Source organism: Mesorhizobium sp. WSM4848 (assembly GCF_055811375.1).
The window spans coordinates 57431-114506 of the sequence record NZ_JBVVPX010000022.1; the positions used below are offsets into that span (position 1 = coordinate 57431).

The following is a 57076-nucleotide window of genomic DNA, read 5'->3' on the forward strand; positions in this document are numbered from 1 at the left end:
TCGAAATCCGCCCAAAGCTCGGGCACCAGCGGCGCTATGGTCGTATTCACGAGCTCTCTCCCGGCCCCACCGCCTTGTCGTGGCGTCCGTCCTGACGTACCATTGCTTTTGTTCTCTTTATGTTCGCAGCGATGGCGGTTCCTGTCAACAATCCCGATCACGGTTTTTGCCGCGACTGCCTGACCTTTCAGCGCGGCGAGGCACGGCGCTGTGAGCGCTGTGGCAGTCCACGGCTGGCCCGCCATCCGGAGCTCTACCGGCTGCATCTCGCGCATATCGATTGCGACGCGTTTTACGCGGCGGTCGAAAAGCGCGACAGCCCGGCGCTGAAGGACCGGCCGCTGATCATCGGCGGCGGCAAACGCGGCGTCGTCTCCACCGCTTGCTACATCGCCCGCATCCACGGGGTGCGTTCGGCGATGCCGATGTTCAAGGCGCTTGAAGCCTGTCCGGAAGCGGTCGTCATCCCACCGGACATGGAAAAATATGGACGGGTCGGCCGCGAGGTGCGCGCCATGATGCAGGCGCTGACGCCGCTGGTCGAGCCGATCTCCATCGACGAAGCGTTTCTGGACCTTGCCGGCACCGAGCGCCTGCATGGCTTGCCGCCGGCGGTGGTGCTGGCGCGCTTCGCGTTGGGTGTGGAGAAAGAGATCGGCATCACCGTTTCATCAGGCCTTTCCTACTGCAAGTTCCTGGCCAAGGTGGCGTCGGACTTTCGCAAGCCGCGCGGCTTTTCGGTGATCGGCGAGGCCGAGGCGACCGGCTTCCTGGCCGAGCAGCCGGTGACGCTGATCTGGGGTGTCGGAAAAGCCTTCGCCGCCACGCTTGAGCGGGACGGCATCCGCACCATCGGCCAATTGCAGCGCATGGAGCGCGGCGACCTGATGCGCCGCTACGGCGTGATGGGCGACCGGCTCTACCATCTTTCACGCGGCGAGGACGACCGCCGCGTCCACCCCGACCAGGATGCGAAAAGCGTCTCGGCGGAGACCACTTTCGACACCGACATCGCCTCGCCCGAGGAACTGGTTTCGGTCCTGAGAGCGCTGTCGGAAAAAGTCTCGGGGCGGCTGAAGAAATCCGGCATTGCCGGGCGCACCGTCGTGCTGAAGCTGAAGACGCAGGATTTCAAGACCCGCACGCGCAACCGGCAGCTCGGCGACCCGACACGGCTGGCCGACCGCATTTTCTCGACCGGGCTCGAGCTGCTGCGCAAGGAGGCGGACGGCACCAGATACCGGCTGCTCGGCATCGGCGTCAGCGACCTCTCGAATGACGAAAAGGCCGATCCGCCCGACCTCGTCGATATCCAGTCACGCAAGCGTGCCATGGCCGAAGGCGCCATCGACACGTTGCGCGACAAGTTCGGCCGCAGGGCGGTGGAGACCGGCTACACCTTCGGCAAGGGCCGCAACGCCCACCCTCCCGAGCCGATCGAAGATTAGTTTAAGGATGATCCCGAACCGAATGTCCGCGCAAGCGAAAAGCGGATCCAGTTTCGGAAAGATCACGCTCAAACAAGACAAGGTAAAGCGGGCCGCTTCAGGTGCGTCGCAAATCGATCCGGCTGGTCATCACGCGCTCGCCGGTTTTCGGGTCGACGTCGATAACGGTCAGCCGCATGCCGTCCTCGCCGTTCTTCTCGACGGTCATTTGCGCGGTGCGATCGCCGTTGACCTCCTTGGCCCAGCGGATGCCGAGATTGATCGCATTGCCCGAGCGCCTGCCGCTGAGCTGCGCCGGCCCGGTGCGGGATCCGACATAGGTGCCGGTGTACTTCGTGCCGCGGGATTTCAGATCGGCACTGATGGCGCGCGTCACCACGACGAGACCGCGGCAGGTGCCGTCCAGCGACAAGGAGCTCGATGTCGCGTCGGAATTGAAGCGGCAGGAGACGTTCACCGTCGGCGCCTCGGTGGTTACCTTGACGGTGCCCTTGCCGGCAAAATTCCCCTCGAACGAGCGAAGAAAATCGGCCTCGTCGGCATGAGCTGCGCCAGCAGCAGCCGCCAGGCAGCCGGCAAGTACAAGTCGTGCGAATGATTTCATGGGATATCTCCTCGGTGATATCGGAACGACGATATTTCCAACGAAATGGCTGTTGGACCAACGCCCGCCGTGACGGCAGGTTCCGCCCTCAGCATGACCGTTTTGCAACACGTCGCTTCTGGCCCAGCCGAATGCGTTGACTAGCGGTTGCGGTGAAAGTCCAGGCTTGCGACATAGCGCGCATGGCACCCTCGCCCTCGATCCCCAAGGCCGCGTTCTGGATGGCGCTGTCGATCGCGTCGTTCCTGACGATGTCGGTCGCCGGCCGCGCCACGACCGCCGAGCTCAACGTCTTCCAGGTGCTGGAGCTGCGCTCGGTGATCGGCCTGTTCATCCTCCTGCCGCTGGTGATGATGTCAGGCGGTTTTGCGGCAATGCGCAGCAAACGCCCCTTGGCCCATATCGCCCGCAACGTCGTCCATTTTGTCGGCCAGGCGGCATGGCTCTACGCCTTGACATTGATCCCGCTGGCCGTGCTGATCTCCATCGAATTCACGACGCCGATCTGGACGGCCATCCTGGCAGTCGGCTTTCTTGGTGAAAGACTAAGCCGGCCAAGACTTGCGGCGATCGTGATCGGGCTGATCGGCGTGCTGATCATCGTCCGTCCGGGCGTCGGCTCCGTCGATCCGGGACATGTTGTCGTGCTGGGTGCCGCGGTCTGCTTCGGCATATCCGTGGTTTTAGTCAAATCGCTGACGCGGACGGACAGCGTCGTGTCCATCATCTTCTGGATGCTGGTCATCCAGTCGGTGCTCGGCCTCGCCCCGGCGCTCTACGAATGGCGCAACCCGTCGCTCGAACTGTGGCCGTGGATCCTGCTGATCGCCTTCACCGGCATGTCGTCGCATTTCTGCATGGCCCGCGCACTCGCGTATGCCGATGCCACCGTCATCTCGCCGATGGACTTTTTGCGCGTGCCGCTGTCGGCGCTGATCGGCTGGCTGCTCTATCAGGAGCAGATCGACGTCTTCACCGCCGGCGGCGCCCTGCTGATCCTGCTGGGCAATCTGCTCAATCTGCAGAAAAAGGCGACCAAACCTGCGGAAGTGGCAGCGTCTTAGCATGTTGCGGCCAAACGACTTCGTTTGGCGCATCAAGGCAAGGAGCCAGAGCGCGGTTTTGGTTCCACAAAACGGCGCTCCAGCCCGGCATTTCAGTCGCCTTCGTCGGGTATGTTGAGAAGATGCCCGCAGGCCTTGCAATGGACGGCGTCGGGCTCATGCCGCTGAAGCCCGCATTGCGGGCACGGGAAGAAGACCTTGTTGGGACGGAAGAGCGCCTGCGCCAGCCTGACGAACAGCGATATGCCGATGATCATGGTGACGATGGCGGTGAGCTTCCCGGCTATCCCCGGCAGGACGATGTCGCCGAAGCCGGTCGTGGTCACCGTGGCGACGGTGAAATACAGCGCATCGACATAGCCTTCGAGACCGGCCCCGGTGCGGAAGAAGAAGGTGTAGACGAAACCGGTGACGACAAACAGGAATGTCAGGAGATTGATGACTGCGTGGCTGGCCTCGCGCCATTTTTTGAGGCCGCGCATCTCGAAAAACCGCCACAGCGCGCCGCTGCGCGACAGCGACCACAGCCGCAATATGCGCAGAAAACCCAGATTGGCCAGCGCCGAAGGCATCAGCAGCGTCAGCAGGATGAAGGCGTCGACCCACGACGTCGGCTGTTTCATCAGGCGCAGCATGTCGTTCGACGCCAGCAGCCGGGCAATCATGTCGGCGGCGACAAGCGCTGCGACAGAATAATCGAGCCAGAGGAACGAGGACGAGTCCTGGATCACCGGTGTGGCGATGAAGAAGGCGATGATGGCAAGGTCGATGATAATAGCCGCCAGCTGGAACCGGAAAGCCGCTGGCGTACGCCCGTGATAGAGTTTGCGCAGCGTGCCGCGCAGCCGTGCCAAGGCTGAAAAATCCTGCACTCCGTCCCTTTCCGGCGCCTTCATGACAACTGCGATAACGCTCGCTGCGACAGCCGTCCAGTGGGCAGAGCAGAGGGAAGCCGCTGTGGCTTGAGAACATCCGGAGCGTTCCAGACCCGGAAAGCAATCAGACCGGTTCCGCCTCGATGACGCTGATGCGAGGTCCGGCTTCAACGATACTCGCGACCCGAAAATCCGACGCCGCAAGCAGCAACCTGAATTCTTCCGCCGTGCGCTCCTGCCCGCCCGGCATGACCAGCATGTTCAGATCGCCGAATTTTGCGCCGGCGCCTTCATTGGGCGGTGCCAGAATGCTCTCGAGCACCAGCAGTTTGGCTTCTGGGCGAATCGCCCGGCGGCAGGTTTTCAGGATCCGGATGTTTGTGTCGTCGTCCCAGTCATGCAGGATCCATTTAAGCACAATCGCATCGGCGCCCTCGGGCACCGAGACGAAGAAATCGCCGGCGACGATGTCGCAGCGATCGGCCACACCCGCGGCGTCAAAGACCGGGCCGGCCTTCGCCACGACCTGCGGCTGATCGAATAGAATGCCGCGCTGGTCGGGATTGCGCCGGAGGATTTCGGCAAGCAGCGCGCCCTGCCCGCCCGCGACATCCATAACGACAGAGAACGGCCGAAAGTCATATGCCGCGATCACCGCGGCGGCGACGCCACGCGACATCGCCGTCATCGCTCGGTCGAAGATGACGGACTCGTCCGGATGCTCCGCCCGGTATTCCCAAACGCCCTTGCCATAAGCGTGGCGAAAGGCGTTTTCGCCGGTGCTGACACTGTGCAGCAGATCGCTCCATGCCTGACGGAAATAGGGCCGCCCGGCCAGTACCGCCCATGGCGCGACCGAATGCCGAACGTCGGATCGCAATGCACCGCCAACCGGGGTCAGCGAGAAGGACCGGTCTTCCGCTTCATGGAACACGCCGGCCGACGCAAGGGCGCGCAGCAGCCGGTAGAGCGCCTGCGGATGGGTGTTGGTCAACGCGGCAAGTTCGCCGCTGGTGCGGTTCCCGTCCTTGAGATGGTCTGCGATGCCCAGCGTGGCGGCGACGCATATCGCCTGAGACACCTGGAACCCATTGACCATGTTCTGGAGTTCGGCAGCGGCTGTCCGCTCATCCATTACGCGCTCCCCCGGCCGCCAAAAAGACCCAGGCCGCCGAGCTCACAATACCAGCGGCATCGTCACCGGGCAATGCGACCGGGCTGGCGGAATACGGTCGTTAGCTCACACCAACTCGACTTCCACCACGCCCGGCACAGCGCGCATGGCCGAGGCGATCTGTGGCGAGACGCGGTAGCGGTTGGGCAGTTCGATCTCGACCTCGCCCTGCGCCTCATCCTTGATGACGATGATGCTCACCTGGCTGTCGCCGCGCTGGGTAAGCTGCGATTGAATCGCCGACGCCGGCCGGTCGTCCCTGACAAAGATGCGCAAGGCTTTTTGGATGCGGCTTGCCTCGTCCTCCAGCGACTGCACCGTCTGGATGCGCAGATTGACGCCTTCGGGCCTGTCCTCGGCCGAAACTGTGATCACCACCGAACGGCCGGGCTCGAGCAGGTCGCGATATTGCGCCAGGCCTTCGGAAAACAGCACTGCCTCATACTGGCCTGACGTGTCGGAGAACTGCACGACGCCCATCTTGTTGCCGGTGCGCGTCTTGCGCTCCTGCTTGGTGGTGACGGTGCCGGCAAGCCGCCCGGCGGCAGCGCCGCGTTTGACGGCGGCCGAGAACTCGGCCCAGGTCTGCACCCGCATCTTCTGCAGCGCCGCCTTGTATTCGTCCAGCGGGTGCGCAGAGAGATAGAAGCCGACCACCTGGAATTCACGGTGCAGGCGGTCGGCGGCAAGCCACGGGTCGGTCGCCGGCAGGTTGAGCGCCTGCGACTGTGCGCCGAGCGAGGCGCCGAAAATGTCGTGCTGGCCCGACATTGCATTCTGCTGCGCCAGCGCCGCCAGCCCCATCATCCGCTCGACGCCCGCCATCATCGCGGCGCGGTCGTGGCCGAAGCAGTCGAGCGCACCGGCCATGATCAAGCTTTCGAAGACGCGCTTGCCGACGATCTTCGGGTCGACCCTTTCGCAGAAATCGGCGAGGTTCTTGAACGGTTTTTCGCCGCGCATGGCGACGATATGCTCGACCGCCGCGTCGCCGACGCCCTTGAGCGCGGCCAGCGAATAGAAGATCCGGTTCTCGGCGACTTCGAAGGCGCGGAAGCTTGATATCACCGACGGCGCCACGACATCGATGCCGAGGCGCAGCGCATCCTGGCGGAAATCGGCGAGTTTATCGGTGTTGCCCATGTCGAGCGTCATCGACGCGGCCAGGAATTCGACCGGGTAGTGCGCCTTCAGATAGGCAGTCTGGTAGGAGACGACCGCATAGGCGGCGGCATGCGACTTGTTGAAACCGTAGTCGGCGAACTTTGCCAGCAGGTCGAAGATGAAGTCGGCTTGCGGCTTGCCGACGCCGCGCTCGATCGCGCCCGAGACGAAGCGCTCGCGCTGCTTGTCCATCTCGGCGCGGATCTTCTTGCCCATGGCGCGACGCAGCAGATCGGCTTCGCCCAGCGAATAGCCGGCAAGCTCCTGCGCGATCTGCATCACCTGTTCCTGGTAGACGATGACGCCTTGCGTCTCCTTCACCAGATGGTCGATCTTCGGATGGATCGACGCCATCTCCTCCTCGCCATGCTTTCTGGCGTTGTAGGTCGGGATGTTCTCCATCGGGCCCGGCCGGTAAAGCGCGACCAGCGCAATGATGTCCTCGATGCAGTCGGGCCGCATGCCGATCAGCGCTTTGCGCATGCCGGCACTTTCCACCTGGAACACGCCGACCACTTCGCCGCGTGACAGCATGGCGTAGGTGTCGGGGTCGTCGAGCGGAATGTGGGCGAGATCGATCTCGATGCCGCGGCGGCGGATCAGCTTGACCGCGGTCTCCAGCACCGTCAGCGTCTTCAGGCCGAGGAAGTCGAACTTCACCAGCCCGGCCTGCTCGACATACTTCATGTTGAACTGGGTGACCGGCATGTCGGAGCGCGGGTCACGGTACATCGGCACCAGCTCCCACAGCGGCCGGTCGCCGATGACGATGCCGGCGGCGTGCGTCGAGGCGTGGCGGTAGAGCCCTTCCAGCTTCTGCGCCATGTCGAGCAGCGTCTGCACGATCGGCTCGCGCTCCGCCTCCTCGGCAAAGCGCGGCTCGTTGGCGATGGCGTCGGCGAGCTTGACCGGATTGGCCGGGTTCGACGGCACCATTTTGCTGAGCTTGTCGACCTGGCCATAGGGCATCTGCAGCACGCGGCCGACATCGCGCAGCACCGCGCGGGCCTGCAGAGTGCCGAAGGTGATGATCTGGCCGACCTGGTCGCGTCCGTATTTCTGCTGGACGTAGCGGATGACCTCCTCGCGCCGGTCCTGGCAGAAATCGATGTCGAAGTCGGGCATCGACACGCGGTCGGGATTGAGGAAGCGCTCGAACAGCAGCGAGAAGCGCAGCGGGTCGATGTCGGTGATGGTCGTCGAATACGCGACCAGCGAGCCGGCGCCCGAACCGCGCCCCGGCCCGACGGGGATGCCCTGCGCCTTCGCCCATTTTATGAAGTCGGCGACGATCAGGAAGTAGCCGGGGAATTTCATCTTCTCAATGATGCCGAGCTCGAATTCCAGCCGTTCGCGGTATTGCTCGACCGTATAGCCAGGGGCCAGGCCGTGCGCGGCGAGCCGCGCCTCCAGTCCTTCATGCGCCTGTCTGGCAAGCTCCTGCGCCTCCGCCTTCACCGCCGCATCGGCGTCGGCGACATCGCCGCCGGCAAAGCGCGGCAGAATAGGGTTGCGGGTCTTGGGATAGTAGGAGCAGCGCAGCGCGATCTCGACGGTGTTGTCGATCGCTTCCGGCAGATCGGCAAACAGCCTCGCCATCTCGGCCTGGCTTCTCAGAAAATTGTCGGGCGACAGCCGCCGGCGATTGTCGACGGCGACGACCGACCCTTCGGCGATGGCGATCAGCGCGTCATGCGCCTCATAGTCGTCGCGCGAGGAGAAAAACGCCTCGTTGGTGGCAACCAGCGGCAAGTCGTTGATATAGGCGAGGTCGACTGACGATTTCTCGATGGCCCGGTCATAGCCGGAAACCCGTTCCAGCTCGACATAGAGCCGGTCGCCGAACAGCGCCTTGAGCGCCAGAAGCCGCGTCTCGGCGAGGTCGCGGCGGTCCTCTTTCAGGGCGTTGCCGATCGGGCCGCGCGGCCCGCCGCTGAGACAGATCAGGCCGTCGCAATGGCCTTGCAGCATCTCGGTCGTCAGATGCACGGCCTCGCCGGGCGGCGTTTCCAAATAGACCCGGCTGACCAGCCTGACCAGATTGCTGTAGCCGGCCTCGCTCGCCGCGATCAAAACCACGGGCCGCATTTCCGGGCCTTGCCGCCTGCGGTCGCGCTGGCTGTCGCTGGCTTCACCGGAAAAAGCGAGAGCGGTCTGGCAGCCGATGATCGGCTGGATACCCTCCTTCACCGCCTTTTGTGCGAATTCGAGCGCGCCGAACAGATTGTTGGTGTCGGTGACGGCGATAGCCGGGGCGTCATCCCTCACTGCATGGGCGACGACTGTGCCGAGTTGCAAAGCGCCTTCGAGCAGCGAATAGGCCGAATGCACGCGCAGATGAATGAACGGCCGCGCCGGCGCTTCCGGCCGCGACGCCTTCACAAAGGCCTCGCGCCGCAACGGATCGCGGGGAAGTGTCTCATTCGCCATGGTTTTTTAGCGCCGTTTGAGAGGACTCAGTCGATGAGGTGTATTGTCCGGCACTGGACGATGCGAGTCCAGCGAGAGCGGGCACAAAACCAATCAGCGTTCACCCGGCCAATTGTCGATGCTGGCGCTGCCCCTCATCCGCCTGCCGGCACCTTCTCCCCGTATAGTGACGGGGCGAAGGGGCTGGCCGCAACCTCGGCACCCATTCTGTAACGCTGGCGATAGGCGAAATCCTGTGCGAAGGCCCTTTCTCCCGTCACCATACGGGGACAAATGCCCGGCAGGGCAATGAGGGGCAGCGCCAGCCAATGCGATTGCCTTGTATCCTCACGCAAATTCCATGATCACCGCGTCGACGGCGAGACTGTCGCCCGGTTTTGCCTTGAGTTTCGACACAGTGAGATCGCGCTCGGCGCGCAGCACGTTTTCCATCTTCATCGCCTCGACGACTGCCAGCGTCTCGCCGGCCTTGACCTCCTGCCCTTCGGCAACGGCGATCGACACGACGAGGCCGGGCATCGGGCAGAGCAGCATCTTGGAGGTGTCCGGCGCCACTTTTTCCGGCATCAGCCTTTCGAGTTCGGCGATGCGCGGCAGCATGGCGCGTGCGCTCACCGACATGCCTTTCCAGGCGATGCGAAGCCCGTTCGGCACCGGCCTGATCTGCGCGGCGATTCTTCGCTCGCCGACCGTGCCGCGCCAGACGAGATCGCCCGGCCGCCAGTCGGACGCCACCGTCAGCGCCGTGCCGCCGTCGATCGACAGACCGAGCTCCATCGGAATGGAGATCATGCCTTCGATAACGCAGGCCGAAAGGTAATCCTTGCCGATCTTGACCACCCACTCGCGTTTCAGGACACCCGAATGCGGCGCCAGCCGCCCGCCCAGCCGGTCGAGCCGGTCGCGGCGCAGCAGTTCGACCGCGGTGGCGACGGCTGCGAGCACGGCCTTTTCCTCGCTATCAGGCACGATCGGCGCGAAGCCGTCCGGATATTCCTCTGATATGAATGCGGTCGATATCCGCCCTTCCCGCCAGCGCGGATGCTGCATAAGTGCTGCCAGGAACGGCATGTTGTGCTCGATGCCGTCGACGACAAAACTGTCGAGCGCTTCCGACATGGCGTCTATTGCCGCGAGCCGCGTCGGCGCCCAGGTGCACAGCTTGGCGACCATCGGGTCATAGAACATCGAGATTTCCGAACCCTCGGTAACCCCGGTATCGTTGCGGATGACGATTTCGCCTAACCGTCCCTCTTGTGGCGGCCGGTATCTCGTCAGCCGGCCGATCGACGGCAGGAAATTGCGATACGGGTCCTCGGCGTAGAGCCGGCTTTCCACCGCCCAGCCGTTCAGCTTGACGTCGCTTTGCTTGATAGCGAGCTTTTCGCCGGCCGCTATGCGGATCATCTGCTCGACCAGATCGATGCCGGTGACGAGCTCTGTCACCGGGTGCTCGACCTGCAATCGCGTATTCATTTCAAGGAAATAGAAGTTCTTTTCACTATCGACGATGAACTCGACCGTGCCGGCGCTCTGGTAGTCGACCGCGCTGGCCAGCGCCACTGCCTGCTCGCCCATGGCTTTCCGGGTCTTGGCGTCGAGGAAAGATGAAGGCGCCTCTTCGACGACCTTCTGGTTGCGGCGCTGGATCGAGCATTCGCGCTCGCCGAGATAGAGCGCATTGCCATGCGCGTCGGCCAGCACCTGGATCTCGATATGGCGTGGATCGACCACGAACTTTTCGATGAAGACGCGGTCGTCGCCGAACGAGCTTTTGGCCTCCGACCGCGCCCGGTCGAACCCGTCGCGCACCTCGGCCTTGCTCCAGGCGATGCGCATTCCCTTGCCGCCGCCGCCGGCCGAGGCCTTGATCATCACGGGATAGCCGATCTCGCCGGCTATTTTCTCGGCATGACCGGCATTCTCGATGACGCCAAGCCAGCCGGGCACCGTGCTGACCTTGGCCGCATTGGCGAATTTCTTCGATTCGATCTTGTCGCCCATCGCCCTGATCGCTCCGGGTTTCGGGCCGATGAAAACGATGCCTTCTTGCTCCAGCGCCTCGCAGAAGGAGGCGCGTTCAGACAAAAACCCGTAGCCGGGATGCACGGCTTCAGCACCCGTCGCCTTGCAGGCGGCGATGATCTTCTCCGGCACAAGATAGCTTTGTGAGGCCGGCGAAGGCCCGATATGCACCGCTTCGTCGGCCATCTCGACATGCACGGCGTCACGATCGGCGTCCGAATAGACCGCGACGGTGGCGATGCCCATCTTGCGCGCCGTCTTGATGACGCGGCAGGCGATCTCGCCACGATTGGCAATCAGGATTTTTGTGAACATGCGGGTTTTATTCCCTCGGCTGCCTTTGTTTTATGGGCTTGGCCCGGCCGGTCAAGGCACGTAGGCGCATATCCGGGGTGCCGAGTCGCCTGGTGACGACCAAAACCCGGCCACGAACTGTCAATTCGTCCCATAGTCCAGCACCTGCAGATACGCTAATGCTCGGCCCCGATTGCAGATTTTCCCTGAGAGGAGATTCCCGATGAAAACCCGTGCCGCTGTCGCTGTCGCCGCCGGAAAGCCGCTGGAAATCCTGGAGGTCGACCTCGACGGCCCGCGTGCTGGCGAGGTGCTGGTCGAGATCAAGGCGACCGGCATCTGCCACACCGACGAATTCACGCTGTCGGGCGCCGATCCTGAAGGCATCTTTCCGGCGATCCTCGGCCATGAGGGTGCGGGAATCGTCGTCGATGTCGGCAAGGGCGTCACCTCGGTCAAGAAGGGCGACAACGTCATCCCGCTCTACACGCCGGAATGCCGGCAATGCCCGTCCTGCCTGTCCAGAAAGTCCAATCTATGCACCGCGATCCGCGCCACGCAGGGGCAAGGCGTGATGCCGGACGGCTCGTCGCGCTTCTCGATCGGCAAGGACAAGATCTTCCACTATATGGGCTGCTCGACCTTCTCCAACTTCACCGTGCTGCCCGAGATCGCAGTGGCGAAGGTCAATCCCGACGCGCCCTTCGACAAGATCTGCTACATCGGCTGCGGCGTCACCACCGGCATCGGCGCGGTGATCAACACCGCAAAAGTCGAGATCGGCGCCACGGCCGCCGTCTTCGGCCTCGGCGGCATCGGCCTCAACGTCATCCAGGGGCTGCGCCTTGCCGGCGCCGACATGATCATCGGCGTCGACCTGAACAACGACAAGAAGGAATGGGGCGAGAAATTCGGCATGACGCATTTCGTCAATCCGAAGGAGATCGACGGCGATATCGTGCCCTATCTCGTCAACATGACAAAACGCGGCGCCGACCAGATCGGCGGCGCCGACTATACGTTCGACTGCACCGGCAGCACCAAGGTAATGCGCCAGGCCCTAGAAGCATCGCACCGCGGCTGGGGCAAGTCGGTGGTCATCGGCGTTGCCGGCGCCGGCCAGGAGATCTCGACGCGGCCGTTCCAGTTGGTCACCGGCCGCACCTGGATGGGCACCGCCTTCGGCGGCGCGCGCGGCCGCACCGACGTGCCGAAAATCGTCGACTGGTACATGGACGGCAAGATCGAGATCGACCCGATGATCACCCACACGCTGAAGCTGGAAGACATCAACAAGGGTTTTGACCTGATGCACGAGGGCAAGAGCATCAGGAGCGTGGTGATTTATTAGGTGAAGGAGGTTCAAATTCGTGTCCGTATTCGCTTCATAGACTACGAAAAGTCGACGATCCATCGAATACAGAATTTTGGCGAGGACTTATGGCGCAGTTATAGGGCAAACAATCGCGTTCAGATCGATTTGGGAGAGATCGATCGTGCGACAGATGAAATCAACTTTCTCGTACGTGATACGTTTTTGCAAAGGAGCCTGACCGAAGTGCATCGCTTGCTAAAAGCGCACCTCATGGAAAATGAAGCGAACATCGACACTGAGCCGGCATGACGACTAACACCGACCAAGAACGAAGCCGCCTACAGATTTACGTCGATGCCGATGCCTGTCCGGTGAAGGCCGAGGTCGAGAAGGTCGCCGAGCGCCATGGCGTCGTCGTCACCTTTGTCTCCAATGGCGGCCTGCGCCCGTCGCGCGATCCGATGATCCGCAACGTCGTCGTGTCCATGGGCGCCGACGCGGCGGACGACTGGATCGCCGACAATGCCAAGCCCAACGACATCGTCGTGACATCAGACATCCCCCTTGCCGCCCGCACGGTGGCGCTCGGCGCCCACGTGCTGGGTCCGACCGGGCGCCCGTTCACGCCGGAAACGATCGGCATGGCGGTGGCGATGCGCGACCTCAAGCAGCATCTGCGCGAGACCGGCGAAAGCAAGGGCTACAACGCCAGTTTCGCGCCGCAGGACCGCTCGCGGTTTCTCGGCGAGCTCGACCGCATCTTGCGGCGTGCGCTGAAATCCGCCGCACCGGATTAGAATGCGATCTTGAGGCCCAGCTTGCCGCTGACGGTTGAGCTGTCCTCGGACCATTTGCCGCGAATTTCAGTGCTGACGGTTGTCGATGAAGACATCTTCAGATTGAAGCCGGAGGACAGCGCCACCGAGAAGTCCGCATCCTCGAAATTGCTCTTCAGACCGGAAACGCTTGCCGTGTTCGAATAGCCGAAACGCTGCTGCAGATCCGCGCGCGCATAGGGGCTGATGACCATGCCGTTTCCGAGCTGATAATCCGCGTAAACCCCAGGGTCGAACTTGATCGCGCCAAAGGATAAACGGCTCTTTCCAAATTCAGTGCCGGAGTCGTCCGTGTATGCGTCGCCGGTAAAGGTAACGCCCAACAGCCCACCACGAAGATCGAAACGCACGCGATCGGTCAAGTTGAAGATGCGGCCGATCGACCCTGTTATCGCATAGCCTTGCGTGTCGTAGCTGCCGTCATTTTCCTCGACGTCCGTGTTGCCCAAGAACGCCGAAGCGGCCACAAGAGCATAGCTGGTGCCGTGACGATAAAGCCCATAGCCGCCGAACATGCCGCTTCTGTTGGTCGCGTCTCCGACTCCGAAATCGTCGACATCGACGTCGGCCGAGGCATAACCGCCGAACAGCCCCAGGTTCAAACCATGCTTGCTGTCGAACCCGAAATGCTTTGCCGCATTGAAGTCGACACTGACGGCAGCGGAAAATTCATCGACGTCGAAACTTGATCCGTCAAAGACGCGCAAATCGTTCGAAACGATGAAGCCGTCATGCTCCGTGTGGGCTAATTGGCCGGAAGCGAAGACGCCGAACGGTGAAGACTGGGCCGGCAAAGCTGCGTTTGCGGGGTCGACATCCGCCTGGATGATGTCGTCAGACAAATTGAGAAGAGCATCCAGGGACGTGTCGACGATCGCGCTATTGACGGTCACGCCGGCGTAGCAGCCCGGCAGCAGGGTGCCCTCACTACCGTCCTCGATACAGGCGTTTGCCTTCGAAGGCAGGAAAACCAATGCAGCACCAATCGAAATTGAACTCGTGCACAGGCGCGAACGCCAACTCTTGCCTTTCATTGTCCCCTTCCCCTGCTACTTGTGTCGTCTGGCTTAAATATCAGGACATGCAATGCACGGTTGAACTATGAAAAACGTTCCTGACTGCAGTAGATCTAAGTGCAACACTACGGCAGCGCTGGTAGGAGCGTAACAAATTATTTCTAGCGTGGATATGATCTCGTGGGGGCCACTGGCTTTCCGGCGGACCGTGGTTGCGGCGGCGATCGTCCGGCTGGACCCACAGGGAAACCGAGCCAGATCGAAAGCGGGTCGCGCCTTACGCTTCCTTTGATATGGGTTCTGGTGTAAAAATTGCGGCGGTCTTCGGAGATACCGTTTCCGGCGCATGAGCGGAACGGCGCCAGTCGGGCGGACGCTTCGGCGACTTGACGATGTCACGCGCCGAAACGAGCCCTTGCCATGAGCTACCGTCTCCACCTGCGTATTGCTGTGGTCCTGCTGCTTTCACTTGTCGGATCCCTCGGCGCTCAAGCCGCGGTCGAGGAAGGCCAGTCGCCACAGCCGAGCAAGCGGCTCGCGATCGTCATCGGCAACTCCGACTACCGGGGCGCCCGTCTCCCGCATCTGGCCAATGCTGCAAACGACGCGGCCAGAATCTCTGAAAGCCTGAAGAGGCTGAAATTCGATGTGCTAACGGCAACCAACCTGTCGTCCGACGGGTTCACCAAGCTTTTCAAACAAGCCGAGGGCAAGTTGGCAAGCGCCAGTGCTGTCCTCATTTTCTACGCTGGCCACGGCGTGCAACTCGGTGGCGAGAACTATCTTCTGCCGGTCGATACGCCAAGCGCCGAGAACCTGCAGGAGTTGATCGGGGGCGCGGTCAAGCTCAACGATGTGATTTCGAGATTTGCCAGCCGTGAAAGGCAGACCTTCGTGTTTCTTGATGCCTGTCGTAACAACCCGATGGGCAAAGGCCCCAGCGCCATGGATGGCCTCGCGCAGATCGAAGTCGGTGAAAACACGTTCATTGCCTTTGCAACACAGCCTGGCAACGTTGCTGTCGACGGCTCTGGCGACAACAGCCCCTTCACCACGGCATTGTTGAAGAACGTCGAGATTCCCGGGCTCAGCATTTCGGACATGATGATCCGCGTGCGCAACGAGACCGAGGCAATCACCATCGGGCGTCAGGTTCCGTGGGATCAGTCGAACCTTCGCGAGCAGTTTTACTTCACCGAGCAGCAAGTGCTCGACCCGGCCCAGCTCAGCGCCAGCCTGTCGCGCATCCTGGCCGATCCTGCCGCCAAGGAGAGGTTGAAGGTCGAGCTCGCTTCCAACGACCTGCAGACGGCCGTGCTTATCGTTGGCCAGGCATTGCGTTCGGTCGAGGTTTCGCCCTTACCCGACGCTACGGACAAGCCCGCCGGCACGCAGGTCGCCAGCCTTGAGGGGGCGAGGCAGAGCATCGTCTCCGGACTTGAAGCGCTGATCGTCGGCACTTCGGCGACTGAAACGGATTCCAAAAAAGCGACCGATCTCGCGCGAAGCATCCAGACCGAATTGCGACGTTTGGGCTGCTATCGGATGACAGTGGACGGAAGTTGGGGCAAGGGCTCCGTGCGCGCGCTCACCAACTACTACAAAAATACCGCGAGAACCGCATCCGCGACCGAGCCTACGGTTGAGCTCCTGAGTGACCTGTTCCTGCACTCCGGGCGGGTTTGCAAGGATCCGGTGGTCGTTCGGAAGATCAAGCCGGCGAAGGTGGCATCGGAGGCGGCTCCGGCACGCAAGGGGGTGGGCAGCCGAAAAGCCGCAAGGTCGCAGCAGCAATCCTCGCGTCCGGCTGCACCGCCGCCCGACATCAGCGGCGGCATTGGGATCGGCGGCGTTTTCTAGAGCGTTTGATGTGTTTCCCCTGTGGCGAGCCGATCCTCGCGGAGAGTGGCGCAGGCATGCGCAGATGCAAAAGTGCTACAACGTCGTTTGCGCGTAAGACAACCGGGCCATGACGACCGAACTGCCCCTGAAGAAACCACTGCACCGCCACATGCAGTTCGCGGTGTCGGCCTGCATCGGTGTAGTGGCACTGGCGATCGCGCTGGTCTTGCGCACTCCGCTCGCCTTCTCGATCGGCGCCAATGCGTTTTTCGCCGCCTACACCGTCATTGTTGTCGCCCAGGTGCCGCTGCTCACCGGCCGCTATCTGAGCAAGAATGCCCGCGCCACCGACCAGCCGGTGCTGGTCATCTTTGCCGTGACGCTGATTGTCGTCACCGTTGCCATTCGTCTCGCTGTTCCAATTGATCAATCGCGAGGGCAGCGCGCACCCTGTCGAACTCACCTTCGCGCTGCTGTCGATCCCGCTATCCACGCCATGACAGCGCTGCACTACGCGCATGTTTACTGGGTCAACGACGAAGAGACCGACACTGGCAGCAAAGCGAAGCAGAAAAAGCCCGTCGGCGGCCTCTTGTTTCCCGGTAAGGAGCAGCCGGACGGCTGGGATTTCCTCTACTTCTCGGCCACAATCGGCATGACCTCACAGACCTCCGATACCGCGGTCTCGACCACGCAAATGCGTCGCATCGTGCTTTTGCATTCGATCGTGTCGTTCTTTTTCAATACAGTGATCGTCGCCGCCGCGGTCAACCTCGCCGTCAGCCTCGGGAGCCGGTAGCACGGGGCAGTCTGTAATAATTCCGTGATCGGATGAAACATCGCTTTGGCTGGCAACGTATTGGGAGGAGAACGATCGGGAAGGCCGACGGCCGGAAGGACGCGAAAAAATGCAATCGGTTGCCAGGAGCCAATCCACTGTCGGGCCAGATACTGCCGGGCCGAAGGATGCGACGCTGATCTACCGGCAGTCGCGCTGGACGCGGCTGACGCATTGGCTCTGGGCCATCTCGCTGTTCTTCATGCTGCTTTCCGGCCTGCAGATCTTCAACGCCCGCCCCCAGCTCTATATCGGCAAGGAATCGGGATTCGCCTATAACAACACCATCTTCGCCATCGGCGCCGAGAACACCGCAAACGGCCCGCGCGGCTACACCGAAATCTTCGGCAAGCGCTTCGACACAACCGGTGTGCTCGGCTGGTCGGGGCCGGCGGGTCGGGAGGCGTCCCGCGCCTTCCCGTCCTGGGCGACGATCCCCTCCTATTACGACCTCGGCACCGCCCGCGTCGTCCATTTCTTCTTCGCCTGGATACTGACCACAACCCTGGTCGTCTGGCTGGTCGCCAGCCTGATCAACGGCCATTTGCGCCGCGATCTGGCCCCTCGCATCGCCGATCTCAGGCGCTTGCCGCGAGACATCGTCGATCATGCCAAATTCAAATTCCACCACAGCCGCGAGTACAACACGCTGCAGAAGATGGCCTATGGCAGCGTGATGTTCGTGCTGCTGCCGCTGATGATCATCACCGGCCTTGCCATGTCGCCGAGCATGAACGCGGTGCTGCCGTTCCTCAACGATCTGCTTGGTGGCCGGCAGACGGCGCGGACCATTCATTTCATCGTGATGCTGCTGCTCGTCGCCTTCTTCATCATCCATTTGCTGATGATCTTGGCCGCCGGGCCGATCAACGAGCTGCGTTCCATCATCACCGGCTGGTACCGGACCGATCCGCCGGCGGATGGCGGCAAGACGCCGCAGAGGAGTGCGTGAGATGGCGAAGTTTGTGATCAGCCGCAGAAAATTCCTGACCTCGGCCAGCCTCGGCGTCTCCGGCATCATGCTGTCGGGTTGCGATGCGTTCGACAGCCAGCTTCGTGTCGGCGATGGCCTGCGCAGTTTCCTTGAAGGCGCCAACGGCCTGACGTGGCGCGCGCAACGCCTGCTTGCCGGCGATTCGCTGGCGCCGGAATTCACCGAAGCCGACATTCGCCAGCCGCAGCGGCCGAACGGCGTCACCGCGCCGGACGACGACGTCTACAAGGGCCTGCTCGCCAACAATTTCGCCGACTGGCGCCTCGAGGTCTCCGGCCTCGTCGAAAAGCCGCTGTCGCTGACCCGTGAGCAATTGATGAACATGCCAAGCCGCACCCAGATCACCCGCCACGATTGCGTCGAAGGCTGGAGTTGCATCGCCAAATGGACCGGCACGCCGCTGTCGCTGGTGCTTGATCAGGCGGTGGTCAAGCCGCAGGCGCGCTACGTCGTGTTCCATTGCCTCGACACGATCGACCGCAGCCTGTCCGGCGACATCAAATACTACGGCTCGATCGACCTGATCGATGCGCGTCACCCGCAGACGATCCTTGCCTATGGCTTGAACGGCAAGCCGCTGCCGGTCGAGAACGGGGCGCCGCTACGCGTCCGCGTCGAGCGCCAGATCGGCTACAAGATGCCAAAGTATCTCCGCCGGATCGAACTGGTCGACAGTTTCGCCGCGATCGGCGGCGGCAGGGGCGGCTACTGGGAGGACAATGGCTACGACTGGTACGGCGGCATTTGACGCCATAGCTCCGCCATTTCCGATCAGCGTTTGGTGCTTGCTCAAGCGACCTTGTCGATCAGCGGCTTGAGCACCGGATGGATTTCCGGCGAGGCGTGCTTGATCAGTGTCAGCAGCGCGCGCTCGTTCTCATGCAGCGGCCGGTCGTTGCCGATGCGCTCGGCCAGCCATTTCGCCTCGCCCGCGTCGGTCGTTTCGGCGCGGCGGGCCAGTGCCTCGGCTGCCTTGTTCTTCGATTCCCATTCGGATTCGATATCGCCCGGCGGCGCAGTAGGCTTTCATGATGCCGGCGAGGCCACCCGATACCATGCGGCCGAAGAAACCGCCGATCTCTGGATCGGCCTGCTCCAGGAAAGCGTCTTGGCGCAGCGCCACGTCGCGCACCGGCGCTTCGTAGCCGGCCGAGCACATGACGTAATTGGCGATCGCCTTGACGAACAGGTCATTCCACGACGGATCGTTGTTGGCTGCCGCGGTCCGCTCGTTGATCTTGAACAGCACCTCTGCCTCGACGCGGGTGATGGCAATGTCGCCGTCGCCGCCATAGGCAAAGAGGATGCGGCGCAGAAGCTCGACCTCCGCCTTGGCGATCAGCCCGGGCACCAGCTTGCCGCCGTGCATCAGCGGCCCTTTGCCGTCGATGACCGCATGGGCGACCTGCTCCAGCGCATAGGTGCAAAGCCCGTTCGGCGAGGATTTCGCCTTTTCCAGCACATGCACGAGCAGTTCGAGTTCGGTCAGGCTGTCGACCATGCCGTCACGCGAAAGCGCTCGGACCAGCCAGTCGGCATTGTCCTGCGAGATATAGCCCGCCGGCTTTTCCTGATGAACGATGAAGTCGGTGACGGCTTCGATGAAAAAATCCGGCCATTCCGCGCATTTGTCCCCTTCTATCGCGTCGAGCGCAAACAGCGCCTCGGCCTCGCTGCGCGTCACCACCCCGTCGCCGAACACCTCGCGGTGCAGTATGACCACGTCTTCCGCTGTGACCCGATTTTTCGAGGCCAGCTCGGCCACCCCAGCGCTCTTCAATTCGCCCATTTCGTTCCCATCCATACGTCGTTTGGACCCAACATATCGGCAGTTCCTTGAGAAACCGGCAAGCCGCGTGGTTAGCGAAGACTTGTCGGCAAGCTGTCGCTGGCAGGTGACAAGGTGTCGCCGACAGGCTATGGATGACGAGTCGAGGGCTCAAATTGAGTCCTACCTGTTTGCGGGAGAGAGCAGCGAGAGCTGCCGCCGAAGGGGAAATCGCCCGAAATCTCTCAGGCAAAAAGAACCGTAGACGGGAAAGACACTCTGGAAAGTCGGGGTTTTTTTCGCCCCGCGCCGAAGGTGTAAGCGCTGCCGACAGAGTTACGGGGCGCGAGTCTCTCAGGCTTCAGACAGAGGGGCACGGACTGGTCGCCATTCGCGGCCGATTGCGTGCGACTCTGGAGACGACATGACGGGCGACGACACCAAACACCTTCCCCTCGAAGACCTGCACATGGCCGCCGGTGCGCGCTTTGGCGCGTTCGCCGGCTGGTCGATGCCGCTGACCTATCCGGCCGGCGTGATGAAGGAGCACCTTCATACCCGCGAACATGCCGGCCTGTTCGACATCTCACACATGAAGCTGTTCGAGATCAGTGGCTCGGGCGCTGAAGCACTGCTCAATCGTGCCTGCCCGTTCGACGCCGGCGCGCTTGAGATTTCCCAGTCCAAATACACGTTCTTTCTCAATGAAGCCGCCGGCATCATCGACGATCTGATCGTCACCAGGCTCGGCCGGCAACGCTTCATGGTCGTCGCCAATGCCGGCAATGCTGAAGCCGACGAAAAACACCTTCGTCAGCTTGCCGAGGACTTTGACGCACAAGGGTATTGGGATGCCAAGGGGGACTTTGACGCCAAGATTGAAGCACTGGATCGCGTCTTCCTGGCGATCCAGGGGCCTGAAGCCTGGGCCGCCCTGTCGCGCGCCGGCATCGAAACCGGATCGCTGCTGTTCATGCACGGCTTCGAGCCCCGCGAAAACTGGTTCATGAGCCGCTCGGGCTATACCGGTGAAGACGGTTTCGAGATCGGCCTGCCGGAAGCGGATGCGCGAAATCTCGTCGCCAAGCTGCTCGAGGACGAGCGCGTGATGTGGGTTGGGCTGGCCGCCCGCGACAGCCTGCGGCTCGAAGCGGGGCTGTGCCTGCACGGACTGGACATCACGCCTGAGATCGACCCGGCCAGCGCCGGGCTGATGTGGGCGATCCCGAAGGAGGTTCGCGCCACTGGCGCTTTCATCGGCGCCGACGCATTGCGTGCAATCCTGGAGCGCGGCCCGGCGCAAAAACGCGTCGGCCTGAAGCCGGAAGGCCGCCAGCCGGTGCGCGCCGGTGCAGCCCTTTTCGAGGCCGACGGCAATCCCGCCGGCCACGTCACCTCCGGCGGTTTCGGCCCCTCGGCCGGCCATCCGGTCGCCATGGGCTACGTCCTGACAGCGTTGGCCAAACCTGGCGCAAAACTCTTCGCCGACGTTCGCGCGACCAAAATCCCGGTCGATATCAATCCCCTGCCCTTCAGGCCGCATCGCTACCGCAAAGGATAAACTTCATGGCAAAGACCTATTTCACCGAAGATCACGAATGGCTCCGCGTCGAAGGCGGTATCGCCACCATCGGCATCACCGACTATGCGCAGGAACAGCTCGGCGATCTCGTCTTCGTCGAATTGCCGGAGCCTGGGAAAAAGCTGGCCAAGGGCGACACCGCCGTCGTGGTCGAATCGGTCAAGGCGGCATCGGACGTCTATGCGCCGGTCAACGGCGAGATCACCGAGGCCAACACCGCGCTCTCGTCTGATCCGTCCCTGGTCAATTCGGCGGCGACCAGCGAAGGCTGGCTGTGGAAGATGAAGCTGGCCGATGAAAGCCAACTCGAAGGTCTCCTGGATGAGGCCGCCTACAAAGCCCATATTGGTTGAGAGAGCAGGACCAGGACGATGACCGCAGCACCCTACCCCTTCTCGGCCCGCCATATTGGCCCTGGCCTCAATGATGTCAGAGCCATGCTGGCGACGATCGGCGTTCCCTCGGTCGAGACGCTGATCAGCCAGGCTGTGCCGAAATCGATCCGGCTCGACCGGCCGCTGGCCTTGCCTGCCCCGGCGAGCGAAGCCGAGGCGCTGGCCGAGCTTTCAGCGACAATGGCGAAAAATACGGTTTTGAAAAGCTTCATCGGCGCCGGCTACCACGGCGTCCACGTGCCGCCGGTCATCCAGCGCAACCTGTTCGAGAACCCGGCCTGGTATACCGCTTACACGCCCTACCAGGCAGAGATCAGCCAGGGCCGGCTCGAAATGCTTTTCAATTTCCAGACCTTGGTCACTGAACTGACCGGGCTGCCGGTGGCGTCGGCCTCGTTGCTCGACGAGGCGACGGCGGTGGCCGAAGCAGTCGGCATCGCGTTACGCCACCACCGCGACAAGCGGACCAAAGTGGCGCTGGCCGGCACGCCGCATCCGCAGACGCTCGATGTCGTGCGCACCCGCGCCGAGCCGCTCGACATCGAGGTCGACGGCGACACGATCGACGACAACACCGCCGCTCTGCTGGTCTCCTGGCCCGACACGTTCGGCATCTATGGCGACCACAGGGCGGCAATCGAGCAGGCCCGCGCCACCGGCGCGCTGGTCGTCTTCATTGCCGATCCGCTCGCCCTGACGCTGACCGACGCGCCGGCTGCGCTTGGCGCCGACATCGCCGTCGGCCCGATGCAGCGCTTCGGCGTGCCGATGGGCTTTGGCGGACCGCATGCCGCCTATTGCGCCGTTTCCGACAGGCTGACACGGCTGATGCCCGGCCGCCTTGTCGGCCAGTCCACCGACAGCAAGGGCCGGCCCGGCTATCGCCTCGCCTTGCAGACGCGTGAACAGCATATCCGCCGCGACAAGGCGACCTCCAACATCTGCACCGCACAGGCGCTGCTCGCCAACATGGCGACAGCCTATGCGATCTGGCACGGCCCTGCCGGGCTGCAGGCGATCGCCGGCCGAATCCATGCATTGGCCAACCAGCTGGCTGACGGCCTCAAGGCAGCAGGAATCTCGGTGCTTGGCGCCAGCCGCTTCGACACGGTGACGGTGGAGTTGAAAGGCAGAGCCGACGCGATCGCCACCGCTGCTGAAAGGACCGGCCGCTTGCTGCGCGTCATCGACGCCGACCACATCGGGATCAGCTTCGACGAGACCTCGACCGATGCCGATCTGGAGGCTATCGCGGCGCTGTTCGGCGCCAAGGCGGGCGCAGCCGTCGGCAGCACCATGCCCGGAAAGCCGCGCGGCAAGGCGTTTCTCACGCAGCCGGTGTTCCGCGAAAACCACTCGGAAACCGAGATGATGCGATTCCTGCGCCGGCTGGCCGACAAGGACCTGGCGCTCGACCGCGCCATGATTCCGCTCGGCTCCTGCACGATGAAGCTCAATGCCGCCGCCGAGATGATGCCGGTAAGCTGGCCTGATATCGCCAATTTGCATCCCTTCGCCCCGGCAAGCCATTCGGCCGGCTACCGCGCCATGATCGACGAGCTGGAAGCCTGGCTGGCGGAAATCACCGGCTTCGACGCGGTGACCCTGCAGCCCAATGCCGGCAGCCAGGGCGAATATGCCGGGTTGCTCGCCATTCGCGGCTACCACCGCTCACGCGGCGAAGCTCACCGCACGGTCTGCCTGATCCCGTCATCGGCGCATGGCACCAATCCAGCGAGTGCGGCGATGGCCGGCATGAACGTCGTCGTCGTGCGCTGCACCGAGGATGGCAATATCGATATGGACGATATGAGTGCCAAAGCCAATGAGCATTCCAAGAATCTCGCCGCGCTTATGTTCACCTATCCCTCGACGCATGGCGTATACGAAGAAGGCGCGCGCCACCTCTGCGCCCTCATTCACGAGCATGGCGGCCAGGTCTATTTCGACGGCGCCAACCTCAACGCGCTGGTCGGCCTCGCCCGCCCGGGCGACATCGGCGCCGATGTCTGCCACATGAACCTGCACAAGACCTTCTGCATCCCGCATGGCGGCGGCGGTCCCGGCGTCGGCCCGATCGGCGTCAAGGCGCATCTAAAGCCTTATCTGCCCGGCCACGTCAGCGAAGGCTCGGCCCATGCCGTGTCAGCTGCACCGTTCGGCAGCGCTTCGATCCTGCCGATCACCTGGATGTATATCCGCATGATGGGTGCTTCCGGCCTCAAGCAGGCCACCGAGACGGCGATCGTTTCCGCCAACTATGTGGCGACGCGGCTCGCACCGCACTTCCCGCTGCTCTACAAGGGCAGGCACGATCGCATCGCCCATGAGTGCATCCTCGACACCCGGGTGCTCAAGGAGAACTCCGGCATCAGCGTCGACGATATCGCCAAGCGGCTGATCGATTATGGTTTTCATGCGCCGACCATGTCGTTTCCGGTCGCCGGCACCTTGATGGTCGAGCCGACCGAGTCCGAACCCAAGAGCGAGCTCGATCGCTTCTGCGAGGCGATGATCGCGATATCGGGCGAGGCAGCCAAGGTGGCGAAAGGCGAATGGCCCCTGGCCGACAATCCGCTGGTCAATGCGCCGCATACCGCTGCCGAGGCGCTGGCCAGCCAGTGGACGCATCCCTATTCGCGCCTGGAGGCGGCCTACCCGGCCGGCGATGCCGACACATCAGCCAAATACTGGCCACCGGTGTCGCGCATCGACAATGTCGCCGGCGACCGCAACCTCGTCTGCTCCTGCCCGCCGCTGTCGGAGTATCTGGGGGCGGCGGAGTAGACCACGATCCCGAAAAGTGGAATCCGGTTTTCGGATCATGGTCTAACAAGAAGATAGAAGCCTCAATCAGGCAGAACGCAAGGCCGGCGCGTCGGCCTTGCTCGCCTTGTTCTGGGCGACGACGCGATTTCGCCCGGCGCGCTTTGCCGCATAGAGTGCGGCGTCGGCTTCGGCCAGCACATTGTCGAGACTGGTGCCATCCGTCGCGCCAAAGCCGATGCCGCCACTGACTGTGCTGCGCAACGGACCAAGCTGGGTGGCGACGACTTCCGTGCCGAAGGCGACGCTGATCTTGCTCGCAATGTCGTAAGCCTTCTCTTCAGTCATCCGCGACATGACGAGGACGAATTCCTCGCCGCCCAGCCGGAAGGCGTCGACTCCGGTCCTGGCATATTTCCTGATGACAGCTGCGAAGCGGCACAGAACCTGATCGCCGACCGGATGACCGAATACATCGTTCGTCTTCTTGAAATGATCGAGGTCGAACATTGCGACGGACATGAACGGGCCGAAAACCCGCTCACCGTAGAATGCCGTCAACGCCCGCCGGTTCATCAGCCCGGTCAATGGGTCGGTCATGGTCTCAGTCTTCAGTTCGATCTGCGTCTGCAAATGATGCAGGGAGACCGTCAATGCGCCGAGCCCCGTCATGCAGGCGACCGCCACGGCGGAATTCAACCGTTCGGCCCAGTTGTCGGGCGCAACGCCGAGCACCCATTGGCCCGTGACCAGCAGGACCGCGCCGCAAAGTCCGAAGGACAGCGCACAGACGCCGCTCAGGAACGAAACGGCCAGCAATATCCGGCGATCGTGACCACCTTTGATCCAGAACATCACCCCGATAAGCCAGAGCAGCGCCGTTACCGTCGCGTAGGTGACGATGAAGCCGACGCCATCAAGGCCCAGCGAGGTCGCGGCTGCGCAAACCGCCATCGCAGCCACGGTCGGCAGGATGGCGCGCCTGTAGTCGCGGACGCCGAGATACTGCATGGCCGACAGGCAGAGGGTCAGGAAGCCCAGACTGAGAAGCGCAAGCACGATCTGGCAAAGCCAAGGGCTGGGATGCCGGGCATAATGCCAGAACAAGACCACATGCGCGACGAGCACGAGAACGCCGCAAGCCACCGTCAGCACAAAGCGTGCCTGTGGCGCGGTGAACCAGATCGCAAACATGGTGATGCTGAGGCACGTGCCCGACAGCGCTGCCGCAAGCAGGAGCGAACTGTAATCCAACATGCGTAAGCGACAGCCTCTTCACAGGTTCTGCCGCATCCTAGGTCAGCAGCAATCCGTGAATACCGTTTTTCGGCCAACCTTCGGACGTAACCTTCGGACAAGGTTTACAAAACGTCGATGCCCTCGACCCATTTCCGCCGCTTGGTTGTCGGATGGTTTTGCAGTAAGAGGCTCTATCCTCGAACGTAACGGGAACCTCCGTCGCCTGCCCGCAAAAACCGTGGCAGTATCGGTTGGTGATTCGCAGTATCGCAATCCAGGACCAGCATGAACGACAGCAACGATCTTTTCGGCAATCTGGACAAGCAACCGCAACCGGTTCGCGCCACCGCGCGCCCGGCCGACCCGCTGGTGCAGGCGGCAAAGCGCCCGGCATCCCGCGACGGCAGCGAGAGCTACAGTGCCGCCGACATCGAGGTTCTGGAAGGGCTGGAGCCGGTGCGGCGGCGGCCCGGCATGTATATCGGCGGCACCGACGACAAGGCGATGCACCATTTGTTCGCCGAGGTCATCGACAATTCGATGGACGAGGCGGTCGCCGGCCACGCGACTTTCATCGATGTCGAGCTTTCGGCCGACGGATATCTGGCGGTGACCGACAATGGTCGCGGCATTCCGGTCGATCCGCATCCGAAATTCAAGAAGCCGGCGCTCGAAGTCATCATGACGACGCTGCATTCGGGCGGCAAGTTCGACAGCAAGGTCTACGAAACCTCGGGCGGCCTGCACGGCGTCGGCGTCTCCGTCGTCAACGCGCTGTCGGACCATCTCGAGGTCGAGGTCGCGCGCGGCCGCCAGCTCTATCGCCAGCGTTTTTCGCGCGGCGTTCCGGTGACCGGCCTGGAACAGCTCGGCGAGGTGCATAACCGCCGCGGCACCAGGATACGCTTCCATCCCGACGAGCAGATCTTTGGCAAGGGTGCGGCGTTCGAGCCGGCGCGGCTCTACCGGATGACCCGCTCGAAAGCCTATCTGTTCGGCGGCGTCGAGATCCGCTGGACCTGCGATCCGTCGCTTCTCAAGGAGAAGGACACGACGCCGGCCAAGGCCGAGTTCCATTTTCCCGGTGGCCTCAAGGACTATCTGAAAGCCTCGCTCGGCGACGAATTCCAGGTCACCCGCGAAATCTTTGCCGGCAAAAGCGACAGGCAAGGCGGTCACGGCTCGCTCGAATGGGCGGTGACCTGGTTCGGCGGCGACGGATTTCTCAATTCCTACTGCAACACCATTCCGACCGGCGAAGGCGGCACCCACGAGGCCGGCTTCCGCAACGTCTTGACGCGCGGCCTGCGCGCCTATGCCGAGCTGGTCGGCAACAAGCGTGCGTCGATCGTCACCTCGGAAGACGTCATGATCTCGGCGGCGGGCATGCTGTCGGTGTTCATCCGCGAGCCGGAATTCGTCGGCCAAACCAAGGACCGGCTGGCGACGATCGAGGCGATCAGGATCGTCGAGGCCGCGATCCGCGACCCCTTCGATCACTGGCTGGCCGACAACCCGCAGGAAGCTTCGAAGCTGCTCGAATGGGTGATCGCGCGTGCTGACGAGCGGGTGCGCCGCCGCCAGGAAAAGGAAGTCTCGCGCAAGAGCGCGGTGCGCAAGCTGCGCCTGCCCGGCAAGCTTGCCGACTGCACGCAGAATGCCGCGGCCGGCGCCGAGCTCTTCATCGTCGAGGGCGATTCGGCCGGCGGCTCGGCGAAACAGGCGCGCGACCGCGCCAGCCAGGCGGTGTTGCCGCTGCGCGGCAAGATTCTCAACGTCGCCAGCGCCGGCAACGACAAGCTGGCTGGCAACCAGCAGATTTCCGACCTGATCCAGGCGCTTGGCTGTGGCACGCGGTCAAAATACCGCGATCAGGATCTGCGCTACGACCGGGTCATCATCATGACCGACGCCGACGTCGACGGCGCCCATATCGCTTCGCTGCTGATCACCTTCTTCTATCAGGAGATGCCGAGCCTGGTCCGCGGCGGACATCTCTACCTGGCGGTGCCGCCGCTCTACTCGATCCGGCAAGGCGGCAAGGTCGCCTATGCCCGCGACGATGCGCATAAGGACGAACTGCTGCGCAGCGAGTTCACCGGGCGCGGCAAGGTCGAAATCGGCCGCTTCAAGGGGTTGGGCGAAATGATGGCCACCCAGCTCAAGGAAACCACCATGGACCCGAGAAAGCGCACGCTGCTCAGGGTCGACGTGATCGACGCCGAGGCGGCAACCAAGGATGCGGTCGACGCGCTGATGGGCACCAAGCCGGAAGCCCGCTTCCGCTTCATCCAGGAACGCGCGGAATTCGCCGAAACGGAAGTGCTGGATATCTGAGCGTTCCCCCTTCTCCCCTTGTGGGAGAAGGTGGCCGAGCGAAGCTCGGTCGGATGAGGGGTGCTCCAGCTTGGCAAAACCCGCACTCCGTCCAACACCCCTCTTCCGTCTCGGCGCGGCGCGCCGATCCACCTTCTCCCACAAGGGGAGAAGGCAAGATTGCGCTACCGCCACGGTTGCAAACTCTGGTCGCGGGCATAAGCGATGATAGTGTCGCAGACGGCGTTCAAATCCCGCAGCACGTCGTCGTTCCAGAAGCGCAGCACACGAAAGCCCCTCGCCTTCAATTCGGCATCTCGCTCCCGATCGTGGTTCGAGTCGGCATGCTGGCTGCCGTCGATCTCGACGATCAGCCTGGCCTCGGCGCAAACGAAATCGGCGATGAATCTGCCGATCGGAACCTGACGCCGGAATTTGATGCGGTCGAGCCTGCGACCGCGCAGTTCGTGCCACAGGCGGTCTTCCGCCTCCGTTGGCTCGCGCCGCATCGAGCGAGCGAAACGACGTTTGGTAGCAGCAACGGGCTGATGCGGCATCGGGCGAGATTGCCCGGCCATAGCGCTCCGTCCAGCACCATGTCACGCAAATCGCCGACATTTTGAGATTGGCTCCCCCTTCTCCCCGTGTGGGAGAAGGTGGCCTCGCGAAGCGAGGTCGGATGAGGGGTCAGCTTGGCAAGAACCGCACTCCGTCCAGCACCCCTCTTCCGTCTCGGCGCTGCGCGCCGATCCACCTTCTCCCACAAGGGGAGAAGGCAAGACCGCGCTACCGCCACGGTTACAAACTCTGGTCACCGACACTAGGCCGCCACGATCGCCAGTGCGTGACCGCGCGCGTTTTCGCGCAGCGCATCGAGGTGGATCGATTTGACCAATCCGGCGAGATCGCCTTCGGCGGACTGCCCGCCCAATTCCTTCAACATCAGCCAGCTGACTTCCTGGACGCCGGCGAGGCGCTTGCCATTGGCGACCTCGCGCCAGATCTTTAGCGCGCGCAGGATGATGGCGTGCGTTGCCGCGGCCAAGCCGGCGCTGCGGAGTAGCGCCTGCAGCGCCACGTCGTGCCCGCCGGCCAGCAGCGCCCTCACCCGTTGTTCGGATTGCTGGCTGAGCGCGACCAGCACTGAGCCGAAGAAATCGACCTTGCCGTGCGCAATGGTGCGAATGATGAAGCTTGCGGTCAGGTCGCCGCGCAGGCGCAGGTGCTCGATGAGCGCCGCATGCTCGTCCTGGCGCGTGCCTTCGATCAGCGTCATCGAAGCCTTGACGCAGGCGTCGCGCATGACGCGCTCGGTTCTGGCACGGCCCATTAGCGCCAGCACCAGCGGCGAACCCTTGAGCGTTTCACCAAGTTTTATCAGCAGCATATGCCGGCAGTCGGCGGGCAGGCGCGCATCTGATATCAGCGCTTCGCGCACCGAAGGCAGATCGCCATGGCGTTCGGCGATACGGCGGAAGCTGAGCGAAGCGATGTCGGCGCAGCTGTTGGAAAGAAGCGTGACGCAGGCTTCAGGCTCGCCGATCTCGGCGATCGCCGCGGCGACCGCCATGGAGACGCGCGGACGATCGGCGATCAGTTTCTGGGTCGTCTTGTGGCCGCCGGCAATCCGGTCGATCAGATCGGCATCGGTAAGCAGCGGCGAACGTGCCAGCACCAGGTTGGCGACTTCCGGCTGGTCCGACGCCAGCGCGCTGATGATCTGCAGCGGCGCGTGGTGGCTCATCGACAGCGCCTCTGCCATCGCCAGCCGCACTTTCGACGAGGCATCGTCGAGCAGCAGCGTCAGCGCCGCCTCCGCTGCGCAGCGGTCCTCGAAAGGCAGCTCGGCATTGATGTAGGCGCGAGCCAATGCGCTTGCCGCAGCGGCGCGCTCAGAGACCCTTGCCGTGTTGATCCATTTCAGGAAATGCGAAACAACCATGCCGTCCGCGACGCCCCTAGCCCGAGTCCGTTCCCGCCCCAGTGAAGACCCTAGGCAGAAATGGTTTACGAACCGTTCACCATGTTTGTTAACTGGCCCTTCTTTGCTGACCGGCCTGTGAGCGCCGTATGCAGCGCCCGGCGACGTGCGCGGTTTCGGAAAGTACGCTAACACTTTGGAACTTCGCATCGAGCTTTCCAAAAATCGATTCCGATTTTCGGGGCGCGATGCCGCAGCGGAGGAGATCGACCATGGCCGGGCTTTATCTGGAAGAGTTCGTCGTCGGCCATGTTTTCCGGCACACGCTGCGGAAAACCGTGACTGAAAGCGACAACATGCTGTTTTCGGTAATGACGCTGAACCCGCAGCCGCTGCACATCGATTTCGACTTCGCCGCCAAAAGCGAATGGGGCAAGCCGCTGGTCAATTCGCTATTCACGCTGGGCCTGATGATCGGTATTTCGGTGAACGACATCACCGTCGGCACCACCATCGCCAATCTCGGCATGAAGGAGACGGCGTTTCCGCATCCGGTCTTCCACGGCGACACCATCCGCGTCGAGACGACGGTGGTGTCGGTGCGCGACTCCAGGTCGAAGCCGGACCGCGGCATAGTCGAATTCGAGCACCGCGCCTACAACCAGAACGATGTGCTCGTCGCCAAATGCACGAGGCAGGCGATGATGATGAAGAAGGCGGCCTGACCGATGCGCTCGCTGCTGTTCGTTCCCGGCGATTCGGAAAAGAAGCTGGAAAAGGCGATTGGCGCCGGCGCCGACGTGGTCATCGTCGATCTTGAGGATTCGGTCGCGCCACAAAACAAAACCTTGGCCCGCGATATCGCCGTACGCTTCATCACCGGACACAGGCATCAGACCAGATCCGCGATCTATGTCCGCATCAACGATCTCTCGACCGACCTGACCGACGAGGATCTGGCGGCACTCGTGCCAGTGAAACCCGACGGCATCATGCTGCCGAAGTCGAACAGCGGACAGGATGTCCAGCAGCTCTCGGCCAAGCTCAGGGTGCACGAGGCCGAAAGCGGGCTGCCGGACGGTGCGATAAAAATCCTGCCGATCATCACCGAAACAGCTGCCGGCGTGCTGGCGGCTGCGACCTACGCCAAGGCAAGTGCGCGGCTTGTCGGCGTAACCTGGGGTGCGGAAGATCTCTCGGCAGCAATCGGTGCGCCCACGGCCCGCGATGAGAATGGCCGCTACACCGATGTGTTCCGCTTCGCCCGCACCATGACCATCCTCGCCGCCGGTGCCGCGGAAGTCGCGGCGATCGACACGGTTTTTCCCGGTTTTCGTGACATGGCCGGCTTCGAGGCGGAATGCGCCGAGGCAGAGCGCGACGGCTTCACCGGCAAGATGGCGATCCATCCGGCGCAGGTGCCGGTCATCAACGCTGCCTTCACGCCGTCGGCCGAGGCGGTGAAACACTCCCTGGCGATCGTCCAGGCATTCGAGGCGGCTGGAAATCCCGGCGTCGTCGGCATCGGCGGCAAGATGTACGACCGGCCGCATCTGCGGCGTGCCGAGCGGCTTCTGGCACGCGCCAGGGCGGCGGGGATTTTGGCCTGATATTTTCCCAGCCTAGTCTTTTCGCCAATGAGGCCGGCGCATCGAGAAGATCTCGCTGACACTGGCATAGTCCATATAGCCGAGACGGCCGACATTGCCTGCCATGACGATGTCGAAGATGCCGTCTTTCAGGAAAGCATCGTCGATATGCACACCAACGACCTCGCCGGCGACGACGATGGCGCTGGTCGGTGTCCCGTCCAGAGCCTTTGGCCGCAGGATCTCCGTCACACGGCATTCAAGCGCCGCGGGCGCCGCCGCCACGCGGGGTGGCGCAACCAGCCGCGACGGCGCCATGGCGAGATCGGCATAGTCGAATTCGGTGACGCCGCGCGGCGCATCGACCGAGGTGCGGACCATTTTTTCAGCGAGATCGCGGCTGACGAGATTGGCGACGAACTCGCCCGTTTCTTCGGCGAAGGTGGCGCTGTCCTTCTCGCCTTCGGACGAAAACCAGACGATGAAGGGCCGCGTCGAAAACGCATTGAAGAACGAATAGGGGGCGAGGTTGACCTCGCCGGCCTTGTTCACCGTCGATATCCAGCCGATCGGCCGTGGCGCCACGATCGCCTTGGACGGGTCATGCGGCAGCCCATGCCCCTTTGCCGGCTCGTAGAACATTCAGCCCACCCATGGCCCTGCATAGTCGGCATAGAGCTTTGCCGGATCCGGCCGCGGCCGCTCCGCCGCCGGCCCCTGATAGGAGCCGATATGGATGAAGCCGACGACCCGCTCATGCGGTGCCAGCCCCAGGATCGCCCTGCCCTCCGGCACGTCGGAATACCAGTTGCTGATCATGTTGGTGCCATAGCCTAGCGCATTGGCCGATAGCATCAGGTTCATCGCCGCCATGCCGCCGGACAGGAACATCTCCCATTGCGGGATCTTTGGGTTTTCCTTCGGGCTCGACACCACGCCGATCACCAGCGGCGCGCGCGAAAAGCGCGCCAGTTCCTGGTTGTGGCGGCCTTCCGGCAGCGGGCCTTCGCGCTGTGTGGCAAGTGCCGCCAGCTTCTTGCCGATCTCGACGCGCGCCTCGCCCCGGTAGAGGATGAAGCGCCAGGGCTCGAGCCGGCCGTGGTCCGGCACTCGCGAGGCGGCGGCAATCATCGTCGCGATGTCAGCGTCGCTGGGCGCCGGTTCCTTCAACTCCGGGATCGGCGCGGAATTTCGGGTCAGCAGAAAGTCGATGATCGGCGACGCCATGGGCGCAAGTCTCCTTGGAATTTGAGCTGAAGCGCACCATCTGGACATCGGGCGGCTCGGGCATTGGCGCGGCGCGCCGGACAAGAGCCTCTAGCAGAAGCGATCGGACTCTTAAGCCTTGAAATTGCCACCGCCTTGGGCTTCAACGCAAGGCATGTTTGAGGGGACATTGCGACTTTTCCTGATCTGGCTCGCTGCCGCGCTGTTGATGGTGCCGGTGTCGCTTGCCGCAGCTCAAGATGCGGACGGCCTCGGTGATCTGAAACTTCCCGGAATATCGAACTATGCGCCCCCGAAAAGCGATGCACCGCTGGCAGCGGCGAGCAGCGGCGCAATCACGCTGTCGGCGCAATTGACCGACAAGGGCGCCGACATTACACGCGGCATCGTCTGGCGCGTCTTCAAGCCTGACCCCACCGGCGACGGCAAGCTGCCGATGGTCGCTTCCGCCCATGGCGGCAGCGCGGTGTTCCAGCTCGAGCCCGGCAGCTATCTGGTCCATGCCTCTTACGGCAGGGCCGGTGCCACCAAGCGCATCACCGTCGGCAAGGACGCCAAGCGCGAAAGCCTCGTGCTCGATGCCGGCGGACTCAAGCTCGACGCCGTGCTGTCGGGCGGGGTGCGCATACCGCCGAAGAAATTGCGCTTTTCGATCTATGAAGGCCAGGCCGAGGCCAATCACGATCGCGCCCTGATCATACCCGACGTCGAGCCGAACAGCGTCGTGCGGTTGAACGCGGGCGTCTATCACGTCGTCTCGACCTATGGCTCGGTGAATGCGGTCATCCGCTCCGACATCCGCGTCGAGGCCGGCAAGCTGACCGAAGCGGCCGTCGAGCATCGTGCGGCGGAGATGACCATGAAGCTGGTGCGCGAGCCGGGTGGGGAGGCGATCGCTGACACCTCCTGGTCGTTGCTCAACGAATCCGGCGATCCCATCCAGGAAACCGTCGGCGCCTTTGCTTCGATGGTGCTTGCCGAGGGCGACTACACCATCATCGCCAAGAACCGCGACCGCATCTACCAGAAAGATTTTACCGTCGTGGCCGGGCAGAACAAGGAAATCCAGGTTTTGGCCACGGAGGCCTCGGCGATCGATCCTCAGGAAGGCGCGGACTAAATCGTCGGGGCACTGCCTTACAGGATTCGGCGATCAAGCCGCCTTGCGCATGCGTCGCGGCAGAAACTGGCCGCGGCCGCGCGGTTCGGCCGGAGCCAGATCGAAAACGGCCCGGTAAAGCCGCTCGAGCAAAGCCTTGCGGTCGCGCACCGGCGCCAATTCGTCCCATCCCAGCACGTCGCCGACGCAAACGTCGATCGATTTACCGGACAGCCGCGCGAATTCGTGGATGAGCAGGGAAATGCGCAGCGTCAGCGAAACCCTGCCGACGAACTTCGCCACGCGCTCGTCACGCTCGGCTAGTTTCATGGGTCCGCTGACCAGATGGAACAGCCGCCCGTTCTGGCCGGAAAAGTGCATTGGGACAACCGACGCCTTGGCATCTCTAACGAGACGGGCCGGAAACATCTTCCATGGCAGGTCGCGCGCCCGGCCAAAACCTTTCGGCGCGGTGGCGACGCCGCCCGCGGGGAAGACGACGATGATGACGCCGCCTTTCAGCAGCCGCACCGCCTCATGGCGCACCGCCATGTTGTTCCTGAGCGCGTCCTTGGTCTCGGAAAAGTCGATCGGCAGCGAATAAGGCTCCATCTCGCGGATCTTGAGCAGATCCTTGTGGATCATGACACGGAACGGGCGCTGAAGCTGCTCGGCCAGCGACAGCACCGCAATGCCGTCGCCGATGCCGAACGGGTGGTTGGCGACGATCACCAGCGGCGTGTCGGGCAATTTTTCCGGCGGCCACTGGCCAGTGGTCCGCACCCTGACATCGATCAGCTCCAGCATGCGGCTGAACACGCGCTCGCCGGTCGGCGCCACATGGCGGCGCCAAAAGTCATAGAGCGCCGCGAAGCGATCGCGGCCGGACAGGCCTTCGATGGAGTGGATGAACCAGCGCGTCAATGCCGGCTGATGCGGGCTGGCGTAGGAAAGCTCGGGAAACGGTCTTTCGCGCATCTTCAGCTTGAGCATGAGGCTCGTTACAAGGCTGGCGTGACAAGCATGTGAAATGGCGGGCATCTGAAAATGGCGGTGGATCGCTCCACCGCCATTTCGTCGACAATCCGGCTGAACTCAGGCCGCTCGTTTGCGCTTGCGGTCGGGCGTCACCGCCTCTTCGGCAAGCATCGCCACTGCCTGGCCAAGGCCGAGCGACTCCTGGTCGCGCGAGCCGAGCCGGCGGATGTTGACCGTCTCTTCCTCCGCCTCGCGCTTGCCGCAGACGAGGATGACCGGAACCTTGGCCAGGCTGTGCTCGCGCACCTTGTAGTTGATCTTCTCGTTGCGAAGATCGGCTTCGGCCAACAGTCCGGCCGCCTTCAGCTGCGCGACGACCTTTTGCGCGTAATCGTCGGCATCGGACGTGATCGTTGCGACCACCACTTGCAGCGGTGCGAACCACAGCGGGAAATGGCCGGAATAGTTCTCGATCAGGATGCCGAGGAAGCGCTCCATCGAACCGCAGATGGCGCGGTGCACCATCACCGGCTGCTTCTTTTCCGAATCGGAGCCGATGTAGAAGGCGCCGAACCGTTCCGGCAGGTTGAAATCAACTTGTGTGGTGCCGCATTGCCAGTCGCGGCCGATGGCGTCCTTCAGCACATATTCGAACTTCGGCCCGTAGAACGTGCCCTCGCCCGGATTGACGTCGGTCTTGATCCGGTTGCCCGACCGCGCCGCGATCTTGTCGAGCACGTCCTGCAGCACGCCCTCGGCATGATCCCACATCGCGTCGGTGCCGACCCGTTTTTCGGGGCGGGTCGCCAGCTTGACGGTGATTTCATCGAAGCCGAAATCGGCATAGGTCGACAGGATCAGGTCGTTGATCTTGATGCACTCGTCGGCGAGCTGTTCCTCGGTGCAGAAGATGTGGGCATCGTCCTGGGTAAAGCCGCGCACGCGCATCAGCCCATGCAGCGCGCCGGACGGCTCATAGCGATGCACATTGCCGAATTCCGCAAGTTTTACCGGCAGATCGCGGTAGGACTTCAGTCCGTGCTTGAAGATCTGGACGTGGCCGGGGCAGTTCATCGGCTTCAGTGCAAACATCCGGTCGTCGTCGGTGTCGTCGCCGGCAACCGTCACCTTGAACATATTGTCCCGGTACCAGCCCCAGTGACCTGAGGTCTCCCACAGGCTCTTGTCGAGCACTTGCGGCGCGTTGACTTCCTGATAACCCTGCTCGTCGAGGCGGCGGCGCATGTAGTTGACCAGGTTCTGGAACAGTCTCCAGCCCTTGGCATGCCAAAAGACAACGCCCGGCCCCTCCTCCTGAAAATGGAACAGGTCCATCTCGCGGCCGAGCTTCCTGTGATCGCGCTTTTCGGCTTCCTCCAGCATGGTCTGATAGGCATCGAGCTGCGCCTGATCGGCCCAGGCGGTGCCATAGATGCGGGTCAGCATCGGGTTGTTCGAATCGCCGCGCCAATAGGCGCCGGCCACCTTCATCAGCTTGAAGGCGCTGCCGATCTGTCCGGTCGAGACCATATGCGGACCGCGGCAGAGGTCGAACCAATCGCCTTGCGCATAGATTTTTAGGTCCTGATCTTCGGGAATGGCGTCGATCAGTTCCAGCTTGTAGCGCTCGCCCTTGTCGGCAAAGATCTTCTTCGCCTTCTCGCGCGACCAGACCTCTTTGGTGAACGGCTTGTTGCGCGCGATGATCTCGCGCATCTTCTTCTCGATCACCGGGAAATCGTCGGGCGTGAACGGCTCGTTGCGGGCAAAATCATAGTAGAATCCGTTCTCGATCACCGGGCCGATGGTCACCTGCGTACCCGGCCACAATTCCTGCACGGCTTCGGCCAACACATGCGCTGCGTCATGGCGGATGAGTTCCAGCGCGCGCGGGTCTTCGCGGGTGATGATCTCGACCTTGCCGGACTTGCCGAGCGGGTCGGAAAGATCGCGCACCACGCCATCGATCGAGTAGGCGACCGCCTTCTTGGCCAGCGACTTCGAGATCGATTCCGTCAGGCCGGCGCCGGTCATCGCCGCATCGTAGTCGCGGACGGAACCATCGGGAAATGTCAGGGAAACGGAATTCAGCATAAAATTCTCCTATCCAGTCCCGCAAACGAGCGCGGGTGGTGAAATGCATGTCGCCCAAAAGTGTGCAGCGGACATGCATAAAGTAAACGCCGGTTGTGTCCGGCGGCGAGCGGTCTTTTATTGGCAGTTTTCGGCGTCGTAAAGCCGGATACGGTTCACCTGACGAGATTCGGCAGCTGTTTCAGGAACATCGCCCGCGTTTTATGACCCTTGGGCGTATCGGAACGTTTCGTATCGATTACCAGGCAGGCAAAGACGATGCCGCGCGTGTCCTTGTTGGCCCAGCCGACAAACCAGCCAAGCGAGCGCCAGCCAAGCGAGCGCTTGTCGGCGCTGTCGCCAAGCCTGGTGGTCCCGGTCTTGCCCTGCACCGTCCAGCCACCTGACCGGAAGGTCGGCAAGATCGCCCTGGTCATCGCGTGGGCCTTGTCCGAAACCGGCAGTTCGCCGGCAAGCAGGCGGCGCATGAAATTCACCTGTTCGACCGGCGATATCTCAAGCGAAGAATTCACCCAGGACCGGGTGAGGCCATCATTCCTGCCGGCATTGCCGGCAACATCGGTGTTGCCGTAGTCGAATTTTGAGACGTAGCCGGCAAACCGCTCGTTGCCGAGCCGGCGGGTGATTTCCTGCGAAAACCACAGCACCGAGTCTTTTTCCCAGATCGTCGGGTCGACGGTTTTCTGGTCGCGCTTGACCGCCTTGAACTCGGGCTTGTAGTCCCAGGCGGGCGTGTGCTCGTCGCTCAGGATTCCCGCATCATAGCCGATCAGGGCCAAGGGGACCTTGAAAGTCGAGGCGGGACTGAAGCGCTGGTCGCAGACCCCGTTCCGATACAGCGTTTCACCGCTTGCAGCATCCAGGATCAGCGTGCATTCGACCTCCTCCAGCGGCGCCGATTGAGCGCGGATCGGAAAACCAAAAAGCCAGGCCAGAAGGTAGATAACCACGGCGAAAACGAATGGGCGGCGGTCTATCTGGCGCATTGGCAATCTCTCCTGATGGCTGTCAGGAGCGGCTTAGCGAGGCGTCTTGTCTCGATTTTGTCTTAAATGCGCAACGTGCGGTTAACCCTAGCAAATCGTAAAGATCCTGCTCTGTTTGCAGAGCTTACGCACCACCGGCATCGGTTTCCGGATCCGAGCGTTTTTTTCCGATCCGCCAGTACCGCCAGGGCGTGAACCAGACGTAGCGCTCGATCAGCACCTCCGGCACCCGGTCGATGCCATGCGTCCCGCCCGGCCCGCAGCGCAGCACGCGGAAAAAACCCATCCAGCCGCCGGCCCATAGCCCATGGCGGGCGATCGCTTCGTGCGCGTATTCGGAACAGGTCGGCAAATGCCGGCAGGAATTGCCGACAAAGCCGGACAGCGTCAGCTGATAAAAACGCACGAGCGAGGTGCCGAGGATTCGGCCGGGCGTCTTGCGCCAGGGGCCGGGCCAGTTGCGTGTGTATCGCGGCCGCTGATGCGTGTGATCCATCGCCATTTGACGGCTACGCTGCCTGTTCGGCGCGCTTCTTCTCGATCTGGCCGATCGCGTCGACCACCGCATCGAAGGTCAGCATGGTCGAGGCATGGCGCGCCTTGTAGTCGCGCACCGGTTCGAGATATCTGAGGTCGGCGAAGCGGCCCTCCGGCGGCGTGCCGTTTTCCTTCAGCATCTTCAGCATGGTCTCGCGAACGCTGCGCAATTCGTCCGCGCTGGCGCCGACAACATGCTGCGCCATGATCGAGGACGACGCCTGGCCAAGCGCGCAGGCTTTGACGTCATGGGCGAAATCGGTGACGATGCCGTCATCCATCTTCAGATCGACGGTCACCGTCGAGCCGCATAGCTTGGAATGCGCGCGCGCGGTTGCATCGGGATGGTCGAGCCGGCCGATCCGCGCGATATTCCCGGCAAATCCCAGAATTTTCGCATTGTAGACGTCGTCGATCATATTTTTCCAATCCGTCGCCGCCGAGCGAACAGCGATTGCCGCTGACGGTCTTCCTTTCGCTCGCAACGATCATATATAATGCTGGTACTCGGGTATGGACAAGGCAACCAACCACCGCGTCCCTGCTCAAATCACTTCACGCCGCTTACGGGCTGGAAACAGGGCACGTTTCTAACACCCGAAAGGTCGTGGTCCGTTCAACTCGTTCCTCCTGAGAGGGGAACTACGGGAGACGCCTTTATGGATGCCGTCATCAAGAAATTCATGCCCCCTTCCGCCTATATGGAAAAGCCGGTCACCGATCGGCCGACCGAAGCCGAAGCCGAGGCCGCGGTTCGCACGCTGTTGCGCTGGACCGGCGACAATCCGGACCGGGAGGGCCTGGTCGATACGCCAAAGCGTGTGGTGAAGGCCTATCGCGAAATGTTCGGCGGCTACGACAAGTGCCCGGCCGAAGAACTCGGCCGCACCTTCGAGGAGGTCGCCGGCTATGACGACCTTGTCCTGGTCAAGGATATAACGTTCCATTCGCATTGCGAGCACCACATGGTGCCGATCATCGGCAAGGCGCATGTCGGCTATCTGCCGGACGGCAAGGTTGTCGGCCTGTCGAAGATCGCCCGCGTCGTCGATATCTTTGCCCAGCGCCTGCAGACCCAGGAAGCGATGACCGCACAGATCGCCGGCGTCATCCAGGATGTGCTCAATCCGCGCGGCGTCGCCGTCATGCTCGAAGCCGAGCATATGTGCATGGCCATGCGCGGCATCCGCAAGGAAGGCTCCACGACGCTGACCTCGACCTTCACCGGCGTCTTCAAGGACACGCCCGAGGAACAGGTCCGTTTCGTCACCATGGTGCGCGGCGGCAGGGGCTGAACGACCCTCGCCGGCCGCCAGCCATGATCGCGAGAAATGAGAACCGGTTCTCGGATCAGATCATGGCCAAACAACAAGACAGAGCCTCGCCCATTCCGATCCTATCGGACTGGGCGAGGCTCTGAACAAGGACCGGCGATGTCGGCAGTGGAATTTACGAAAGCTCCATCAGACAAGAAAACACTGGAAGAAAGCACGGCCTTTTCGCCGCGCTTCGATGCCGGCGGCCTCGTCACCGTCGTCGTTACCGATGCCGAAGATGGCATGCTGCTGATGGTCGCGCATATGAACGCCGAGGCGCTGGCGCTGACGCTGGAAACCGGCATCGCCCACTACTGGTCGCGCTCGCGCAGCACCCTGTGGAAAAAGGGCGAAACGTCCGGGAATGTCCAGAAAATCGTCGAGATGCTCACGGATTGTGACCAGGACGCAATATGGCTGCGTGTCAAAGTGATGGGCCACGACGCAACCTGCCACACCGGCCGGCGTTCCTGCTTCTATCGGACGGTGGGACTGATCGACGGCAAGGGGACGCTTGCCGGCGACGGCAGCAAGCCGCTGTTCGATACGCAAGAAACGTATCGAAAGCCCCATGAACCATCCATTTGAACCATTCGCCGAACTGCAATCACGTATATTCATGATTTCGATACGGCCTGCCGATAGGCTAGCCGCGGGACAAGGGAGATTGTGATGCTCGACTGGGCGTCATTGCATAACAGACCTGACGTTCGGGAGGCCAATGGCCTGTCATCGTCCGCCGGTGCATCCAAAACGAGCCCCGCCAGGAAAACAGGCATTTCGCTGGCATTGGGCGGCGGCTGCGCGCGTGGCTGGGCCCATATCGGCGTGCTGCGCGCGCTCGACGAAGCCGGCATCGAAGTGTCGATGATCGCCGGCACCTCGATCGGCGCGCTCGTCGGCGGCTGTTACCTTGCCGGCAAGCTGGATGAGCTGGAAGAATTCGCCAGAAGCCTGACCAAGCGGCGCATTTTTGGCCTTCTCGATCTCAATTTGCGCGGCAGCGGGCTGTTCGGCGGCATGAAGCTCGATGCACGGCTGCGCGAGCACATGGCCGGCATCCGTTTCGAGGATCTGCCCAAGCCTTTCGTCTGCGTCACCACGGAGATCCGCACCGGCCATGAAATCTGGCTGTCGGGCGGCTCGCTGATCACCGCCATGCGCGCCTCCTACGCCCTGCCCGGCGTGTTCGAACCGGTCAGTTGCAACGGGCGCGTGCTGGTCGACGGTGCGCTGGTCAATCCGGTCCCGGTCTCGGTCTGCCGCGCTTACGAGCAGCCGCTCGTGGTCGCGGTGAACCTTCACTACGATCTGTTCGGCCGCGCCGCCGTCATCAAGCACAGCGCCGGCGAACTGGTCGTCGAGAAGGACGCGCCAAGGCCCGGCCTGATCGACACAGGGCACCAGTACCAGACACGGCTCGGCATTACCGGCGTTATGGTCGAAGCCTTCAACATCATCCAGGATCGCATTTCGCGGGCGCGTCTTGCCGGCGACCCGCCAGATATGTCGCTGCAGCCAAAGCTCAGCCATGTCGGCCTGACCGAATTCCACCGCGCCGACGAGGCGATCCGCATCGGCTATCAGGTGACAATGGCCCAGATCGACGATCTGGCCCGCCTGCAGACGGTTCTGGCTTAAGCGATTTCTCAGGCGCGCGCGGCATCGACGATGCGGAACTGCACCGTGCGGTTGCCGTTCCAGTGATTGCCCGACAGCGAACCGGCGACATGCACCGGCTTGCCCCTGTTCTTGAACAGGAACTCGCCGAGCGCCGTATCTACGGCGCGAAACGCGATCGCCTGGATGCGGCCGCCGCTTTCCGACTGCAACTCGGCGCGGATGTGATTGGTGCCGACCGGCCTCGCATCGGCAAGGCGATGGCGCGGCAGCGCAAAGACCGGTGCGACGTGCCCGGCGCCGAACGGGCCGGCTTTCTCCAGTGCATCGAGCAAGCCAAGCGTGGCGCCCTCGGCGGCCAGCGCACCGTCGATCGCCAGGCTTTCCTCGCCTTGCAGCCGGAACACCTCGGCCGCCGCTCGTTCCTCGAAGAAGGCCCTGAGCGCGCCAAGTTTCGCCCGCTCCACCGTGATGCCGGCCGCCATGCCATGGCCGCCGCCCTTGACGATCAGCCCGGCAACGGCCGCCTCGCGCACCAGCCGGCCAAGATCGAAGCCCGACACCGAACGGCCCGACCCCGTGCCGACACCGTTGGCGTTGAAGGCGATGGCGAAAGCGGGCCGGCGCGCATGGTCCTTGAGCCGCGAGGCCAGCAGGCCGACGATGCCCGGATGCCAGTTGGAGCTGGCGGTGACGACGATGGCTGGCCCATTGCCGCCGGCAAGCTCGGCGTCGGCCTCGACGCGTGCCGCGGCCAGCATTTCCAGTTCCATCTGCTGCCGCTCCTGATTGAGCCGGTCCAGCGTCTCGGCGATGGTGCGGGCCTCGACGGGATCGTCGGTGGCGAGCAGACGGCTGCCGAGTGCTGCGTCGCCGATGCGCCCGCCGGCATTGATGCGCGGGCCGATCAGATAGGCCAGATGAAAGGTGCTGACCGGCTCGCCGATGCGCGAGACCCGCGCCAATGCCGCCAATCCTTCGTTCCGCTGCTGACGTGCGATCTGCAGTCCCTTGACCACGAAGGCGCGGTTGACGCCGGTCAGCGGCACCACGTCGCAAACGGTGGCAAGCGCAACGAGGTCGAGCAAGCTGAGCAGATCCGGCGGTGCGGCATCCGGAAACCGGCCGCGCAGGATCTTCGCCGTCTGCACCAGCGCCAGGAAGACGACGCCGGCGGCACAAAGATGGCCCTGCCCCGAAAGGTCGTCCTCGCGATTGGGATTGACTACCGCAACCGCTGCCGGCAACGGACCGCCGAGCTGGTGATGATCGAGCACCACGACATCGGCGCAGGCAGCGTTCGCCGCGTCGATGGATACGGCGCTGTTGGTGCCGCAGTCGACGGTGACGATCAGCGTTGCGCCGCGCGAGACGAGTTCGCGCATGGCTTCCGGGTTGGGACCGTACCCCTCGAAGATACGATCCGGTATGTAGATCTCCGCTGGAACGGAGAAATGTGTGAGGAACCGCTTGAGCAGCGCCGATGAGGCCGCGCCATCGACATCGTAGTCGCCGAAGATCGCCACCTTTTCCCTGGCAATGATTGCCCCGGCGATGCGGGCGGCGGCCTTGTTCATGTCGGTCAGCGACGCCGGGTCTGGCAAAAGGTCGCGGATGGTCGGATCAAGGAACCGCTCGGTCTGCTCGGCGGTCACGCCGCGCCCGGCAAGCACGCGCGCAACGATGTCCGGCACGCCATAGCCTTGCGCGATGGCGAGTGCGGTCATGTCCTGCCGCTCGGTCAGCCGGTGTTCCCAGGAAACACCTGATGCCGACTGCCTGACGTCGAGGAAGATACGGTTTTCGCCCGTCATGCGACGCGCCGTCTGCGGATTGTCATTTCTCACAATATGCGACGGCTAACCGAGTCGGGAATCAAAACTTTTCCAGATCCTGGTGCCTTGCCTTGATCTCGCGCACGGTGCGCGACGACGAGCGCAGCACGATCGTATGCGTGGTGATGGAATTGCGACCGAACTTGACGCCGGCCAGCATGTTGCCGTCGGTCACGCCGGTTGCCGCGAACAGCACGTCCCCGCGCGCCATGTCTTGCGCGCGGTAGACCCGCTTCGGATCCAAGATGCCCATCTTCGCCGCGCGCGCCAGCTTTTGCGGCGTGTCGAGGATCAGCCTTCCCTGCATCTGGCCGCCGGTGCAGCGCAACGCTGCCGCCGCCAGCACACCCTCCGGTGCGCCGCCGGTGCCGAGATAGATGTCGATGCCGGTTTCGTCCGGATCGGTGGTGTGGATAACGCCGGCGACGTCACCATCGCCGATCAGCCGGATCGCAGCGCCCGTGGCGCGCACCGCCTCGATCAGCGCGCCATGGCGCGGCCGGTCGAGGATGCAGGCGGTGATCTCCGACACCGGCACGCTCTTGGCCCTGGCCAGGTTGGCGATGTTTTCGGCCGGCGAGGCATCGATGTCGATGACGCCGTCCGCATAGCCCGGGCCAATGGCGATCTTGTCCATATAGACGTCGGGCGCAAACAGGAGACTGCCCTTTTCCGCAATGGCGATGACGGCCAGCGCATTGGGCAGGTTCTTGGCGCAGATCGTCGTGCCTTCGAGCGGGTCGAGCGCGATGTCGACCGCCGGGCCTTTGCCGGAACCGACCTCTTCGCCGATATAGAGCATCGGCGCCTCGTCGCGCTCGCCCTCACCGATCACCACCGTGCCGTTGATGGCGAGGCGGTTGAGCTCCTCGCGCATGGCGTCGACCGCAACCTGGTCGGCGGCCCTTTCGTCGCCGCGTCCGCGCAACCTTGCCGCCGCAACCGCAGCGCGTTCGGTGACACGCACCAGTTCCATGGTGAGTATCCGGTCAAGGCCGGCGACGATGTTCTGGGCAACGTTCATCGGTGGAGATCCTCGTTGGCATTTGCCTCCCGCCAGAGGCGCGCTGGTTGTGTCAAAGCTCCATGACAACAGCAAGACCTAGGCGGGTCTTTTTTGAAAACACAACGATATCAATCGATTGAAGGAGAAAGAGAAATTCCTATTCCGCCCGCTCGATGCGGATGACCTGCGGCTTGTCGGTCAGATGGTCGTCCTTGGTGATGCCGTCGACAGCCTTGCGGACCGCCGCTTCCGTGGTCTCGTGGGTGACGAGGATCACTGTCTTCTGCAAGGCGGTATCCGGCCCGGCGGCGTGCTGCACGATCGATTCCAGCGAAATGTCGTTGTCGGCCATGCGCTTGGCGATGGCGGCAAAGACGCCGATGCGGTCATGCACAGTCAGCCGGATGAAATAGCCGCCCGCATGGCTGCGCATCTGCGCCTTCTTGTAGGGCCGCAATTCCTTCGCCGGCAGGCCGAAGACCGGACCGTGCTGGAAGCCGGGCCGGCTTTTGGCGATGTCGGCAATGTCGCCGACCACCGCCGATGCGGTGGCGTTGCCGCCGGCACCGGGACCGGAGAGCAAAAGCTCGCCAAGGATATCGGTTTCGATGGCCACCGCATTGGTGACGCCGTGCACCTGCGCGATGACCGAGGCCGTCGGCACCATGGTCGGGTGCACGCGCTGTTCGATGCCGCTTTCCGTGCGCTGGGCGACGCCGAGCAGCTTTATCCGGTAGCCGAGGTCGCCGGCCGCGCGGATGTCGGCCTGGCTGATGTTGGAAATGCCTTCCATATAGATGTCGTTGGCGGCAATCCTCGTGCCGAAGGCAAGGCTGGTCAGGATCGACAGCTTGTGCGCGGTGTCGTGGCCCTCGATGTCGAAGGTCGGGTCGGCCTCGGCATAGCCCAGCCGCTGCGCATCTTTGAGACAGTCGTCGAACGACAGGCCCTCGGCTTCCATGCGGGTCAGGATGTAGTTGCAGGTGCCGTTGAGGATGCCGAAGACGCGGGTCACCGAATTGCCGGCCATCGCCTCGCGCATCGTCTTGATGACCGGAATGCCGCCCGCCACCGCCGCCTCGTAATTGAGCAGAACGCCCTTCTTCTCGGCGGTTTCGGCCAGCGCCACGCCATGCTTGGCGAGCAGCGCCTTGTTGGCGGTGACGACGTGGCGGCCGGCTTCAAGCGCCGCTTTCACGGATGAATGCGACGGCCCTTCGTCGCCGCCGATCAGCTCGACGAAGACATCGATCTCGGCGGTTTGCGCCATTGCTACCGGATCGTCGAACCACTTGGCCGCGCCGAGATCGACGCCGCGGTCGCGGTTGGGATCGCGGGCCGAAACGGCCGACACGACGACCTCGCGGCCGCATTGCCGCGTCAGTTCCGTCGCCTTGTCGCGCAGCACGCGCGCCACCGACGCGCCGACGGTGCCGAGACCGGCGATTCCAACACGCAACGCTTCAGCCATGTCCGGCGCCTCAAGAATTTGGTCGATGTGGTATCAGGCAACTCAACGATGCGCGGCGAGCGGCACCACATTGTTGGGCTGCTTGGCGCTGGACGCCAGGAAGCGCTTGATGTTGCGCGCCGCCTGCCGGATCCGGTGCTCGTTCTCGACCAGCGCGATGCGCACATGGTCATCGCCATGCTCACCGAAGCCGACGCCCGGCGCCACCGCCACATCGGCGTGCTCGATCAGAAGCTTGGAGAATTCGAGCGAGCCGAGATGCTTGAAAGGCTCCGGGATCGGCGCCCAGGCGAACATCGACGCCGCCGGCGCCGGAACGATCCAGCCGGCGCGGCTGAAGGCGTCGACCATGACGTCGCGGCGCTTGTGGTAGATCTCGCGCACCTCGGCGATATCGGCGCCGTCGCCGTTGAGCGCATGCGCGGCCGCCACCTGGATCGGCGTGAAGGCGCCGTAGTCCAGATAGGATTTCACCCGCGTCAGCGCCGAGATCAGCCGCTCGTTGCCGACGGCAAAACCCATGCGCCAACCGGGCATCGAAAAGGTCTTCGACATCGAGGTGAACTCGACCGCCACGTCGATCGCGCCCGGCACCTGCAGCACCGAGGGCGGCCGATTGCCGTCGAAATAGATTTCCGAATAGGCAAGGTCAGACAGGATGATGATGTCGTTCTTCTTGGCGAAGGCCACCACATCCTTGTAGAAATCGAGCGAGGCGACCTGCGCCGTCGGGTTCGACGGATAATTGAGGATCAACGCCAGCGGCTTCGGGATCGAATGGCGGATGCCGCGCTCCAGCGCCGGAATGAAGCCGTCGTCCGGTTCCACCTGCAACGAGCGGATGACGCCGCCCGACATGATGAAGCCGAAAGCGTGGATCGGATAGGTCGGGTTTGGGCACAGGATCACGTCGCCGGGCGCGGTGATCGCCTGCGCCATATTGGCAAAACCCTCCTTCGAGCCCAGCGTCGCCACCACTTGCGTGTCCGGGTCGAGTTTCACGCCGAAACGGCGGGCATAGTAATTGGCCTGGGCGCGGCGCAGGCCCGGAATGCCGCGCGACGACGAATAGCGATGCGTGCGCGGGTCGCGCACCACCTCGCACAATTTGTCGACGATGGCCTTGGGCGTCGGCAGGTCCGGATTGCCCATGCCAAGGTCGATGATGTCGGCGCCGCGCGAACGGGCACTGGCCTTCAGCCGGTTGACCTGCTCGAAGACGTAGGGCGGAAGCCGGCGGACCTTGTGAAATTCTTCCATATCAGTTCCAGTGGTGGGTCAATTCCAGACGGTCAAAGTGGTTTTTGGCAAGGATGGTTGTCGGTCGCGCGATATAACCCTATTTGCAGGTAGGGTCGAGGGCGGGATCGCATTTGGCTTCGATCTGCTTCAGCGCATCGGTGCCGTGCTGCTTCGCCAATGTGCTCAGCGCCGCCGGGTTCGCGACCTTCACCGCGCCGCCCTTTGAGCCCTGCGCCTGTGCCTCCGCCTTCAACTGGGCGAGCTTGGCGTTCTTTTCCGCCTCGGTGAATTGCTCCGCCGCCGCCTGCGGCGGGATATTCAGGTTCGGATAGGTGCCGGTGTTCTTCGGCCCGTCGGTAGCCGCGACAGGCGTGGCGCCCTCGATGTTGGTGCTCGAACAGCCGGCGATCGCCAAAAAGACGGCCGCCGCGCCTGTGCGGCAAAAACGACCAGTGCCAGAAAAAACAGTTTTGCCAGTATCAGTCGTCATATTGTTTTCCCTGGCAGCCAAGATAGAGCGCATTGGACCCTGTTGGATGTGCCATGATACTATGTCAAGAAAACGCTTCGGGAGGAACCCCGCGTACCATGTCCAAAACACCCGATTCGGGCAAAGCGGAAGATGACCGGCCTTCGACCGTCGAGCAATATCTGGTCAAGGATCCGGAACGCTTCGCCTTGAACATGGCCCGCATGATCGAGCAGGCCGGCAAGGCGGCTTCCGCATGGGCCGAGCCGCGCGAAAAAGGCGACGTGCGCGATCATGTCGCCGAGCCGGTCGTCGACATGGTGAAAACCTTCTCCAAGCTCAGCGAATACTGGCTTTCCGATCCGCAGCGCGCGCTGGAGGCGCAAACGCGGCTGTTTTCCGGTTACATGACCGTCTGGGCCAACTCCATCCAGCGCCTCAGCGACGGCGGCGAAGACGCCGAAGACGCGGTCAAGCCCGAGCCCGGCGACAAGCGTTTCCAGGACCCGGAATGGGGCCGCAACGCTTTCTTCGATTTCCTCAAGCAGGCCTATCTCGTCACCTCGCGCTGGGCGACCGACCTGGTCGAGCACGCCGATGGCCTGGACGAGCACACCCGCCACAAGGCCGGTTTCTACGTCAAGCAGGTGTCCAACGCCATTTCGCCGTCGAATTTCATCCTGACCAACCCGGAACTGTTTCGCGAGACCATCGCTTCAAATGGCGAAAACCTGGTGCGCGGCATGAAGATGCTGGCCGAGGACATCGCCGCCGGCAAGGGTGACCTGAAACTGAGGCAGGCCGACTATTCGTCCTTCGAGATCGGCAAGAACCTGGCCACGACACCCGGCAAGGTGGTGGGCCGCAGCGACGTCGCCGAGATCTTGCAATATGATCCGGCGACCGAGACCGTGCTCAAGCGGCCGCTGCTGATCTGCCCGCCATGGATCAACAAATTCTACATTCTCGATCTCAACCCGCAAAAATCCTTTATCCGCTGGGCCGTCGAGCAGGGCCACACCGTCTTTGTCATCTCCTGGATCAACCCGGACGAGCGGCACGGCACCAAGAGCTGGGAGGCCTATATCAGAGAGGGCCTGCAATACGGCCTGGACACGATCGAAAAGGCCACCGGCGAACAGGACGTCAACGCCGTCGGCTATTGCGTCGGCGGCACGATTCTGGCGGCCGCCCTGGCGCTGTTGGCGCAGGAAGGCGACCACCGCATCAAATCGGCCACCTTCTTCACCACGCAGGTCGATTTCACCCATGCCGGCGACCTGAAAGTGTTTGTCGACGAGGAGCAGGTCGCGGCCGTCGAAAAGGCGATGAACGAGAAAGGCTATCTCGACGGCACCAAGATGGCGACCGCCTTCAACATGCTGCGATCGGGCGACCTGATCTGGCCCTATGTCGTCAACAACTACATGCGCGGCAAGGATCCCCTGCCCTTCGACCTGCTCTACTGGAACGCCGATTCGACCCGCATGGCCGCAGCCAACCATTCCTTCTACCTGCGCAATTGCTATCTCGAGAACAGACTTTCACAAGGCAAGATGGAACTGGCGGGCCGCGTCGTATCGCTGAAGGATGTCACCATCCCGGTCTACAACCTCGCCTCCAAGGAAGACCATATCGCGCCGGCGCTTTCTGTGTTCCTCGGTTCGAAATATTTCGGCGGCGAGGTCGACTACGTCCTGGCCGGCTCCGGCCACATCGCCGGCGTCGTCAATCCGCCGGCGGCGCAGAAATATCACTACTGGACCGGCGGCAAGCCAACCGGCGACTTCAACGAGTGGCTCGCCAAGGCCACGAACCATCCCGGCTCCTGGTGGTCGCACTGGCAACGCTGGATCGAGGCCAAGGACGACACCCGCGTGCCGGCCCGCAAACCCGGCAAGCACATGAAAACCCTGGGCGATGCGCCAGGCACCTATGTCAAGGTGCGTGTGTAACCTTCTGTAATGTGTGGTGAGTTGACGCGCCGGTAAAAGAGGGCGAAATGGTGTCGTCAACCCTTAAGCACTCTCGATTCTTCTCTAGCCGTCGAAATACTCTGGGGCTTGCGGATTTGACACAGGTCTCGTTTCCGTTCGGGGACAAGGGTTTATTGCGGCGAGACGTTTCGGTGCCGCCAATGAAGTACCGACCGGACATCGAGGGGGAATTTGGTTTTGAAATCAGCAGGATCGCGCCTCGCGAAGGGAGAAAGCCGCGCCATTGCGGCCGCGCTTTTCTCCGTGCTCCTGGCGTCCTGCACCTCGGCCGGCGACCCATCCCTGTCCGTCGGCATGCCCGGCTACAATGCCTCGGCTACCGACACGGCCTCCGGCACCCAACAGGTCACCACTGATTCATCGTCGCAGATGACGACGTCACAAATGACGATGACCGCCAAGGGCGACGCAAGCCTTCCCGAGCAGGTCGCCTCTGTGCCAGCGGCCAAGCCGGGGGCGCAGCCGCCCCAGGGAGGCGCCAAATCGGATGCCGGCTTCCCCGTCCCGGCTAAAGCGGGCGCAGAGACGGCTGCGGGCCAGACGCCGCAGCCACAGGCGGCGCAGACGGTTGAACAAGCCGACGCTGCTGCGCAGAAGACTGAAACCGCCGATGCCGGCACGGCCGCGCCGAAGTCAAAGGCCGAGGCCGCCGCGCCGGCGTTGAACAACCCGGTCTATGTGACCGCCGCAGAGCCGCAGGCCTATGCGCCGAAGAAGAAGGGGTTCTTCGCCTCTTTGTTCAGCGCAACGCCCGCCTCGGCAGCCCCGCAGGCCAGCAACAGGTCGGGCGAGCAACCGCCGGCGGCTCAGCCCAAGGCCGCTCAGCCCAAGCCGGCGGCAAAACCGGCGATCACCCTGGCCTCGGCCAAATCGGCTGAAAAGCCGGTGCAACTGGCTTCGCTCGGCGATACCAGCCATTTCACCGATGACGCGCTGCCTGGCGTGCGCAAGACCGCACTTTTCGAGATCAAGCGCAAATCCGGCCTCGACGACGACAGCGACGTCGATCTGAACGAGGATGACGCCTATCAGGTGGCATACGCTCCCGGGCTTGCCCGGCTGGCGCCCAATGGTCTTTTGAAGCAGACCGAGAATGTCGACGTTGCCTGCCTAAAACCTTCGCTGGTCCGCGTGCTGAAGACGATCGAGGGCCACTACGGCAAGAAGATGATCGTCACCTCCGGCTATCGTGATCCGGCCCGCAACCGCCGCGCCAACGGCGCCAAGAACTCGCTGCACATGTATTGCGCCGCCGCCGACATCCAAGTTCCAGGCGTCTCGAAAGCGCAACTGGCAAGCTATATCCGCAGCATGCCAGGGCGCGGCGGCGTCGGCACCTACTGCCATACCGAATCCGTTCACATCGACGTCGGTCCCGAGCGCGACTGGAACTGGCGCTGCCGCCGGCGGCGGTAACGGCTGCTTCTCCCTCTCGTCCAGCAACGCCCGCAATGTGCAGGACGGCATGCGATGCTGCGTCGAAGCGGGGGAAATCGCCGAAACTGCGCTGTTTTGCGGTCATCGAAAAAAGTTGTCGCAGGTAGCGGCAGACGGGTTGCCGGTTTGGTGCAACGCAACTATAAGCGCTCACATCTGAGCGCGCCCATCGTCTAGCGGTCAGGACACCGCCCTTTCACGGCGGTAACAGGGGTTCGATTCCCCTTGGGCGTACCAGACAAATCAAGCGCTTAGCGCAAATCCGCCTCTCGGCGGCGTTCTGCGGCAGGCCAGCGGCAGCAAGACTTGGGTCGACCCGCTGATTGGTGTGTCCGGCGATGTTGCTCTCGGCAACGAGAAGCGACATCAATTCAAAGGGAGACATGACAATGGCCTACCTTCGCAGCGCATGTTTTGCGCTCTTTGTAGTATCGATCCCCCTCGCTGCGACTGCCCAGAACTCGACACAGGTCGGCACACTGTCGTGCGACGTGTCACGCGGGATCGGCATGTTCGTGGTCGAAAAGCAAAAACTTGCCTGCGTTTTCAAAGACGAGAGCGGCAAGGTCGAAAACTATGCTGGTTCAATTGATCAGTTCGGCGTGGCGCTCGGCGAGGTTGCGGATGGGCATTTGATCTGGGGCGTGGCGGCGGTGACAAGCGGCCTTCCAGCGGGCGCGCTGGCGGGCACCTATACCGGTGTGGGCGCCAACGCATCGTTCGGCGCCGGCGCTGGCGCCAATATTCTCGTCGGCGGCAGCGACCGCTCGCTCTCCTTGCAGCCGATCTCCGTCGAGGGTCAGCAAGGTATCAACATAGCGGGTGGTGTCACCACCGTCACCTTGAGGGCGACTGATTGAGGAACGACTGGTCGCACAACGCTGGGGGCCGCAGAGGACGCGGGTCCTAGGCTGAGCGTGCGCCCAGATTTTCGCGAAGGGCCTCGCGCACGCACTGCGAGCGGGCCCTATTCCACAGCCCATTCGCGGCCCCTCAGGCGAACAAGATCGCCGCTCTCAAATGCTCCCGCCATCGTGAACCCCGATCATTTCTCGATTCCGCCGCCGGGTTGTAACAGAACGGCCAATACATTCTCCAGTTCGGATATCGTCATTCAATTGCTTCGGTGTGACTTTTAAGAAAGCGCTAAGCCAACGGATCCTTCACCCAATATGGGATCAGACCCCATTGCGCAGGCGGACTTCCCGCTATTTCCATTCATACCTGTCGGTCGGCTCAAGGCTGGATTGAAATTTTTGGCGAAGGGCCGCCAGAGCCGCCGTTTTCCCATTCAGGTAGGCATCGAAGAACGACACTGCTCCATCTTGTACAATGCGCGTGTAGCGGGTCTCCTCCTCGGGGCCGTGGGCGTGTGGTCCGTGCTTCAGGCCGGAAAACGCATTGTGGCCAGCACCGTCGAGAACGAGCAGATATTGATGAGGGATGGTCAGCGCTTCGTAAGGAAGGGTCCGCTGTATCGGATCGAATTCCTTGTTGCCGGGCACCGCATTGCCATCTTTCGTGCCGGTGACGTGAAACAGCGGGATATCGATATCGCGGTAAAGGGCGGCCAACTCGCCGCCCTGGATGGGTATGTTCGGGCTCATGACCAAGCCGGCGCGAATTCTTGGCTCCTTGAACGACCACTGCCCGCCCGGACCCATTCTCTGCCCTGCGGCAACCATCGTCGAGACGCCTCCATAAGAGTGTCCGGCCATGCCGATGCGTGTCAAATCCAGGCGGCCGGCGAGCCGCCCCTCGCCGTTCATGCGCGCAAGCTCGCGCAGGGCAAAGGGCACGTCCTGAAATCGCGCGCGCGCCGCATTGGCGTCCCACATGGCTTCACGAAGAATGCGGTAGACTTCCGCAAGAGAGTTTGCCTGTTGCCAGGTCGAACTGTCCGTCCCGGCATGCTGCAGGTGCACCGCAACGTAACCGCGTTCCGCCAGGCGCCGCCCGAGGTAAGGCATCGCCTCGCGCGATCCGCCGATGCCATGCGACACAAGGACCACCGGGTAAGCGCCAGACAGGGGAGCGGGGGCATAAAGCCGGTACGGCACCGAACGACTGCGCGATTCGTCGCGAAAGGCGCCATCAATGACAGTATATCCCGAAGGTGAATCGTCCACGGTTTCGTTCATCCGCCAGTCTCGCAGGAATGTATGCTTGAGAGCCTCTATTGTTCGCCCGGTTCCTTGACCCGCTGGACCGAAAGCCTTAAGGCAATTACAGATAGAAGCCACATCCAAGATTGCCCGTAAGGTTCGTGCTATGGTGGTGTTTGAAACAAGCGCTCACTATTACCGCTTCTTTGCCAACGAGTCTCGTCGTGGCGGCTCTCCCCTCTATGAAAAGCTGTCGCTTGGGATTGCGGACAATGTCGCGCTGCAGCGCCTGGCGGCAGGGCGCAGGAAGGGTCAGCCGGCGGCGAACCTTGTCTTCGGCGCGGTACAGTATCTCCTGCTTGGGGGCGTCGATCATCCTCTCAAGGATTATTATCCGAGTCTGGGCGGAACGCGGCCGGCCGACGATCGCGCATTCGAACTTTTCGCCGCTTTTTGCGGTGCCCACGAAGCCGAACTCGTCGACATCATCGCGAAGCGTGCAACCAACACCAACGAGGCTGGCCGCAGTGCGCTGCTGCTGCCCGCATTCGATCTGGTCGCGCGCGAAGCCGCCGCTCCCCTTGGCCTCGTCGAGATCGGATCCAGCGCCGGCCTGAACCTGAACTTCGACAGCTATGGTTACAGGTATACGGACGGGACAGGCGCTCCGAAGCTGGAGCGGTGGACCGATGCGGATTTCGTCCTTTCCTGCATCCTTGAAGGGCCTGGCGTGCCTGTATTGGGGATGTTCCCGCCCCCCGTTTCATCGAGGATCGGCCTCGAACTTTATCCGACCGATGTTCGGGATGAAAATGAACGCCGGTGGCTCAAGGCGCTTGTCTGGCCCGAGCGCATTGACCGGCTTACAAAACTGGATGGCGCCTTGAAGGTCGCCGCCGCGCATCCGCCCCGGATCAGAGGCGGCGACGCCGTGTTGAACCTGAGCTCTGCGCTGGCGGAGATTCCGCCTTATCAAGCCCGGTGCGTGTATCACACGATAATGGGCTATCAGCTTTCCGGCGATCAACACCGACGCATAAACGATATCCTGTTGGAGGCGAGCAAGACGGCGCCGGTCTGGCGCGTCACCGTGGAAGGCGAGGTCGCACATCCCAACCCCACTGAGACGTTCAATCCTCTCAAGGTCAGCCGATACTTCAATGGCGAGCGCAAGGTCAAAACGCTGGCGGTGTGCGATCCGCATGGACTATCGATGGAGTGGAAAGGCTAGCGCGGCAGAGGCTCACGCAACTGGTTGCGGTTAGACGAGGCCTTGGCAAAGTCCGGTTTGAGCGTCAGCGCCTCGTCAAAGCTGGCGAGTGCTTCATCAAGGCGCCCCAACGCCCGCAGCGTAACCCCCCGATTGTTCATAGCCTGCACGAAATCGGGTTTCGCCGCGATGGCTTTCTCGTAGCAGGCGAGAGCCTCATCATAGCGTTTCAGGCCGCGCAAGGCATGCCCCCTGTTGTTGTACGCAGCCGCGGCTTTCGGATTGATCTCAGTGGCGCGAGCCAGGTAGGTGTCCGCTGCCTGATACCGACCGGCCTGAAGACATAGAACGCCCAACAGATAATTAGCGCCGTAATGCCGGGGATTTGCAGCCAATATCTGCAGACAAATCCTCTGGGCATCCAAAAATTGCTTGCCCCGATGGCGCTGCAGCGCACTCGCAAATTGCTCCTCAATACGCGTAGCCGCCAAAAACTCGTTCAGAAGCCGGCGCGCCTCCAGATTGCTCGGTTCAGTCTCGAGCACCTGCCTGCAACCGCGCTCCGCCAGATGGAACTTCCCCTCCCGACGCAGCTTTCGCACCGACGAAATCACTGAGGGAAGGCTTCTTCGATCCAGCCTGTTTCCGCGGGTCAGGCTGTTGGTGGAGTCGATCCGGACACCCTCTACAAGCCGCTCCTTCGATCCGAAACTATACTTGTACGAAAAATCTCCAGTGCCAAGGTCGTAAGTCCTGAGGCCGTTTTGAATTGCCCAACGGATGCTGTAGGCGTGAAGCACCAGGCCCGGTGGAGGCTTCCGAATTGCGAGATTGCGGCTGACGAGGAAACAGACGAGTGAACGCTTCGACCTGTCGATAAACGCAATGTGTACTCCTAACGGAGTATCGCCTTTCCACAATACGGGCGCGAACAGTACACCCGCCTTGTGGCATTCAAGTAACATATAGCGGCAGTTGGCAATAATACCCTGAGCATAGACTCGGCTTTTGGCCTCCCACTGCGTAAGCCAAAGTTGAAAGAAAATCTCCAGGTCGCTTTGGATTGTCTCAAAGTCCGCCAGGCTTATCCGGTATTCTCCGCTATTTTCGACCTGACGAAGAAAATAACGGACATCACGACGCGTTTTCGGGCCAAGGTTGCCGTCCAGGAACTCGTCCCAATCGGCCGGCAAATCGACATACATATAGATGTCATGATTTATATTTTCGCCTGTTCGGGTTGTATGGCGACGTCGTTCAATCTTTTCTTTGACAAAATCGTTGTCAGAAAAGCTTCCAAGCAGCATTTGACGGCGCTTGGCCGATATCGAAATGTCGTCGAAGTGTAATGCTCTCCAATTCAGCGCCTGCAGGCGATCGGCGAACGACGAAATGACTTGCTCTTCGAATTCGGGCACGCAGATGAAGCCCGTATAGGTGGCAAAATACGAGCCGGCCATCCTTATGCTGCTATAAAACCCGGTCTGCTCATCAAGCCCGGTGACGAGTTGTAGAGGGAAGAAGGCGACATACTCGTTTGTTGCGGGAGACGGCCGCGCAGCCAGGATCACCCAACCTGGGCGTCGCAGCCAATTCGACATCCATGGCCACGACAGGAAAAAGTTCGCCTCCGGATCGGAGTCATATATCCGGTCCCAATTCTCTCTCAGCGGCTCCAAGGCTTCGAATTTGTCAACCAGATCAATCTGCATGCGCTGACCATCACTGAAGTGCCTTACCGAGCGTTTTGCGGTTATTTTTGCCGCTTTCTCTGCCGTCTGAGACTGTGCGTCAAAACATGTCCCACCAGTTCTTCATACTTGATCCCATGCAGGGCGGCCGAACGATAGACCGCCGAGGCCGGCGCCATGTTGCAGGCAATGTTCACTTCGATGAAAACGGCCCGCCGAGTGTCGGGGTCATAACGGAAGTCGAAGCGGGCATAATCGAATGGCGACATCTCGGCCACCAATCGCGCGGTTGCCTCCGAAACCTCCTCGGCGCCCGGTCCGTCGTAAGGAGCGGACTTGTAGGAACTGTTGAGCCCTCGCTTTGCTTCATTGGTCAGAACATTGTCGCCAGGGCGGCCGCGCTCCTCGAAGACCGCCAATGAACCTGGGGGGAAGCCCTCGACAATTGGAACCGTCAGATTGAGGCCCGGCACGAACTCTTCTGCAATGAATTCACGGCCGCCGTGACGCGGATCCGAGATGGTTGCCAGCGCATCCCGCCAATCCGCTTCATTCTCGACCTTTACAATTGCGTCGGAAGCGATACCCCCTCGCGGCTTGACAATCCACGAACCGGGCAGGCTGAACTTATCATTGCTGACCTCACCGGGCTGCATGATCCTGTGCTTCGCGACATCGAGCCCCAAGGAAGCAGCCAGTTGCTTGGCCAATACCTTGTCTTCCGAGACCGCCCGACTTGACGCCGATGCGCCGAGACACGGGACGCCACGATAGGCCGCGATTGCCGGCGCCAGGACCTCGTGACCGTCGAATATCGCATGAGAGTGAATGGCATAGAGGAAATCGAAGTCGAGAGGCCCGAACAGCACCTCGTGCTCGCTCGCCGGCGTGACCCTGAAACCCAGCCCCCGCAGCGTTTCGAGCATGATGGCATGGTAGACTACGTGGTAGCCGTACTTGGCCCGACGCTCCGGGCTGGAGTCGAGCGCATGACGCGCCAAAAACAGCACATGGGTTTGCGCCAGCTCTTCCGGCGATGGGGTCAACAAATATTCCAACGTCGGCATTTATGAGCCTGATGTGTTCAAAACGCTTTCCCATGCTTGCATCATGGCTCGAGCCGGTCAAGCAGAACCACGAGCAATATCCTGGGTGGCGCTGAAGGTCGAAATGGTACAGATCCAGATTGAGATGATGGCCGCACCGACTTGTAAAGAAACGCAGGAGCAATTCGGGGCTCCCGGTTGTCCTTTGACGGGAG

General features: G+C 62.4%; 48 protein-coding genes, 1 tRNA gene, 1 pseudogene and 1 riboswitch (1 of these 51 only partly in view). Of the genes and pseudogenes, 24 read left to right on the top strand and 26 right to left on the bottom strand.

Translation table 11 applies throughout. From position 1 onward, the window contains the following. On the bottom strand, nt 1-50 hold the beginning of the coding sequence (locus tag AC0L16_RS20135; RefSeq protein WP_473622775.1) for a GNAT family N-acetyltransferase. The gene continues 526 nt to the left of window position 1, outside the view; only the first 50 of its 576 coding nucleotides appear in the window; it begins with the start codon at nt 48-50; its stop codon lies beyond the left edge, outside the window. A 69-nt stretch (nt 51-119) separates the two neighbouring features. Between AC0L16_RS20135 and AC0L16_RS20140 the strand changes: the two genes are divergently transcribed. Then, entirely contained in the window at nt 120-1448 is a 1329-nt protein-coding gene (locus AC0L16_RS20140) for a DNA polymerase IV (protein WP_473622777.1), read from the top strand. A 97-nt stretch (nt 1449-1545) separates the two neighbouring features. On the opposite strand, the gene AC0L16_RS20145 is transcribed toward AC0L16_RS20140, so the two are convergent. Continuing rightward, nucleotides 1546-2052, bottom strand: a complete 507-nt coding sequence (locus tag AC0L16_RS20145) for a hypothetical protein (RefSeq protein ID WP_473622778.1) — start codon at nt 2050-2052, stop codon at nt 1546-1548. Nucleotides 2053-2234: 182 nt separating this feature from the next. Between AC0L16_RS20145 and AC0L16_RS20150 the strand changes: the two genes are divergently transcribed. Beyond that, entirely contained in the window at nt 2235-3116 is an 882-nt protein-coding gene (locus AC0L16_RS20150; RefSeq protein ID WP_473622779.1) for a DMT family transporter, read from the top strand. A gap of 92 nt (nt 3117-3208) precedes the next feature. Here AC0L16_RS20150 and AC0L16_RS20155 read toward each other — a convergent pair whose 3' ends face one another. The 4 genes from AC0L16_RS20155 to AC0L16_RS20170 form a co-directional block, all read right to left on the bottom strand. Next, the gene (locus AC0L16_RS20155; protein ID WP_473622781.1) at nt 3209-4012 is read right to left on the bottom strand and encodes a potassium channel family protein; all 804 of its coding nucleotides are present in this window, start codon (nt 4010-4012) and stop codon (nt 3209-3211) included. Nucleotides 4013-4115: 103 nt separating this feature from the next. Further along, nucleotides 4116-5126 carry a methyltransferase gene (locus AC0L16_RS20160; protein WP_473622782.1) on the bottom strand — a complete coding sequence of 337 codons (1011 nt, stop codon included), beginning with the start codon at nt 5124-5126 and terminating at the stop codon, nt 4116-4118. Between the two features lie 105 nt (nt 5127-5231). Further along, entirely contained in the window at nt 5232-8759 is a 3528-nt protein-coding gene (gene dnaE / locus AC0L16_RS20165) for a DNA polymerase III subunit alpha (RefSeq protein WP_473622783.1), read from the bottom strand. Nucleotides 8760-9086: 327 nt separating this feature from the next. Next, entirely contained in the window at nt 9087-11099 is a 2013-nt protein-coding gene (locus tag AC0L16_RS20170) for an acetyl-CoA carboxylase biotin carboxylase subunit (protein ID WP_473622785.1), read from the bottom strand. A gap of 202 nt (nt 11100-11301) precedes the next feature. Between AC0L16_RS20170 and AC0L16_RS20175 the strand changes: the two genes are divergently transcribed. Genes AC0L16_RS20175 through AC0L16_RS20185 form a run of 3 tightly spaced genes read left to right on the top strand, consistent with a single transcriptional unit; the run spans nt 11302 to nt 13190 of the window. After that, nucleotides 11302-12429: an S-(hydroxymethyl)glutathione dehydrogenase/class III alcohol dehydrogenase gene (locus AC0L16_RS20175; protein WP_473622786.1), complete on the top strand. Its 1128-nt coding sequence runs from the start codon at nt 11302-11304 to the stop codon at nt 12427-12429. After that, entirely contained in the window at nt 12430-12702 is a 273-nt protein-coding gene (locus AC0L16_RS20180) for a hypothetical protein (protein WP_473622787.1), read from the top strand. Then, nucleotides 12699-13190 (top strand): YaiI/YqxD family protein, encoded by a 492-nt coding sequence (locus tag AC0L16_RS20185; protein WP_473622789.1) that lies wholly within the window; start codon nt 12699-12701, stop codon nt 13188-13190. Before AC0L16_RS20180 ends, AC0L16_RS20185 begins: the two co-directional genes overlap by 4 nt. On the opposite strand, the gene AC0L16_RS20190 is transcribed toward AC0L16_RS20185, so the two are convergent. Beyond that, nucleotides 13187-14263, bottom strand: coding sequence for an autotransporter outer membrane beta-barrel domain-containing protein (locus AC0L16_RS20190; RefSeq protein ID WP_473622790.1), 1077 nt, complete (start codon nt 14261-14263; stop codon nt 13187-13189). The genes AC0L16_RS20185 and AC0L16_RS20190 overlap by 4 nt on opposite strands. Before the next feature lie 432 nt (nt 14264-14695). Between AC0L16_RS20190 and AC0L16_RS20195 the strand changes: the two genes are divergently transcribed. The 4 genes from AC0L16_RS20195 (at nt 14696) to AC0L16_RS20210 (ending at nt 18667) form a co-directional block, all read left to right on the top strand. Next, nucleotides 14696-16105 (top strand): caspase family protein, encoded by a 1410-nt coding sequence (locus AC0L16_RS20195; RefSeq protein ID WP_473622791.1) that lies wholly within the window; start codon nt 14696-14698, stop codon nt 16103-16105. Nucleotides 16106-16214: 109 nt separating this feature from the next. Further along, on the top strand, nt 16215-16886 hold the full coding sequence (locus AC0L16_RS20200) for a DUF1345 domain-containing protein (protein WP_473622792.1): 672 nt from the start codon (nt 16215-16217) through the stop codon (nt 16884-16886). Nucleotides 16887-16995: 109 nt separating this feature from the next. After that, the gene (locus tag AC0L16_RS20205; protein WP_473622793.1) at nt 16996-17877 is read left to right on the top strand and encodes a cytochrome b/b6 domain-containing protein; all 882 of its coding nucleotides are present in this window, start codon (nt 16996-16998) and stop codon (nt 17875-17877) included. Nucleotide 17878: 1 nt separating this feature from the next. Next, on the top strand, nt 17879-18667 hold the full coding sequence (locus AC0L16_RS20210; RefSeq protein WP_287074690.1) for a molybdopterin-binding protein: 789 nt from the start codon (nt 17879-17881) through the stop codon (nt 18665-18667). Nucleotides 18668-18708: 41 nt separating this feature from the next. Here the strand turns inward: AC0L16_RS20210 and AC0L16_RS20215 are convergent. Further along, nucleotides 18709-19708 (bottom strand): annotated as a pseudogene (locus tag AC0L16_RS20215) (hypothetical protein). Nucleotides 19709-19871: 163 nt separating this feature from the next. Then, nucleotides 19872-19959, top strand: a riboswitch (glycine riboswitch). Nucleotides 19960-20111: 152 nt separating this feature from the next. Between AC0L16_RS20215 and gcvT the strand changes: the two are divergent. From gcvT to gcvP, 3 genes are read left to right on the top strand one after another with little or no spacing between them, the layout of a single operon-like run. Next, nucleotides 20112-21248: a glycine cleavage system aminomethyltransferase GcvT gene (gene gcvT / locus AC0L16_RS20220; RefSeq protein WP_473622795.1), complete on the top strand. Its 1137-nt coding sequence runs from the start codon at nt 20112-20114 to the stop codon at nt 21246-21248. A 5-nt stretch (nt 21249-21253) separates the two neighbouring features. Continuing rightward, a complete protein-coding gene (gene gcvH / locus AC0L16_RS20225) occupies nt 21254-21622 on the top strand; it encodes a glycine cleavage system protein GcvH (protein WP_473622797.1) in 369 nt (122 codons plus the stop codon). Between the two features lie 18 nt (nt 21623-21640). Beyond that, the gene (gene gcvP / locus AC0L16_RS20230; RefSeq protein WP_473622799.1) at nt 21641-24451 is read left to right on the top strand and encodes an aminomethyl-transferring glycine dehydrogenase; all 2811 of its coding nucleotides are present in this window, start codon (nt 21641-21643) and stop codon (nt 24449-24451) included. Between the two features lie 66 nt (nt 24452-24517). Here gcvP and AC0L16_RS20235 read toward each other — a convergent pair whose 3' ends face one another. After that, a complete protein-coding gene (locus tag AC0L16_RS20235; RefSeq protein ID WP_473622800.1) occupies nt 24518-25687 on the bottom strand; it encodes a GGDEF domain-containing protein in 1170 nt (389 codons plus the stop codon). Between the two features lie 267 nt (nt 25688-25954). On the opposite strand from AC0L16_RS20235, the gene parE reads away from it, so the two are divergent. Then, nucleotides 25955-28006: a DNA topoisomerase IV subunit B gene (parE, locus tag AC0L16_RS20240; RefSeq protein WP_473622801.1), complete on the top strand. Its 2052-nt coding sequence runs from the start codon at nt 25955-25957 to the stop codon at nt 28004-28006. A gap of 164 nt (nt 28007-28170) precedes the next feature. On the opposite strand, the gene AC0L16_RS20245 is transcribed toward parE, so the two are convergent. Next, nucleotides 28171-28542 (bottom strand): endonuclease domain-containing protein, encoded by a 372-nt coding sequence (locus AC0L16_RS20245; protein WP_473622802.1) that lies wholly within the window; start codon nt 28540-28542, stop codon nt 28171-28173. Nucleotides 28543-28805: 263 nt separating this feature from the next. Further along, complete coding sequence (locus tag AC0L16_RS20250; protein ID WP_473622804.1) at nt 28806-29927, bottom strand: DUF2336 domain-containing protein; 1122 nt, start codon at nt 29925-29927, stop codon at nt 28806-28808. A gap of 227 nt (nt 29928-30154) precedes the next feature. On the opposite strand from AC0L16_RS20250, the gene AC0L16_RS20255 reads away from it, so the two are divergent. Then, on the top strand, nt 30155-30631 hold the full coding sequence (locus tag AC0L16_RS20255) for a MaoC family dehydratase (protein ID WP_473622805.1): 477 nt from the start codon (nt 30155-30157) through the stop codon (nt 30629-30631). 3 nt (nt 30632-30634) lie between these two features. Beyond that, nucleotides 30635-31516, top strand: coding sequence for an HpcH/HpaI aldolase/citrate lyase family protein (locus tag AC0L16_RS20260; RefSeq protein WP_473622806.1), 882 nt, complete (start codon nt 30635-30637; stop codon nt 31514-31516). A 12-nt stretch (nt 31517-31528) separates the two neighbouring features. On the opposite strand, the gene AC0L16_RS20265 is transcribed toward AC0L16_RS20260, so the two are convergent. Next, nucleotides 31529-32137 (bottom strand): flavin reductase family protein, encoded by a 609-nt coding sequence (locus AC0L16_RS20265; RefSeq protein WP_473622808.1) that lies wholly within the window; start codon nt 32135-32137, stop codon nt 31529-31531. Then, entirely contained in the window at nt 32138-32722 is a 585-nt protein-coding gene (locus tag AC0L16_RS20270; protein WP_473622809.1) for a nitroreductase family protein, read from the bottom strand. Between the two features lie 154 nt (nt 32723-32876). On the opposite strand from AC0L16_RS20270, the gene AC0L16_RS20275 reads away from it, so the two are divergent. Next, nucleotides 32877-33842 (top strand): hypothetical protein, encoded by a 966-nt coding sequence (locus AC0L16_RS20275; RefSeq protein WP_473622847.1) that lies wholly within the window; start codon nt 32877-32879, stop codon nt 33840-33842. A 33-nt stretch (nt 33843-33875) separates the two neighbouring features. Here the strand turns inward: AC0L16_RS20275 and AC0L16_RS20280 are convergent, their stop codons facing one another. The 5 genes from AC0L16_RS20280 to AC0L16_RS20300 all read right to left on the bottom strand — a co-directional run bounded on the left by AC0L16_RS20280 (nt 33876) and on the right by AC0L16_RS20300 (nt 38835). After that, nucleotides 33876-34814 carry a lysophospholipid acyltransferase family protein gene (locus tag AC0L16_RS20280; RefSeq protein WP_473622811.1) on the bottom strand — a complete coding sequence of 313 codons (939 nt, stop codon included), beginning with the start codon at nt 34812-34814 and terminating at the stop codon, nt 33876-33878. 102 nt (nt 34815-34916) lie between these two features. Then, the gene (gene thrS / locus AC0L16_RS20285; protein WP_473622812.1) at nt 34917-36893 is read right to left on the bottom strand and encodes a threonine--tRNA ligase; all 1977 of its coding nucleotides are present in this window, start codon (nt 36891-36893) and stop codon (nt 34917-34919) included. Nucleotides 36894-37048: 155 nt separating this feature from the next. Then, nucleotides 37049-37879: a class D beta-lactamase gene (gene blaOXA, locus AC0L16_RS20290; protein ID WP_473622813.1), complete on the bottom strand. Its 831-nt coding sequence runs from the start codon at nt 37877-37879 to the stop codon at nt 37049-37051. A 124-nt stretch (nt 37880-38003) separates the two neighbouring features. Beyond that, nucleotides 38004-38381: a membrane protein insertion efficiency factor YidD gene (gene yidD, locus AC0L16_RS20295; protein WP_473622815.1), complete on the bottom strand. Its 378-nt coding sequence runs from the start codon at nt 38379-38381 to the stop codon at nt 38004-38006. A 7-nt stretch (nt 38382-38388) separates the two neighbouring features. Next, entirely contained in the window at nt 38389-38835 is a 447-nt protein-coding gene (locus tag AC0L16_RS20300) for an iron-sulfur cluster assembly scaffold protein (protein WP_473622816.1), read from the bottom strand. A gap of 240 nt (nt 38836-39075) precedes the next feature. Between AC0L16_RS20300 and folE the strand changes: the two genes are divergently transcribed. From folE to AC0L16_RS20315, 3 genes are all read left to right on the top strand, one after another. Further along, the gene (folE, locus tag AC0L16_RS20305) at nt 39076-39711 is read left to right on the top strand and encodes a GTP cyclohydrolase I FolE (protein WP_023801043.1); all 636 of its coding nucleotides are present in this window, start codon (nt 39076-39078) and stop codon (nt 39709-39711) included. A gap of 138 nt (nt 39712-39849) precedes the next feature. Next, nucleotides 39850-40320 carry a phosphoribosyl-AMP cyclohydrolase gene (hisI, locus tag AC0L16_RS20310; RefSeq protein WP_473622818.1) on the top strand — a complete coding sequence of 157 codons (471 nt, stop codon included), beginning with the start codon at nt 39850-39852 and terminating at the stop codon, nt 40318-40320. Between the two features lie 84 nt (nt 40321-40404). Continuing rightward, entirely contained in the window at nt 40405-41373 is a 969-nt protein-coding gene (locus tag AC0L16_RS20315; RefSeq protein ID WP_473622820.1) for a patatin family protein, read from the top strand. A gap of 8 nt (nt 41374-41381) precedes the next feature. Here the strand turns inward: AC0L16_RS20315 and recJ are convergent, their stop codons facing one another. The 5 genes from recJ to AC0L16_RS20340 all read right to left on the bottom strand — a co-directional run bounded on the left by recJ (nt 41382) and on the right by AC0L16_RS20340 (nt 47417). Next, complete coding sequence (recJ, locus tag AC0L16_RS20320; protein WP_473622822.1) at nt 41382-43166, bottom strand: single-stranded-DNA-specific exonuclease RecJ; 1785 nt, start codon at nt 43164-43166, stop codon at nt 41382-41384. Nucleotides 43167-43227: 61 nt separating this feature from the next. Beyond that, nucleotides 43228-44211: a class II fructose-bisphosphatase gene (glpX, locus tag AC0L16_RS20325; RefSeq protein WP_473622824.1), complete on the bottom strand. Its 984-nt coding sequence runs from the start codon at nt 44209-44211 to the stop codon at nt 43228-43230. 139 nt (nt 44212-44350) lie between these two features. Continuing rightward, nucleotides 44351-45664 carry a homoserine dehydrogenase gene (locus AC0L16_RS20330; protein ID WP_473622826.1) on the bottom strand — a complete coding sequence of 438 codons (1314 nt, stop codon included), beginning with the start codon at nt 45662-45664 and terminating at the stop codon, nt 44351-44353. A 42-nt stretch (nt 45665-45706) separates the two neighbouring features. Further along, nucleotides 45707-46924, bottom strand: a complete 1218-nt coding sequence (locus AC0L16_RS20335; RefSeq protein ID WP_473622828.1) for an LL-diaminopimelate aminotransferase — start codon at nt 46922-46924, stop codon at nt 45707-45709. Nucleotides 46925-47003: 79 nt separating this feature from the next. After that, nucleotides 47004-47417 (bottom strand): hypothetical protein, encoded by a 414-nt coding sequence (locus AC0L16_RS20340; protein ID WP_473622830.1) that lies wholly within the window; start codon nt 47415-47417, stop codon nt 47004-47006. A gap of 77 nt (nt 47418-47494) precedes the next feature. Between AC0L16_RS20340 and AC0L16_RS20345 the strand changes: the two genes are divergently transcribed. The 4 genes from AC0L16_RS20345 (at nt 47495) to AC0L16_RS20360 (ending at nt 51669) form a co-directional block, all read left to right on the top strand. Next, nucleotides 47495-49330 carry a PHA/PHB synthase family protein gene (locus AC0L16_RS20345; protein WP_473622831.1) on the top strand — a complete coding sequence of 612 codons (1836 nt, stop codon included), beginning with the start codon at nt 47495-47497 and terminating at the stop codon, nt 49328-49330. Nucleotides 49331-49543: 213 nt separating this feature from the next. Next, nucleotides 49544-50788, top strand: coding sequence for a YcbK family protein (locus AC0L16_RS20350; RefSeq protein ID WP_473622833.1), 1245 nt, complete (start codon nt 49544-49546; stop codon nt 50786-50788). Nucleotides 50789-50971: 183 nt separating this feature from the next. Further along, nucleotides 50972-51046, top strand: a tRNA-Glu gene (locus tag AC0L16_RS20355). Nucleotides 51047-51147: 101 nt separating this feature from the next. Beyond that, a complete protein-coding gene (locus AC0L16_RS20360) occupies nt 51148-51669 on the top strand; it encodes a DUF992 domain-containing protein (protein WP_473622834.1) in 522 nt (173 codons plus the stop codon). 348 nt (nt 51670-52017) lie between these two features. Here AC0L16_RS20360 and AC0L16_RS20365 read toward each other — a convergent pair whose 3' ends face one another. Continuing rightward, the gene (locus tag AC0L16_RS20365; protein ID WP_473622836.1) at nt 52018-52950 is read right to left on the bottom strand and encodes an alpha/beta hydrolase family protein; all 933 of its coding nucleotides are present in this window, start codon (nt 52948-52950) and stop codon (nt 52018-52020) included. A gap of 130 nt (nt 52951-53080) precedes the next feature. Between AC0L16_RS20365 and AC0L16_RS20370 the strand changes: the two genes are divergently transcribed. Continuing rightward, nucleotides 53081-54145, top strand: a complete 1065-nt coding sequence (locus AC0L16_RS20370; RefSeq protein WP_473622838.1) for a DUF2332 domain-containing protein — start codon at nt 53081-53083, stop codon at nt 54143-54145. Here AC0L16_RS20370 and AC0L16_RS20375 read toward each other — a convergent pair. Beyond that, nucleotides 54142-55836, bottom strand: a complete 1695-nt coding sequence (locus AC0L16_RS20375; protein WP_473622840.1) for a GNAT family N-acetyltransferase — start codon at nt 55834-55836, stop codon at nt 54142-54144. The genes AC0L16_RS20370 and AC0L16_RS20375 overlap by 4 nt on opposite strands. Nucleotides 55837-55877: 41 nt before the next feature. Further along, nucleotides 55878-56825: a D-alanine--D-alanine ligase family protein gene (locus AC0L16_RS20380; RefSeq protein WP_473622842.1), complete on the bottom strand. Its 948-nt coding sequence runs from the start codon at nt 56823-56825 to the stop codon at nt 55878-55880. Between the last annotated feature and the right edge of the window lie 251 nt (nt 56826-57076).

What these genes read in the sequence shown, in the direction of transcription:
- AC0L16_RS20140 (WP_473622777.1), top strand. Translation starts at nt 120, where the DNA reads ATGTTCGCAGCGATGGCGGTTCCTGTCAACAATCCCGATCACGGTTTT.
- AC0L16_RS20145 (WP_473622778.1), bottom strand. Translation starts at nt 2,052, where the DNA reads ATGAAATCATTCGCACGACTTGTACTTGCCGGCTGCCTGGCGGCTGCT.
- AC0L16_RS20150 (WP_473622779.1), top strand. Translation starts at nt 2,235, where the DNA reads ATGGCACCCTCGCCCTCGATCCCCAAGGCCGCGTTCTGGATGGCGCTG.
- AC0L16_RS20155 (WP_473622781.1), bottom strand. Translation starts at nt 4,012, where the DNA reads ATGAAGGCGCCGGAAAGGGACGGAGTGCAGGATTTTTCAGCCTTGGCA.
- AC0L16_RS20160 (WP_473622782.1), bottom strand. Translation starts at nt 5,126, where the DNA reads ATGGATGAGCGGACAGCCGCTGCCGAACTCCAGAACATGGTCAATGGG.
- dnaE (WP_473622783.1), bottom strand. Translation starts at nt 8,759, where the DNA reads ATGGCGAATGAGACACTTCCCCGCGATCCGTTGCGGCGCGAGGCCTTT.
- AC0L16_RS20170 (WP_473622785.1), bottom strand. Translation starts at nt 11,099, where the DNA reads ATGTTCACAAAAATCCTGATTGCCAATCGTGGCGAGATCGCCTGCCGC.
- AC0L16_RS20175 (WP_473622786.1), top strand. Translation starts at nt 11,302, where the DNA reads ATGAAAACCCGTGCCGCTGTCGCTGTCGCCGCCGGAAAGCCGCTGGAA.
- AC0L16_RS20185 (WP_473622789.1), top strand. Translation starts at nt 12,699, where the DNA reads ATGACGACTAACACCGACCAAGAACGAAGCCGCCTACAGATTTACGTC.
- AC0L16_RS20190 (WP_473622790.1), bottom strand. Translation starts at nt 14,263, where the DNA reads ATGAAAGGCAAGAGTTGGCGTTCGCGCCTGTGCACGAGTTCAATTTCG.
- AC0L16_RS20200 (WP_473622792.1), top strand. Translation starts at nt 16,215, where the DNA reads ATGACGACCGAACTGCCCCTGAAGAAACCACTGCACCGCCACATGCAG.
- AC0L16_RS20205 (WP_473622793.1), top strand. Translation starts at nt 16,996, where the DNA reads ATGCAATCGGTTGCCAGGAGCCAATCCACTGTCGGGCCAGATACTGCC.
- AC0L16_RS20210 (WP_287074690.1), top strand. Translation starts at nt 17,879, where the DNA reads ATGGCGAAGTTTGTGATCAGCCGCAGAAAATTCCTGACCTCGGCCAGC.
- gcvT (WP_473622795.1), top strand. Translation starts at nt 20,112, where the DNA reads ATGACGGGCGACGACACCAAACACCTTCCCCTCGAAGACCTGCACATG.
- gcvH (WP_473622797.1), top strand. Translation starts at nt 21,254, where the DNA reads ATGGCAAAGACCTATTTCACCGAAGATCACGAATGGCTCCGCGTCGAA.
- gcvP (WP_473622799.1), top strand. Translation starts at nt 21,641, where the DNA reads ATGACCGCAGCACCCTACCCCTTCTCGGCCCGCCATATTGGCCCTGGC.
- AC0L16_RS20235 (WP_473622800.1), bottom strand. Translation starts at nt 25,687, where the DNA reads ATGTTGGATTACAGTTCGCTCCTGCTTGCGGCAGCGCTGTCGGGCACG.
- parE (WP_473622801.1), top strand. Translation starts at nt 25,955, where the DNA reads ATGAACGACAGCAACGATCTTTTCGGCAATCTGGACAAGCAACCGCAA.
- AC0L16_RS20245 (WP_473622802.1), bottom strand. Translation starts at nt 28,542, where the DNA reads ATGCCGCATCAGCCCGTTGCTGCTACCAAACGTCGTTTCGCTCGCTCG.
- AC0L16_RS20250 (WP_473622804.1), bottom strand. Translation starts at nt 29,927, where the DNA reads ATGGTTGTTTCGCATTTCCTGAAATGGATCAACACGGCAAGGGTCTCT.
- AC0L16_RS20255 (WP_473622805.1), top strand. Translation starts at nt 30,155, where the DNA reads ATGCCGCAGCGGAGGAGATCGACCATGGCCGGGCTTTATCTGGAAGAG.
- AC0L16_RS20260 (WP_473622806.1), top strand. Translation starts at nt 30,635, where the DNA reads ATGCGCTCGCTGCTGTTCGTTCCCGGCGATTCGGAAAAGAAGCTGGAA.
- AC0L16_RS20265 (WP_473622808.1), bottom strand. Translation starts at nt 32,137, where the DNA reads ATGTTCTACGAGCCGGCAAAGGGGCATGGGCTGCCGCATGACCCGTCC.
- AC0L16_RS20270 (WP_473622809.1), bottom strand. Translation starts at nt 32,722, where the DNA reads ATGGCGTCGCCGATCATCGACTTTCTGCTGACCCGAAATTCCGCGCCG.
- AC0L16_RS20275 (WP_473622847.1), top strand. Translation starts at nt 32,877, where the DNA reads ATGTTTGAGGGGACATTGCGACTTTTCCTGATCTGGCTCGCTGCCGCG.
- AC0L16_RS20280 (WP_473622811.1), bottom strand. Translation starts at nt 34,814, where the DNA reads ATGCTCAAGCTGAAGATGCGCGAAAGACCGTTTCCCGAGCTTTCCTAC.
- thrS (WP_473622812.1), bottom strand. Translation starts at nt 36,893, where the DNA reads ATGCTGAATTCCGTTTCCCTGACATTTCCCGATGGTTCCGTCCGCGAC.
- blaOXA (WP_473622813.1), bottom strand. Translation starts at nt 37,879, where the DNA reads ATGCGCCAGATAGACCGCCGCCCATTCGTTTTCGCCGTGGTTATCTAC.
- yidD (WP_473622815.1), bottom strand. Translation starts at nt 38,381, where the DNA reads ATGGCGATGGATCACACGCATCAGCGGCCGCGATACACACGCAACTGG.
- AC0L16_RS20300 (WP_473622816.1), bottom strand. Translation starts at nt 38,835, where the DNA reads ATGATCGACGACGTCTACAATGCGAAAATTCTGGGATTTGCCGGGAAT.
- folE (WP_023801043.1), top strand. Translation starts at nt 39,076, where the DNA reads ATGGATGCCGTCATCAAGAAATTCATGCCCCCTTCCGCCTATATGGAA.
- hisI (WP_473622818.1), top strand. Translation starts at nt 39,850, where the DNA reads ATGTCGGCAGTGGAATTTACGAAAGCTCCATCAGACAAGAAAACACTG.
- AC0L16_RS20315 (WP_473622820.1), top strand. Translation starts at nt 40,405, where the DNA reads ATGCTCGACTGGGCGTCATTGCATAACAGACCTGACGTTCGGGAGGCC.
- recJ (WP_473622822.1), bottom strand. Translation starts at nt 43,166, where the DNA reads ATGACGGGCGAAAACCGTATCTTCCTCGACGTCAGGCAGTCGGCATCA.
- glpX (WP_473622824.1), bottom strand. Translation starts at nt 44,211, where the DNA reads ATGAACGTTGCCCAGAACATCGTCGCCGGCCTTGACCGGATACTCACC.
- AC0L16_RS20330 (WP_473622826.1), bottom strand. Translation starts at nt 45,664, where the DNA reads ATGGCTGAAGCGTTGCGTGTTGGAATCGCCGGTCTCGGCACCGTCGGC.
- AC0L16_RS20335 (WP_473622828.1), bottom strand. Translation starts at nt 46,924, where the DNA reads ATGGAAGAATTTCACAAGGTCCGCCGGCTTCCGCCCTACGTCTTCGAG.
- AC0L16_RS20345 (WP_473622831.1), top strand. Translation starts at nt 47,495, where the DNA reads ATGTCCAAAACACCCGATTCGGGCAAAGCGGAAGATGACCGGCCTTCG.
- AC0L16_RS20360 (WP_473622834.1), top strand. Translation starts at nt 51,148, where the DNA reads ATGTTGCTCTCGGCAACGAGAAGCGACATCAATTCAAAGGGAGACATG.
- AC0L16_RS20365 (WP_473622836.1), bottom strand. Translation starts at nt 52,950, where the DNA reads ATGAACGAAACCGTGGACGATTCACCTTCGGGATATACTGTCATTGAT.
- AC0L16_RS20370 (WP_473622838.1), top strand. Translation starts at nt 53,081, where the DNA reads ATGGTGGTGTTTGAAACAAGCGCTCACTATTACCGCTTCTTTGCCAAC.
- AC0L16_RS20375 (WP_473622840.1), bottom strand. Translation starts at nt 55,836, where the DNA reads ATGCAGATTGATCTGGTTGACAAATTCGAAGCCTTGGAGCCGCTGAGA.